Consider the following 54,964-nt stretch of genomic DNA (forward strand, 5'->3'; position numbering starts at 1 on the left):
ATATCCACAAGAGTCGGGAAGTTGAGGAATTGATTAGGGGGACAGGAGCACGAATCCTATACCTGCCTGTGTATGCGCCGGAGTTGAATCCCATTGAGATGATGTGGTCGGTGTTGAAGCATTTTATTCGGCAGCTTTGCAGAATTGGGAAATATAGCATGGAGCAGATAGTGAAGACTTCTTTACTACTGATCAATCCATCCTCCTTCCGAAGTTGGTTTGCTAAGTGCTGCTATTGTACCCCTTGAGTCCTTAACAGGCTGTAGCTGCCCAGCTCGGCAAAAGTGGCATCCAGCGCCGCTGCCACATAGCCCACGGCCAAGTGGTCGATAGGGCGGGTGCGGTTGAGCTGATCCCCGTACTTGCTCAGCCAGCCTTCTGCGTAGTGGGAGTGGGTGAGCTGGGCTTCGCCGCCGCTGGGGCTGGCCTGCAGCTCCAGTCGCCCCAAGCCGAGAAAGCTGAACACCTGGGATGCCACCGCCAGCCGCTCTGCTGCCTGCTGCACTCCCAAAGTCTTAAAAGCACCTTGGAGCAAGCTGTAGAAGATCTCCTGAGCTGCCTTGCGCAGGATGCTCACCCCGTCAATCCAGTCGGGATCCTCAATGGTCTGCTGCAGGAATAGGTTGTAGTGGTGGCAGTGGAAAATCACCGGCTCGCCAAAGAGAGAAATGAGCTTGCGCTCGCGGTCAAGGCGTAGATGCTCCAACATAGGTGGCTTGAGCTCGAGGCGATAGGAAGGGGCAACAGTTGACGACTTCTACAACCTTAGCCTTTAGCTAGGCAAGGCAATAGGCAAGCGCTCTACCCCCAATACCTCAGATACCGCTTTGTGGAGAATGCGGAGCTCCTGGGGGTTTAGGGTGCCTTTTTCTAGGCGGATGCGGTCAATGCCCGTTTTTAGGGACAAGCGCAGCATGACAAAGTTGGGATCCGGAGCGTAGCGCTTGGCGTAGCTAATCAAAGCCTGAGCAGTGGATAGGGTGCCGTCTTGAACAGGAGGCAGCAGCGGTTTGCCGTCGATGAGGATAGCTTTGATCCGCTCTGAAATTGCTTTGAGGTCGGTGATGGAGCGGGTCAAAAACAAAACAAAGTAGGGACTTTTGGGGAAAGACTTCAGGATCACCCGCACATGAGATGAGCCCGTTGTGAGGTAATCCGTCTCCTCCTCAGGGCTGACCGTTTGGCAAAGGCGGTTGTTGGCTTGGAGCAAATCGCTGGCGTAGGTGCCCAAAAGTTCCAGCGCCTGTTCTTCCTGGGCATCGCGGGCGTAAGTTACTTTGGCTACCGTTTTGCCATCCGTGACCCGCCCTACCAAGACGGCGATGAGGCCAGGGAGCCCAGGAATATGCTGCTCAATTACACTTTGCAGGGTGCGAATAGCCATGCTCCTCTCCGAGGTTAAGACTAGGTTCTTCGCTCATTGTAGCGATTAGGAAGCCTAACCCACGAACATTTACTGATATTGACGAAGCTTTCCGAGGAGGCTCAGCCCTCGCGCCACGGATCCCAGTTCTCATGAAATTTGCCTTCCAGGATGGCCTGGCGCATCTTTTGGGTGTAGCGCATCAGCTCCGTGATGTTGTGGATGGAAAGCAAGGTGTAGCCCAGGATCTCTTGGGCGCGGATGAGGTGGCATAAATAGGCGCGGCTGAAGTGGCGGCAGGTGTAGCAGGGACAGTCGGGATCAATGGGATCTAGGCTGCGGCGGTGTTCGGCGTTCTTGATGTTCCAGCGTTGGCCGCGGCTGATCACGGTGCCGTGGCGGGCATAGCGCGTGGGAATGACGCAGTCAAACAAGTCCACGCCGGCAGCCACTGCCGCCCGCATCTCGGCATAGGTGCCTACCCCCATAAGATAACGGGGGCGATCCGCCGGCAACAGAGGAGCTGTTTGTCGTACCACCGCGTGCATCAGCTCCACCGGCTCTCCCACGCTGACGCCGCCGATGGCATAGCCGGGCAGATCCAGCCGGCAGACTTCTTCTGCTGCCTGCCGACGCAGCTCCGGGTAAACCCCGCCCTGGACAATGCCAAACAAAGCCTGGTCTGAGCGGCGGTGGGCCTCCACGCAGCGCTTCAGCCATTGAGTAGTCCGCCGCACCGCTGCCGCCACCGCCTCAGGGCTAGCAGGATAGGGCGGGCACTCGTCAAAGGCCATGATGATGTCTGCCCCCAGGGCATTTTGGATCTGGATAGACAGCTCCGGGGTGAAACGGATGAGACGGCCATCGCGGGGCGAGCGAAACGTTACCCCTTCCTCGTCGATTTGGCGGATGGCGCTGAGGCTGAAGACCTGAAAGCCGCCCGAATCCGTGAGGATGGGGCCCGGCCAAGCCATGAAGCGGTGCAGCCCCCCGGCCTCTTGGATGATGCTTTCGCCAGGCTGGAGGTGGAGGTGATAGGTGTTGCTGAGGATAATGTGGGCGCCGGTTTCCTTGAGTTGGGCAGGGGTGAGGGTTTTCACATTGGCCAAAGTCCCCACCGGCATGAAGCAGGGGGTGGGGATCTCCCCGTGGGGGGTAATGAAGTATCCTGCCCGCGCCTGGGTATTGGGACAAGTGCCCTCGCAAACAAAGGTAAAAGCTGCCAAAGTTAGCGCTCTGGATCCAGTGAGTGCGCAGCCGAGCTTAGCATAAGGGCAGGATCCCCTTCCAAAGCCCGCCTCAGACCTTGACAAGGATCCCTTTCCTTGGGCATCCTTATAGATCACCGCGGAACTGGCGGAATGGTAGACGCGCTAGATTCAGGTTCTAGTGGCAGCAATGCCATCGGGGTTCAAGTCCCCGGTTCCGCATCTAAGTACAGCTAAGATCTCTGGCTTCACCTCTACTTCCTCTTACAGAGTCAGCTCCTTTTCAATTTGAGCCAGCTTAATACGGGCAAGGGCCAGGTTTCCTTTCTCTCGATCCAGGGCCAGATAGAAAAACAAGCCAGGTATATTCCTGAGTAGATACATCAGGTGGTACTGAGTCTCCAGAATGATAAGTATCTCTTCAATTCTGTCAGTGAATCCAAGGGACTCCGCAGCTCGCATCTTAGCGCGGATCACCTCTGTGTTTCCGGCAACAGCCAGCTCTAGATTAGCTTCGGGAAAGGCAGGGCTGTTGGTACCCTTGTATCCCAGGCACATCCCGGTTTTCCAATCCCCCAGCGCTACCCCAGTGCTCCATCGATGCTCAGAGCTTTTACCAAACTGTCTTGGAGTTTTTGCATGACTGAGAGTATTCCCCCTTTACAAAGCTCGTCGCTCTATAGTAAGTCTTCCGTTGAGAAATTTCAACTCGAAGCTTGCTTAAAAATGTTAGGATTTGATTATTTATAGGGTAAGTGAAACCAAATGCATTAGAGGAAGATTATTAAGCTTTCTCATCTTTGACATCAGTATAAATACTGAAACTGGGATCCGGTAAGTCTTTTTCCCTTCTGCCCGCGGCGGCTCTGGACGGGCCACGGCTCAGACTCTTATTTTGGCTCGTTTGCAGGAGCTAGAGTAGCTGACGCAGGCGTGGTGAAAATGTAGCGAACCGAACCAACGGGAAGCTGGTTTGGGGATCGGATCCCTGTAGCTTCCGGTGGAGAGGCTTGGAAGTTATGCTGGGGTTACCTCTTTTACCTTGAGACTATCGACCTCCGAGATCGGTGGATCGGAACCCTTCCTCTCCGCTTAGTTTGACCTATGCCTAAGGCCCCCCTCCCTCCCAACGAAGAGCAGCGGCTGGCTGCCCTGCGGCAGTATCAGATTTTGGACACCGCTCCTGAGAACAGCTTTGACGAACTCGTGCGGCTGGCTGCCCACATCTGCGGCACGCCCATTGCTCTGGTCAGCCTTATCGACGAACACCGCCAGTGGTTTAAAGCCAAATTCGGCGTCGATGTGCAGGAGACCCCACGGGATGTGGCCTTCTGCGCCCACGCCATCTTGTCGCCTAAAGAGCCGCTGGTGGTGCCCGATGCCACTCAGGATCCCCGCTTTGCCGATAACCCGTTTGTCGCTCAAGAGCCCCACATTCGCTTTTACGCTGGCATTCCCTTGGTAACTCTAGAAGGGCAGGCCCTGGGCACGCTTTGCGTTGTCGATTATCAGCCTCGGCAGCTTAGGCCGGAGCAATTGGAGCAGCTCAAGGCTCTGGCCCATCAGGTAGTAGCTCAGTTGGAGCTGCGCCGTACTTTGAGGGAACTGGCTCAGACGCGTCTGCTGCCTAAGTCGGGGGATACTAAACCTGCCCGCAAAAACCGCTTTCTCCTCAAAGTTACCGCTGGTTTTGGCCTGGCTGCCCTGATCTTGGCAGGGATCGCCTACTCCGCCCACCGCGCTGCTTCCCGTCTGCCCCAGATCAACAGGGAGGTAACCCAGCTTCTAGAAGAGCACGAGGTTCTAGAGAAGCTGCTAAGAGAAGTGCAGGCCGCAGAAGTCCACAAGCGCAGCTATCTCCTTACAGGCAATGCGAGCTTCTTACGGAGCTATCAGACAAGCACCGATTCGCTGTTTGCTCTTCTGAATCGGCTACAGGAATTTGCGGCCTTGGATCCCGTGCAGCAAGAGCACCTGAGCCGGCTAGAGCTGCTGCTGGCGCCGTGGCTGAAACTCAACCATGATTTGATTGAGCTGAGGAAGCAAGGGGAGCTATCTGCGGTTCAAGAAGCGCTGCAAAGTCAGGAAGAGGAAAAATTGAGGCAGCGGATTGTCGACGTGGTAGCGTCGCTAGAAGAGGAAGATCACCGCTGGCTGCAGCAAAGTAGCGATCAGTTTCAGCTAGCCTGGAGCCGCACCAATGCCATCCTGCTAGCGGGTCTAACGTTTACCTACTGCATCTTGGCTGCTGTTTACTCCCTCATTCGCCGAGAAAGTGCTGAGCGGGAAAAGGCAGAGCGATCCCTCAAGCAAGAGCGAGATTTTACCAACGCGGTTATCGATACGGCAGGGGCGCTGGTGGTGGTTCTGGATCCTGAGGGACACATTTTGCGCTTCAACCGCGCTGCCGAGCAGCTTTCTGGCTACTCGCTGGCAGAGGTCAAGGGCCGGCTGCTATGGGACTTAGGTTTGATCCCACCGGAGGACGTGCCCAGTGTAAAGCAAGCTTTTGAACAGCTCAAGGGCAACTATTCCCTCTTTTTGAATCGCCATGAGAATTTTTGGCGCACCAAGCAAGGGGCACTGCGGCTGATTGACTGGACCAATACCGCCTTAATCGGTGCCAACGGTGAGGCAGAGTTTCTCATGAGCACCGGCATCGACATCACCGACCGCAAGCTGGCGGAGCTGGCCTTGAAAGAAAGCGAAGAGCGCTACCGGGATCTCTTTGAAAATGCCAGCGACCTCATCCAGAGCGTGGATGCTGAAGGGCACTTTTTATATGTCAACCGCGCTTGGAAAGAGACCTTGGGCTATGACGAAGCTCAAGTTTATCAAATGACCCTCTTCGACATTCTCCATCCCGACTGCCGGGAGCACTGCCAGGCTCTTTTCCAGAAGCTTCTATCGGGGGAGAAACTGGAGAGGGTAGAGACAGCTTTCCTCACGGCCACTGGTGAAACTGTTTGGTTGGAGGGCAATGTCAACTGCCGCTTTGAAGATGGAGTGATGGTGGCTACGCGAGGCATCTTCCGCAACATTACTGAGCAGAAGAAAGCGGCAGAGGAATTGGAGCGGCAAAACCGCCGGGCTCAGTTGCTAGCCAATCTCAGCTTGAAGATCCGCGAATCTTTGGATATCGCCGAGATCCTAGAGACGACGGTAACAGAAATCCAAGCCCTGCTCAAAGCCGACCGAGTCTTGGTCTACCGCTTCCAGCCGGATGGTTCTGGGATCATCTCCAAAGAGAAAACTCAGCCGGGGATCCCCTCCTTGCTGGGAGAGGTGATCGAGGATCCCTGTTTTCAGGAAAAGTACGCCCAGCTCTACAGCCAGGGCCGCGTTCGCGTTGTTAGCGATGTGGAAAGTGAAGGACTGGAGCCTTGTTACCTAGAGCTGCTGCAAAAAATGCAGGTCAGGGCCAACTTGGTGGTGCCGCTGTTTTTGGAGCAGCAGTTGTGGGGGTTGTTGCTGGCCCACCAGTGCTCTGGCCCGCGTCAGTGGCAGCCGTTTGAGATGGAGCTGCTGTCGCAGTTGGCCAACCAAATTGGCATTGCCCTCACCCAGGCAGCCCTTTTGGAACGGGAGAGAAAGCGCAGCCTGGAGCTGGAGCAGGCCCGCAAAGCAGCTGAGCAGGCTGCACAGGCCAAAAGCAGCTTCTTAGCCACCATGAGCCACGAGATCCGCACCCCCATGAACGCGGTACTGGGGATGACGGGCCTGCTGCTGGAGACCCCCCTCAATGCAGAACAGCGGGACTTTGTAGAGACCATCCGCGTCAGCGGCGATGCGCTGCTCACCCTCATCAACGACATCCTGGACTTCTCCAAATTGGAGGCCGGGGAAATGGAGCTGGAGATCCTAGATTTCGATCTCCGCTCGTGTCTGGAAGAGGTGGCGGATCTGTTTGCCCCCACTGCCCACGCCAAGGGATTGGAGCTGGCAGTGCTCATGCCGCCGGAAGTGCCGCGCTATCTGCGGGGGGATGCGTCGCGACTACGGCAAATCCTCAACAATTTGGTAAGCAATGCCATTAAGTTTACCCATCAAGGGGAGGTGGTCATCCAGGCCGAGCTGATGCAGGAAACAACCACCCACGTCCAGCTCCGGCTTTCGGTAAGGGATACAGGGATCGGGATCCCCAAGGAGGCCCAAGCCAAGCTGTTTCAGCCCTTTACCCAAGTGGATGCCTCCACCACCCGCAAGTACGGGGGCACAGGACTTGGCCTGGCCATTTGCAAGCAACTGACAGAGCTGATGGGGGGCAAGATTTTCCTAGAGAGCGAGGAGGGCCGCGGCAGCACCTTCAGCGTTGAGCTGACCCTGGAGCGGCAGCCCTATGCCCAGCAGCTTGCCCAGCCTTCTGCTCGTGTCCCGGTGGATTTGCAGGGCAAGCGGCTGTTGGTAGTGGACGACAATGCCACCAATCGCAAGATCCTGCGCTGCCAGGCCACGGCTTGGGGAATGGTGGTGGAAGAGGCCGAAAATGCCTATCAGGCTATGGACAAACTGCGCCAAGCCGTTCGGGAAGGCAGACCCTTCCCCCTGGCCGTTTTGGATATGCAAATGCCAGAGGTGGATGGGGAGACCTTGGGCCGCTGGATCAAGGCAGATCCACAACTGGCCGAGACGCAACTGGTGATGATGACCTCCCTGGGACTGGGGGAGCACTCCCGCCGCGCTGCCGAAATCGGCTTTGCCGCCTACTTGGTTAAGCCGGTAAAACAAAGCCGTCTGCAGGAAGCGCTGGTCATGGCGCTGGGGAAATCTTCTGGTTTATCCACTTCGCTCTTGGGAATGAGTCCCGTCCTCCCTCAGACGACCCCCAGGGAGGATCGTCCCCGTCAATCGCTGCGCATCCTGCTAGCAGAAGACAACCCCGTCAACCAAAAGGTGGCTTTGCGCCAGCTCGAGAGTTTGGGCTACAAGGCCGATGTGGTGGCCAATGGTCAGGAGGTATTGGATCTCCTACAGCAGGTCAGATATGACCTTATTCTCATGGATTGCCAAATGCCGGTGATGGACGGCTACGAGGCCACGCGCCGTCTGCGCCAGCGGGAGCGGGGATCTGGCCACCACACCGTGGTGATTGCCATCACGGCCAACGCTATGCACGAGGATCGGGAGCGCTGCCTGCAAGCAGGGATGGACGACTATCTCAGTAAGCCGGTGCTAAAGGAGGATTTGGAGAGAGTGATCAACTACTGGAGCCGCCAGATCGCCTCCTCCGCACTAGGAGCAGCCAATGGGCCTACCTCCGAGGTGGCTTCGCCCGCTCCGCCTTCTCCTAAGGGTGCCAGCGGCAACTCTGATCCCACGCTGCCCTATCCCATCGACTCGGCTTACTTGGAGCGGGCTACGGGCGGCGACAGCCAGTTTCAGCGGGAGCTGCTGCAGGTGTTCGTCCAGGATTGCCAGAACCTGTTGCCGCGGCTGCGCCAAGCCGTTGCAGCGGGTAATGCTGAAGACTTGAGAAAAATTGCCCACCGCCTCAAGGGAGCCAGCGCCAACGTGGGGGCCCATGCCTTTTCTCAAGCAGCCCGCGAGCTCGAGCACCTGGGGGTGCAACTGGCCCAGCAGGGATCCCAGGCTGATGAGCTAGCCTGGGCCAGCGCTTCCCAGAAGCTGGAGGAGCTGGAGCGGATCTTGGCCGACATTCGCCAGTACTTGCAGGATTTGGAGGCCTAGGGCTTCTTAGACTTGTCGCCCTCACCCCCAGCCCCTCTCCCAAAGGGAGAGGGGAGATGGGGATCAAGAGGAGCAAATTGGTGCAGCTGTTTGGGCCTCGTTCTGGCTCGAAATTGCGGCAAAAGCCCGGCTGCTTGATCAATCTGGGAGAGGACAGCCGGGCAGACAGTATCTAGCTAGTGCTTCAACCCGATCGATCGGGCGGGTTGGGCTTACATCAGGCCAATTTGAGAGAGGATCCCTTGGCCGGTCAGCAACTCGGTGGCCACGCCAATCACAAAGCCCAACATCGCCAGACGGCCATTCCATTTTTCGGCAAAGGGGGTAAAGCCAAACTTAGCTTCTTGGTTCTCCATGGTTTTAACTCCATCAGTGGGTGACATCTCCAATGTGGCTCAAGTATTAAAAACTGTCAAGTTTTGTGTCGAGAGCTAACAAGTTCGACTTCCCCTCTTTAGCCTAGCGCCTTTGGTATTGGCGGTCGCCAAACAGGACTTGCCGTTCCTCGTCGCTGAGGGGCTGGTCGGGGGATCGGCGCGCCTCTGCCAGCAGTTGCAGGCCCTTCTGCGCCGCGGGGCGGGCCTCGATGGCCGCCAACCAGCGTTGGACGTTGGGGAACTCTTCGATGTTCAGCCCCTGCCGTGGGTAGCCTCGCATCCAGGGGAAGCTGGCAATGTCGGCGATGGAGTAGTCGCCCGCCAGGTACTCCGACTCGGCCAAGACCCGTGCCACCACCCCAAACAAGCGCCGCGTCTACGCATCAGCACGAGAGACAGGGGTACATCACCTGCTTTTCACCGTTGTCCAGAGGGCGTCGATGAGGCGCAGCTCTTCCCCTGACAGCACCTTGAGGTAGCCCAGTTTGGCAAAGGTTTCTTCATCGGGGTAGATGGCCGGGTTTTGCCGATCTTCTGGGTTGATCATGGGCAGCGCTGCGGCGTTGGGGGTGGCGAAGCGGTTGTAGTTGCTCAGTTGAGCGCCGACCTCGGCATCCAAAATGAAGTTGATGAAGCGGTTGGCCAGCTCTGGGTTAGGAGCTTTGGCAGGGATAGCCATCACGTCAAGCCAAATGTGGGCGCCCTCGCGGGGGACAAAGTAGCCAATGTTGGGATTTTCTTCGGCAGCTTGCAGGGCATCACCGCTGTAGACAACCGCCACATTGGCTGTCCCGGAGACCAGTTGATTTTTGCCGCCCACCCCGCCAATGAGACCGGCGCTGCGGCGTTTGGCTTGAATCAACAGCTCCTGAATCTGCTGCAGCTCTGCGGGAACGGTAGTACTGGGGTCAAAGCCCAGGTAGAAGGCGGCAGCCGCAAGCATAGAGCGCATCTCGTCGATCATCACAAAGGGGCCGTACTGCTGCTTAGGATCAAAGATCAGCCCCCAGGAACGCTCAAAGTTTTCCGGCAGGCGGTCTTTGCGGTAGCCAATGCCGGTGGTGCCCCACTGGTAGGGAACGGTGTAGGTGTTTTCTGGGTCAAAGGGCAAGCCGACAAACTTCTCGTCCAGGTTGCGGAGATTGGGAATGAGGTTTTTGTTGAGAGGCTGCAGCAGGCCCAGCTCCACCATGTTGGGCACCACATAATCGGTGGGCACGACAATGTCGTACTGGCTGACGCCGCCCCCCCGCAGCTTGGCAATCATGTCCTCGTTGGACTCGTACACACTCACCACTACGCGGCTGTTAGTGGCTTTCTCAAAGGCCGTGAGAATGGCTGGGTCAATGTATTCCGACCAGATGTAGAGTTGGAGGGTTGGTTTTCGGGCAGCAGTTCCTAAGCGCCAAAAGAAAAGTAGGGCCAGTAGACAGCAGAGCAAAGCAACGGCCGTGGCAATTCTCTTTTTCATGGGCATTTTCAAACCTAGTGGAGCTGGACGTCGCCCTTACACCTAGCCATGGATCTGGAGCGATCCTGTCCGGCCAACTGCAGTTCAAACCCCTGCTCTAGCCTACCACCTGGACTTCCCCGTTGCTGTTCTCCCCAACCAAGAAGAGCAACTGATATAGCCGCTGCTGCTCGGCAGGGTTACAGTAACGCTGTTGCTGCGTGGGCCAATCTTGGAGAGCCAGCTTCTGTTGTTCCTGCAGCCAGTTCTGCAAGCTTGAGTCGGCAGGTAGCTGGGCCTGGAGAACTTGCAAGTCGTTAAAGCGGCCCAACTGTTCCTGCAGACGCTTGAGGGCCTTCACCCAGCTTTGGAGGGTCTCTCCGTAGAAGGGGGCAAAAAACTCTAGCTGGTAGCGCAGGCGTTTGGTGGCTTTGCGCAGGTCATGCAGTTGTTCAGCCTGAGCTTCGGTTTCGGGGAAGGCCGGGATCCGCCAACCCGGCTGCAGGAACCACGCCGCTACTAGCGGCGCCAAAAGATGGGGCAAGCTCTCCTGCACAGGAAGCTGGGCCGCAGGCCAGTAGCGAGGAGAAACCAGCCACTCTTCGCAAGCAGCCTGGAACTTCAGGAAGTCCTCCTCTGCCAGAATGCGGCGGGAGTGTTTCTCGGCTTGAGCTTGGCGCCGCTGCAGCTTTTCCTTCAGCTCCTCTAGCTCCGCCTGCTGGTCTGCCGGGATCCCTTGCCAACAGGGTTCGTGGAGGATTTCTAGCAACACGTCCAGATCCCGCTGCTGGCCCAGCGTCTTGATCAACTTTCGCAAACGTTTGGGCCTGAGCGGCTTGGGCAGGCGCAGGGATCCCTGAAACACCTCCACCCAGGTGCCGATGCGGCGCAAGCTCACCCGGATCTGATGAAGGGATTCTGCCGCCTCCGGGTGGTGCTTGAGCACTCTCCCCACATGCTTCTGCAGCCGCTGCCATTGCTGGCTCAGCAGTTGGTGGGCCAAAGCAGCTAGCGGGGGCAAGCTTGAAGACGAGAGCAAGAGTGACTCCGAGGACTCCGCCTTGCCGAGGCTCTCAGTTTTCGATTCAGCAGCAATGATGTCCACCGCAAGTCTTCTCTACCCACGACAACAACTCCAAAGAGCGGCAAACTCCCCTGCCCTAGCCTACCTAGGCTAGCTTGAGCCGCCCCCTGCTCCCCCCTTTTTAACCAAATCTTAACCTTTCGTCTAGGGCCTTGGGACTGCTGCCAGCAGGCGAGGCTTGACCACCGACCAGATGCGGGCAGCCACCTCCAGGGGGGATCCCCCGGCGTCAATGCGGACAATCCGCTGCGGCTCTGCGGCGGCTAGAGCTTGAAATCCGCGGTAAACCCGGCGGTGGAACTCCAGGTGCTCCTGTTCGAGCTTGTCGCCAAGACGGGAGCGCGCCAGCCCCACTTCGGGAGCAAGATCCAGCCACAGGGTAAGCTGCGGCTGCAGCCCGCCGGTGGCCAAGTGGTTGAGCTGGCGGATCTGCTCCAAGTTCAGGCCTCGACCGTAGCCCTGGTAGGCCAAGGTGGAATCGGTGAAGCGATCACAGATCACCACTTGTCCCACCGCGAGAGCCGGCGCGATGACCTTGTTCACGTGTTCAGCCCGATCCGCAGCGTACAGGAGCAGCTCGGCCAGCGGCGTCAAGGGATCCCCGTGCAACAGCAGCTCCCGCAGCGCTTCGCCCAGCGCCGTCCCTCCCGGCTCGCGGGTAGACACGCAGGCGTAGCCTTCTCGTTGCAGCCGCTCGGCCAAGAGGGCTTGCTGGGTGGTTTTGCCCACCCCCTCCCCGCCTTCTAGAGTAATGAACACGGCGCCGTCAGGGGGCTAGCGCAGATTAAGCTGCGGTTGCAAATCAAAGGAGTGGCCCGGCACCATCACGTACACGTCGGGGATGTTGGTGGGCTCCAGGTTTTGCAGGGCCAGCCCCTCCACGTTGGAGCGGAGCGCGTTGTTGACGGCGGTTTCCAGTTGGGACAAAACCTGGGCCTCATTACCCTGAGTGGCTAAGCTGGGAAACTGGTTGTAGACGGCGCGGGCCAAGCTGCTGGCCAAGGGGATCTGGATCAGGGTGAGGTTGGATCCGCCCAGTTGCGGGCCCAAGGTGTTTGCCCGCCCGCGGATGCCCAAAGCTTGGAGGGCATTGGCCGTTTGGCTGACAGGGATGGTGCAGGTGTCCATCTTGTAAATGGGCACCGAAGCCATGGTGAGGGCAGAGACGCTGGTCAGTTGCACCACGGTAAAGGAAGCCGTGCCGTTGTAGGCAAAGCAAAAATCCCGGAAGGCCGCCGGCACATTGGCAGCGCGGATGGGGCGCTCATCGTCAAAGCCGCCCGACTCGGCAAAGATGTTGCGGATGGCAAACCCGCCGAAGAAGGCCAGCAGGGCCACCACCAGCAGGATGGTCAGATCTGAGGAGGAGACTCCCCCTGAAGAGCTGCTGCTGCGTCCTCCCCCTCCATATCCCCCCCTGCCCCCGTAGCTGGGGGTGTAGCCGTAAGCTGCAGAACGGCTGGAGTCGCTCCGGTAGGAGCCGGCATAGGCGGCAGAGCGGGCGGATCCGTCGTAACCCCAGTTGCTGGAGATAGGGCGCCGGGGAACCAAGGCTTGTCCGGCACGGCTGGGCCGGGGCCGAGAGGACTCCGTCTCGGCACCCCGCGAAGATCCGGCGGCAGCTTCTCGGGCTGAGCTGGCCCTCTGTCCTCCGCGCCCAGAGAGACGAGCAGCGGACGTCTTGCCATCGTTTTGCCTCTCCTCATCCTCTAGCCAGTCTTCGGCACCTCCAGTGGAGGGAGTAGAGCCGTCCTCCGGCAAGGGGGGCGGGGAACGCCGGCCTTGGGACTCTGGGCTGTTGGGAGCTTGGCCGCGGCTTCCCTCGCCGGCAGCAGCCGTTGAGTCTGGAATACGGTTTGGATCCCGGCTTGGATCGCGCTCCTCAGAGAAGGTCATTCTTCAGGCTCCCAACGCAAAACTGGCACTCCCATCTTCCTGTACCGAGGAAACCTTTTGACAGGTAGGATCCACAGAGCTGCAGCCTTAGGGTTCAAGGGATCCCCCCCGCGGCCTCGTGAAACCTTTTCTGGCCCAGGCTGCTGCCATTGTCTCGGCCCCCCTCGTGGAGAATGCAGCCGTACCTTCAAGCTAGCCTAGACTGCGCTCCAAGATGAGGAGCTGTTCTTTCAGGGCTCTCAGGGCCTGGCCGCGGTGGCCGACCGCTTCTTTTTGCGCCGGGCTCATCTCGGCGAAGGTCAGCCCCACTTCGGGCACCCAAAAGAGGGGGTCGTAGCCAAACCCTCCCTTGCCCCGCGGCTGAGCCAGGATCTCCCCGTGGCAGATGCCCTCCACCAAGGCCCGCACCTGGCCCTGGGGATCGACAAGGGCAATGGCGCAGTGAAAGCTGGCTTGGCGGTTGGGGATCCCTTCCATCTCCCGCAGCAGCCGCTGGATGCGGGCGGCATCGTCGGGGGCATAGCGAGCGGAGTGGATCCCGGGGGCGCCGCCAAGGGCTGCCACCGCCAGGCCGGAGTCATCAGCAATGGCCCACTCCCCCAGCGATTCTGCCACGGCCTTGGCCTTGAGAAGGGCATTTTCGGCAAAGGTGCTGCCGCTCTCTTCCACAGTCAGCTCGGCAGGCAGGGGGCGCAGCTCCCAGGCAGGGGCATGGAGCTGAAAAAAGGTGCTGAACTCCCGCCATTTGCCGGAGTTGCTGCTGGCCAAGATCAAGGGGCGTGCCATAAGGGTATCTTAGGGGAAACCAGCAGACAGTGGGGGGGCTGCCCAGGGGCTCAGGGGATTTCCAGAACCATGTTGTGCAGCGCCGTGTTGATCACCAGGGTGGATCCGCACCGCTCCACCTTGCCCCCGTCCCAGTGCATGTGGCCGCAGATGTAGTAGCGCGGCTGCAGGTGATCCACCAAGGGGCGCAAGGTGGGCATGCGGCGGTGGTACCATTTTCCGCCTTCGTCCAACAGGCCCCGCGGCGGCGCGTGGCTGAGCAACAGGTCAATGGGGCGAGGAGGTTGACCGTAGAGGGTGAGCAGCTCCTGCAGATGGCTGCGGGTGAGGGTCCAGCTCCAACCACAGGGGGGAGTCCAGGGCACCGCCAGCACTTGGAGCCCCAGCCACTCAAAGCAACAGGACTGGGTAATCGCCCGCCCCCAACTGCCAGCCAGCGGCTCCAGAACAGAGGCTGCCGGATCGTGGTTGCCGGGCAAAAAGAGCCAGGGCTTGCCCAGACTGTCCACCGCCGCCAGAAAAGATTGCAACTGGGCCACCTCGGCTTGGGCTGTGGGGTGAAAGCCTTGAGTGGCTTTGCAGGAGGGCTTGCCGGCCTTGGAACAGAAATCGCCGCAGTTGATGTAAGCATCCACTTGGGGCAGATGGTCAAGGGCCTGCCGGATCAGCCGGTCGTTGCCGTGGTAGTCGGAGCCGAGGAGCAGTTTAATTCCCATAGGCTGGCGGGAAGCGAGGGGTCTATTGCGGACGAGATCCCTGCAGCAGGGCAGCCACTTGTTGCCAAGAGCTGCGGTACCAGGCCCGCTGGGCCTCCAGCTCCTCTTCCAAAGATCCTGTCGGGCCAAACTCTGGACAGGCATACCCCAGGGAGCGCAGGCCGGCCACTAACAGCGCTGGCGACAGCCACCATTGCTGGGCCAAGCGTAACAGATCCACCTGGGCTTGGTTTTGCAGGTAGTGGCGCAATTGCCGTTGTAAGGCAGCGGCGGAGGGCAGAGGCACCGCCTGGTGGTGCAGGACAATCAGCAGCGCGTCGCCGGGAGTGCAGGAGAGCAACCACTTGAGGTGATCCAAAGAGGGAGGCCAACTCCACAGCCACAGTTGGTTGTAGCGATGGCCAGCTTGGGGGCGGTCGTAGTGGAGGGTCAGGGAGGGATGCTGCTTCGGTGGCAGGACAAACGTAGGGCGCCGGAAGCCGTAGAGGAGGATCGTTCCCCGCGCCTGGGGCAGGAGGGCAGAAAATCGAGATACAGCCTGCCAACGCAGCGGTTGGGTGGGCTGGGGGGCAGGGCGGTAGATCAGCAGGGGGGAGGGTGCTGCCTGGGCGCCAGCTTTGGCATCGGAGAGGGTGGGAGCGACGGCGGCGGGCGAAAGATCGGCAGAGCTGGCTTCTGCGGCAGGCCGGATCCCAAGAATCTCCAGCTCCAGTTGGGTTTCTTCCCCCCACCTTTTGGCCTTGAGGGTGTAGGCGATGTCAATCTGCGCCGGCAGGGGATAGGCGGCGGCCCCTCCCCACCAAATGGCCCACAGGGGACGGCTGCGGGCTTTGGCTGGGGCAGCAAGTGAGGATCCTGCCCCGTCTAGGCCCCGGCTGACGGGATCCCGGAGCAGCAGCTTCAGGTGGCCGGGGGTATCCTCCCCCCTTTGGGCAGGCTGTGGGCAAAATCGCTGCTGTTGCAACACCTGCAGGTTGCGGCTGCAAAAGACCGGCTCCGGATTGCCGATGCCACAGGGCTGCAACCGCTGCAGCTCGCGGTAGAGGTCGAAGGTGAGATCCGCCAGTGCCACCTCCGCGTCGATCTGCACCAGGGGACGGATTTGTTCCGGCTGCAACCGCTGTTGGGCAAATTGCCGAAGCCGCTCTTCCAAAAGAGGCCAGTTTTCCGCCCTCAGGCTAAATCCCCCCGCCGCCGGGTGGCCGCCGTGTTTGCTGAACAAATCTTTGCAAAACTCCAACGCCTGAAACACGTCGAACTCCGGGATCCCCTGCCGCGCCGAGCCGGTAATCTCCCCCTGGGGCGACTGGCTGCCGATAAACACCGGACAGCCAAAACGCTCCGCCAGCCGCGAGGCCACCAGGCCAATTACCCCTTTGTGCCAGCGCTGCTGCGGGGATCCCAAAATCGTCAACACTCGCTCTTGCTGCAGATCCCGCCCTTGCCGGGCGATTTGCTCCAGGGCCTCCGCCTCGAGGCGCCCACACATCTGCTGCCGCACCTGGTTGAGGCGTTCGCAGCGGCGGGCCAGTTTTTCTGCCTGCTGCGGATCGTCGGTGGTCAGCAACTGGATCCCCAGCTCCGGTCGGCCAATCCGCCCAATGGCGTTGATGCGCGGCCCCAGGCCAAACCCTACCCACTCTGGCCGCAGCTCCTCTGGGGATCCCGTCATTCCCATCACCGCCAAGAGGGCGCGGATCCCGGCCACCTGGGAAGTGGGCAAGAGAGCCAGCCCCTGCCGCACCCAAAGGCGGTTAACTCCCGTCAGCGGCGCCAAATCGGCAATGGTGCCCACCGTAAACAGTTCCAGCGCCACCCGCTCCAAATGTTCGTCCCCGCGGCGCTCTGCCAAGGCCTGGGCCAGGAGGTAGGCCACCCCCACCCCGGCCATCCCCCGATAGGGAGAAGAGAGGGGGAGCTGTTTGGGATTGAGGATGGCGTCGGCAGGGGGCAACTGGGGGGGCAAGTCGTGGTGATCCGTCACGATCACCGTCAAGCCCAGCTCTTTGGCCAGTTGGATGGGCGCATGGGCGGCAATGCCGTTGTCCACGGTGAGGATGAGGCGTACCCCCTCGCGGTGCAGCTCCTGCACCATGCGGTTGTTGAGGCCATAGCCCTCCCTGAGGCGGCTGGGGATGCGGTAATACACTGGAGCGCCCCGCAGCGCCCGCAGCAGCAGAGCCGTGCTGGTCATGCCGTCGGCATCGTAATCGCCGCAGATGGCAATGGGCTCTTGTCGGCGAATCGCCCCCTCCAGCAATTCCACCGCCAGCGGCAAATCGGCAAAATCTTGGCTGGGCGGGGGCAGGTGGACGGGATCCGGCTGCAAATACTGCTGCACGGCAGCAGGGCTGGAGAGGCCGCGATTGAGCAAGATCTGAGCCAAGACGGGCGAGACCCCCACCGCCTCAGCCAAGCTCTGGGCAGCCAGTGGGTTCACAGGCTGAAACAGCCAGCGTTGGTCAGGGATCCCGGCCATGGCCATCGGTCTTCAGATAGCGGGTAGCAGTGCTACAGTTGGCCTATGAGCTATCTTTTGACCCTAACCCAAAAACGCCTCTCTGCTCCTCAGTCCGCTGCCCATGTATTCTCTGCTGCTTACCTATGGCCTCAACCCCTTGGCGGGACTGAAGCTGTTGGTCAAATCTCCTGAGCAGGCCTCTCTGTGGACGTTGGCCCAACAGCTCTGGAGCCGCCCCGGATCCCGGCGACGCGGGCCGCGCCTCCAAATCTCTCTGGGCCGCCTCGTGCCCGAACAGACCGAGCGACTGTCTAAATTGGAGGTGCTGCTGCGCTTGCGGTTTTTCATCGCCATCGAAGCCGCAACGCCGGAGCAGTCTCTGCCAGCCCTCCCCTCCGGCCAGGGATCCGCCATCCAGCTTGCCCGCTACACGGAGGGCTCACAGCAGTACAAGACCGAGATCATCCGCTTTGCTCTGGGGGGATCCCCGGCCCTCCGCCGACCGAGTCGCCAGCGCTATCGTCGCCGTCGCTTCTGAAGACCGCAGGTGACAGGGGTTGTCAAACCCTCCTCGGCCAGCGGCGTGTCTATACTAGAGGTACACTAAATCTGCGCTTCTCCCGTGAACGCTGGGCTGCGTAACCGCCGCAGATGGATTGCTCGCCTGTGGCTTGCCTCAGGGGGGACGACTTGTACAGGCCTCCTTCCATGCGTCCCTTGGCTGCGACCGGCGATGGCGACGGCGCTCGTGGCCGGATCTCTGGCAGCTTTTGCCCTCGCCCTGCCTGCTGCTCTGGCGCTGACGCGTTACCAAGTTCACGTGTTGGCCGATGGGGCAGCCGAGCTGGCCAAGGTGCGCGCCCAGGTGCCGGACGCCTATTTCGTGCAAGGGGATGGACAAGTGTTCATCTTAGCGGGGACGTTCATCAACCGCAACCACGCCCAACGCCGCCAAGCGGAATTGGAACGGCTGGGGTTGCCGGTGCGGGTGGTGAGCCGCCAAGAGACGGATCCGCCCCTGCCGCCCGCTTTTCCCGCTCCCTCCCCCAGTCCTGCCCCGCCAGCGCCAACGGCTCCCCCCTTCGATCCGCAGCGGCCCTTTGCCACCCAAGTGCCCAACCCTACTGGGGATCCCCGGCTGGAAGAGCGGGTGCGCCGCTTCTTTCCAGGGGCTGCTGTGGTGCAATACCGCGGCCAGGCGGCTTTGCAGACGGGCACCTTCTCCCGCCTGTCGCTGGCGCAGGATCAGGCCCGCTGGCTGACCGCCCAGGGCCTGCCGGCGGTGGCGGTGTCGTTGGCAGGAGAGGAAGCTGTGGGGGATCCCGACTCCAACCCACCTCAGGGGGAGCGCTACTGGGTGTTGGTGGCCGATCCCAGCGGTGAAAAATGGCTTGCACTCCAACAACTGCTAGAGGGATCCCTGCCCTTGATCTACGACGACCTGCGGGTGGTGCGCACCGGCGGGTTTGCCGACCCCGCTGCTGCCGCCGAACAGGTGCGGTACTTGGCCGACCAAGGCTACGAAGCCGGGATCTTCCCCGCCGATCTGCGCCGCTCTCGACCGCTTCTGGTTCAGGATCCCACCCCCTCTGCCGCATCCCTGCGCGCAGAAGGCACGGGCGGATTTTGGGTGGTGGTATCCGCCGGGGCAGAGGCGCTGCCCAAGCTCCAGCAGTTTGCCCCTGACGCTTTTGTGCGCGGCTCAGTGATTCAGGTGGGCACCTACCGGCAACGGGCCAATGCCGAACAGGCGCGGCGTGCTCTGGCTGAAGCAGGGTTTGACGCCCGCATCCTGCCCGTCGAGTAGCGGCAGCCGGATTCAGCCCCTCTCCCTCAGGGATTCCCTCACCCCCAGCCCCTCTCCCTCAGGGAGAGGGGAGATTAGGAACCGTTTCGCGGCTGTTGGGAATAGCTCCATCGGGCTGCTTGGGCCTCGCTGCCCTTTGCACCACTGGTTGGAATCGCCAGGGATCCTTCTTCCAGTGAGATCGCCGCCAGCGTGAGGCGCAAGGTTTCCGCCTGCAATTGGGCTGGGCTGGCCAAGGGATAGGCCAACTGTTGCACCAGTTGGGGGCGATCCCCGCCGCCAAGATCTAGGCCGGGATCCAACCAATCCAACTGCCGCTCGCGGGCTTGCTTTTCCTCGACGCCGCCGAGGCCGAGCCAACGCCGAAAGCTGGGCCAAAGGTGCTGAGGCAAGGGTCGCACCCGCCCCGGCACGGCTCTGTCAAAACAAATGAGAAAATCCGCCTTCCAGCCGTTGCAGGCTGGACAAAGAGGCTGCAGGTTGGCAGCCGTGTTGGGCCCCCCACGGCTAAGGGGGATGATGTGATCCTGGACAGGGGCGGATCCCACCTCCGGCCAGGGCTTGCCACAGCAAGGGCAGCAGGGGTACCAACGCAACAGTTGCCAGAACTCGGCGGCGGCCACCTGGCCCGTCAGGTCGTAGCTGCCCCGTTTTTCCCTGGCGCGGGCAGCCTTCTGTTTCTGGCGTTCTCGGCTGGCACAGGTGGGGCAGGGATCCGGCCGAAACAGGAAACTATCTCCGCACTCTGGGCAACGATAGGGACTCGACATCTGGACTTGAGGCTCTAACCGGGCTAGAGGGCTTGCTTGGCCTGTTGCAGCGTCTGCTCAAACACCTCCAAAGGCTGCGCCCCCGAAAAAGAAAGGCCGTTCAAGATGAAATGAGGGGTGCCGCCGATGCCCAGTTGAGAGGCCAGATCCATATCTCGCTGAATGGCGCGCTCCGCCGCCCGGCTGCGCCGATCCCGATTGAATTTCTCCACATTTAGGCCCAACTTCTCGGCGGTAGCTACATAAAATTCATCCCCAAGCTGGGATTGGTTGGCAAACAGCTCGTCGTGGAACTCCCAGAACTTGCCCTGACGGTGGGCAGCCCAGGCCGCGCGAGCCGCCGCCATCGCCTCCGGGTGGATGCTGGTCAAGGGCAGGTGCTTGTACACCAAGGTCACCTCATTCCCGTGCTCGGCCATGAACTGTTTGAGGGTGTCGTGGGCGCGGGCGCAGAAGGGACATTGAAAATCGGAAAACTCCACCAACACCAACCGCAAAGCGTCGGATCCCAGTTGAGGAGAGTCTCCGATGACGGCACGCGGGTTCTCCCGCAACTGCCGGCCAAATTCTTCCGCCAACTTCTGCTGTTGTTGCTGCTGCTCTTGGTACTGCCGCTGCTGGTACTCCTGCACCGCCTCCAGGATCACCTGGGGGTGCTTGCGAATGATCTGCAGCACCTGCTCCTCCAAATCGGCTGGAGCTGCGAGGGCAACTTGGACAACGCTGCTCATCCCCAGCCAAACCAGCAGCGCGCCGAGGAACCCAGCTTTGGCCAAGCACTGTCCCCACGCGCGAAAAACCCTTGCCAGACTATCCATCCCAAAACCCCCTCTCGAGTATGCCCAGAGCTGTACAGCTCAACCAGGCTAACGCCAGATGGCGGCGATGTCCACCACGCTTTTGGGGGGATCAGGAGTTGGTCGCTTGGAGAAGCTGCTCCTTAATCCGCTGCAACTGACTGGCCCAACGGGGATCCGGCTCAAAGGCCCCTTCAGTCTCGGCAACGACATTGCCTCCACTCCCTTTGTTGCCCCGCTGGCGTTGCTTTTTGCTGGGAGCGGACTTTTCCCCAGACTCTTTGGAGCCTTTGGAAGAACCTCGGGGCTCAGGATCCCCGGGCGCCCTAGAATCCTTGCCAGCATCTTTGGCAGACTCCTTAGCTGGGGAGCTGGAGGCTGCTGCCCTGGCTTCGGCGTCTTCCCGTTTCTCCCGCCGCTGGGCAATCTCGATGCGCAGGTTGACATCGCCAAAGCTGTGGCCGTTGAACTTTTCGATGTACTGCTGCGCCTGCTCTTCGGTGCTCACGGTTACAAACCCGAAGCCGCGACATTTGCCTGTCCGCCGATCCCGAATCACCTTGGTGGAAATGACCTCACCTGCAGAGCTAAAGAGCTTCTCCAATGCCTGACGATCCACCTCTTCCGGCAGATTTCCGACATACAGACGAACGGGCATGATGCAGCGAAGCTCCTATCGAAATAACAAAAGGCAGCCAAAAAGCAAGGTGCTAGGTCAAAGGCGCTCAAGCCGACAGCAAATTTCAAAACCCAGTAGCCTTCGGTGGTCTATTGTTGCACCACAGCGGGGCACAAAGCACAACCTTTGCAAATCACAAGGCTATCTTCTAATTTACCTTAACTTGGAGCCACCCAGACGAGCAGAACGGTTTCCGTCATGGATTGCTTTGTACAGTCGGCCGCTGCAGCAGGCCCTGATCCCTAAGACAAACCGGTGGTGTTCAGGCGATCTCGGCGATCTCGATGTTGAAAAGGTCGGGCCTGGGGGGCTGTATAGTCGGCTACAAGATGGCCTCGCCCTCGCAGTTGGTAGCGGTAGGTCACCAAGCCCTCCAAACCCACCGGGCCGCGCGGCGGCAGCTTTTGGGTGCTGATGCCCACTTCTGCCCCCAAGCCGTAGCGAAAGCCATCGGCAAAGCGGGTGGAGGCATTGTGAAAGACCCCTGCTGCGTCCACTTCGTCGAGGAAGCGCTGGGCAGCGGCGGCATCTTCGGTCACGATGGCCTCGGTATGGCGGGATCCGTACCGCTCGATGTGGGCAATGGCTTCGTCGAGAGAATCCACCATTTTGATGGCCAGAATCAGGTCGGCGTACTCCGTGCGCCAGTCGGCCTCGCTGGCCGGGATCAGATCGGGCACCAGTTGGCGGCAGCGGGGATCCCCGCGCAACTCCACCCCCTTCTCGCGCAGCGCCTGCACGGCCAGGGGCAAAAACCGGGGGGCGATCTCTGCGTGCACCAGCAGGGTTTCGATGGCGTTGCAGGCGGCGGGGTACTGGGTTTTGCTGTCCAGGGTTAGCCTCACCGCCATGTCCACATCGGCAGCCCGATCTACGTACAAGTGGCAGAGGCCATCGGCATGGCCCAGCACCGGGATGCGGGTATTTTCCATGATGTAGCGGACAAAGCTGCTGGAGCCGCGGGGGATGATGAGATCCACCAGCCCTTCCAGTTGCAGCAGGGCCTTGACCTCGGCACGGCTGGTGAGCAACTGCAAAGATCCCTGGGGAAACTCGGGGATCTGCTGCAGCCCCGCCTGGATGGCCGCCATCAATGCCTGGCAGGAGCAGAGCCCCTCCGAGCCACCCTTGAGCAGGACGCTGTTGCCGGTTTTCACCGCCAGGGCGGCAATTTGCACCAGAGCATCGGGCCGCGACTCGAAGATCACCCCCAGCACTCCCAGAGGGTAGGTGCGCCGCTCCAGCACCAGCCCCTCATCCAGTTCCCGGATCAGCAAGGCCTGCCCCACCGGATCCGGCAGCCGCAGCACCTGCCGCACCCCGGCCACCGCGTCGGCCAATTTCTGGGCGTCCAACTTCAAGCGGGCGTAGGCCGAGGCGGACAGCTCACCGGCCTTGACCTGCTCCGCTGCCTGCTCCAAATCCGCCTGGTTGGCTGCCAAGATGGCCTCTTGGTGTTCCAGCAAAGCGGTGGCCATGGCCTCTAGGGCGGCATTTTTAATGGCAGTGGGCAAGGTAGCCGTGCGTCGAGCGGCAGCGCGAGCCAACTGCACCTGGGCCAGCAGGGGCGAGTCAGCAGCAGCTTCCGGCAGGCTGGGAGAGTCGGTTACAAGAGACATGGACTCCAGAAGAAAAAGCGCCTTTGCAAATGTGATCGCGAGAGCACCTTTGCAGGGATCCCTGTGCTACGTTGGGCACAGTTGGGCTGTACCATTTGCAGCCTACCAAACTTTGGATACCACCGGCTGGGGCAGGCAGCACTGCTTTGTCCCTGAGATAAAGTTGGGGCAGGGAAGAGCCTCTGGGCGAAACCCCCAAAAGCTGGAGATTAATCTCGACTTTTAGACCTTGTCTTCCAGGAGAGCCAATGAGAAAGCGTGGGTTTGTGGTGAGTGCAACGGCTGCAGTGGTCACAGCCGTGTCGCTTGTCGGGGTGCAGCTATCCATGCCGGGTTGGGCAGGGTTTCGCCGGGATCCCAAGGAAGTGGTGGACGAAGTTTGGCAGATTGTTAATCGCGAATACGTCGACCCTTCCTTCAACTCCGTCGACTGGGAGGCGGTGCGGCGGGATCTGCTCAGCCGAGAATATGCCACCCGAGAAGATGCCTATGCAGCCATTCGCGAAGCCCTGAAGAAACTGAACGATCCCTACACCCGCTTCTTGGATCCCGACCAGTTCGCCAGCATGCAAATTGACACATCCGGTGAGCTGACCGGGGTGGGGATCACGCTGGGCATGGATCAAGAGACCAACGAGCTGGTGGTGATCTCCCCCATCGAAGGATCCCCCGCCGACCGGGCCGGGATCAAGTCCAAAGATGTAATCGTGCGCATCGACGACAAATCCACCGAAGGGATGGACACCAACACCGCCGTCAGCCTCATTCGCGGCGAGCCGGGCACACGGGTGCGGCTGACCATCCGCCGCGAGGGGGAAGGGCTGAAGGTGTTCGACCTGGTGCGGGAGAGAATTGAGCTGGCCACCGTGCGCTATGCGGTTCACCAGGAAAATGGCCTGCCCATTGGCTACATCCGCATCACCCAGTTTTCCGGCAATGCCGCCGACAAGGTGCGCCAGGCCATTCGCGAGCTGGAGAAACAAGGGGTGGCCGCCTATGTGCTGGATCTGAGGGCCAATCCGGGGGGGCTGCTCTACTCCAGCGCCGAGATCGCCCGCATGTGGATCGACCGGGGCAGCATTGTCTCGACGGTGAACCGGCAAGGGGAGCAGGATCGCCTCACGGCCAACAACAGCGCCCTCACCGACAAGCCTTTGGCTGTCTTGGTGGATGGAGGATCCGCCAGCGCCAGCGAGATCTTGTCGGGGGCTTTGCAGGATAACCGGCGCGCCGTGATCGTGGGCACGCAAACCTTTGGCAAGGGCCTAGTGCAGTCGGTGCATCCCCTCTCCGATGGGTCGGGCCTGGCGGTGACCATCGCCCGCTATCGCACCCCCAAAGGCACCGATATCGATCACAAAGGCATCACCCCTGACATTGTCGTGGAACTGTCCGAAGAAGATCTCAATCGCCTCAGCCGGGATCGCGAGTTGGTGGCGACTCCCGCCGACCCGCAATATGCCGCCGCTATCCAGGCCCTCCAGGCGCAGATCTCGGCCCGCCAGCAACAGGCCAAGGAGCCAATGCGTTCCTCTTCCCTCTAGCCAGCGTTGGGGCCCAGGCTGCGAGACCTTGCTGAGTAGCGGCCTTGCGCTGGCGAGCAGGCAGCAGCGCGGGCCGGAAGTTGTTTGCGGAGGCGGTGAAGCGCGATGGCGGGGTTGCAAGCTGTAGGATCCATCAACTTAGCCGGGCGGGATCTGCTCAAACTCAGCGACCTGAGCCCGGCGGAGCTAGCGGCCTTGCTGGTCCAAGCGGCGCAACTGAAGCGGGATCCCTATCGGGTGGATCTGCGCGGCCGGGTGCTGGGGCTGTTGTTTCAGAAGGCTTCTACCCGCACCCGTGTCAGCTTTACCGCTGCCATGGCCCAGTGCGGGGGCAGCACCCTAGATCTGGTGCCGACGGCGATGCAGATGAGCCGCGGCGAGCCTCTGCAGGATACGGCCCGCGTTCTCTCCCGCTACCTGGACGCCATTGCCATTCGCACCTACAACCAGCGGGAGCTGGAAATCTTTGCCGAATATGCCGAGATCCCCGTGATCAACGCCCTCACGGATCAGTTTCACCCCTGCCAAGTTTTGGCCGATCTGCTCACCATCCAGGAGAACTTCGGCCAACTGGCGGGCCTGACCTTGGCCTATTGCGGCGACGGCAATAATGTTGCCCATTCCCTGCTGCTGGGCTGTGCCATGAGCGGGATCCACATCCGCGTCGCCACCCCCCCCGGCTACGAGCCAGATGCGGCAGTAGTAGCAGAAGCGCAAGCCTTGGCCCAGGGATCGCAGGTGTGGGTGTTGCGGGATCCCTACGAAGCGGTCGCGGGAGCCCAGGTGGTCTATACCGACGTGTGGGCCAGCATGGGCCAAGAAGACCAGGCCGAGGCGCGCAAAGCCGACTTCCTGCCCTACCAGGTCAATGCTAAGCTGCTGAAACAGGCGGCTCGCGAGGCCATTGTGCTCCACTGCCTGCCCGCGCACCGGGAAGAGGAGATCACCGCCGAGGTCTTGGAGGGATCCCAGTCCCGGGTGTGGGATCAAGCAGAAAATCGCCTCCACGTGCAAAAAGCGCTCCTGATCCAACTGCTGGGGGCAGGGTGATGGCCCTCACCCCCGGCCCCAGAGGGGAGCCTGTCAACGGTTATTGGCAGGGCGGCGGGCAGCGATGGCCAGGCTGACGTTGGGCAGTCGCTGCAGGGTATCCATCACCTCCACCACCTTGCCGTGGGAGAGAGCCAAATCGGCGTTGATCACCACCAGGCGGCGCCCTTCAGCCGGCTTCTCGGCCAGGACGCGTTCCACCTCTGGGATCAGGGCGGCAAGATTGGCAATCGCCTTGCGGTTGACGGCAATTTGGCCTTCAGCGGTGATGCTCACCGTAACGTCTGGCTGGCGGCGGGCTTCGGCTGTGGAGGCCTCTGGCAAATTGACATCGAGGGCCTCCGAGCGGGTAAGCACCAGGCTGGCGATGACGAAAAACACCAAGATCGAGAAGATGACATCGATCAGGGGCACGATGTTGATCTCGCCGGATCGAAAGTTTTCTTCGGGGATGCGCATAGGCTAGGAGGGCTCAAGGGGGGAGTAGGGAGGAAGAGTGGAGCTGCCGCTGGGGCTGGGCTTGGCGTAAGAATACTGGGAAAGCTGTTGGGCTTGCATCTCTTGCCGCTGGCGATGCAGCAACTCCAGCTCGCCGCCGTACTCCTGGATCTTGGAGAGCTGCCGCAGGTACAGAGAGCGGAAGACGTTGGAGATTAGCAAAGTGGGAATGGCCACGATCAGCCCAAAAGCGGTCGAGTAGAGGGCTTCAGCGATCCCCTGCCCTACCCCTTGCGTATCGGTGCCGCCGATATCCCCCAGTTGGATGGAGCTGAGGATCTGGATGATGCCGGTAACGGTGCCCAGCAGGCCCAGGAAGGGGGCAACGGTAATGACGGTGTCGAAGACCGTATTGAAGCGCTTCAGCAGGGGCACCTCTGCCGCCAAGGCTGTCTCCAGGGCCAGCTTAAAATCTTCGGGGCTGGCTTCGTTCAGCTCCAGGCCGGCCAAAAAGATGCGGGCAATGGGGAGATCCGCATTTTGCTCCAGCAGGTACTGGGCAGCGCGTGGGTTGCGGCGGTACTGGCTCAGGGCTTGCCGCACCACCTCCTCCTGCCGGTGGGTGACTTTCCACCAAAACAAGGCCCGCTCGATGCAACAGGCCACCGAGAAGACTGAGAACGTCAACAGGGGGATGGAATAGTACCAACCCTGGATCAGGAGCTGCAAGACTCTATCCATACGATCCTAGTTACCCCCTTCTAGCGGCAATTCACGCTCATCTTGTCATAGCACTTTCTCGGCAGGGCTGGGATCCCTTTTGAGTGGCTGGAATTGCACCTTCTGGCATCCTGGATCATCCCACGTGAACCCCAGCCACCTCTCCGACCTCTCAGTAGTGGCAACAACCTCCTATCCCCCTCCCGGCAGGGGCGCTATGCTGGGGCGTGGGATCTCCACCTGTTGGGATCTCCTAGGCAACTCTGCTCTCTTGAGATCGCTAACAACCGATGTCTGCTCAGCCCTTCCCACCTTTGGCTCTCCTAAGTGTCTCCGATAAGACCGGCCTGATCCCGCTGGCCCAGGCCCTCGTGCAGGAGCACGGCTTTCAGCTGCTCAGCAGCGGAGGCACAGCCAAGGCGCTGTCAGAAGCTGGGATCCCGGTCACCCCTGTTTCGGAGCATACCGGCGCGCCGGAGATCTTGGGGGGACGGGTAAAAACGCTGCACCCCCGCATTCACGGGGGCATTCTGGCCCGCCTGGAGCGCCGCGAAGACCGGGCGGATCTGGAGGCGCTGGGGATCCCTCCCATCCAGTTGGTGGTGGTCAATTTCTATCCTTTCGAGCAGACGGTGGCCCGGGCAGGGGTGTCGCTGGAGGAGGCTTTTGAACAGATCGACATCGGCGGGCCGACGCTGGCGCGGGCGGCAGCCAAGAATTATCCCCACGTTACCGTGCTCACCGATCCCAGCCAGTACCCTCAGTATTTGCAATTGCTCTCTAGCCCCTCCAGCGAGGCGGAGCGGCTGGCCTTTCGCTTCCAGTGTGCCCGCCGCGCCTTCGAGCAGGTACTGGCCTACGACCGCGCCATTGTCGACTACCTAACTCGCTCAGAGCTGTCCCGCCCCTCTCAAGCTCCAGCTCCTGCAACCGCTGCCGAGCAGGTTTTTCAACTGCAAGGGATCCCTTGGCAACGCCTGCGCTACGGGGAAAATCCCCACCAAGCCGCCACCTGGTATGTGGTGGATGCGGCTGCTCCCGGCTGGCATCGGGCCAAACAGTTGCAGGGGAAGGAGCTCAGCTACAACAACCTGCTGGATCTAGAGGCGGCCCGCGCCCTGGCGGCAGAACTGAGCCTAGGGCTGGCCAACGGCCCTAGGCCAGCGGTGGCGGTGATTGTCAAGCACAACAACCCCTGTGGGGTAGCCGTTCGCCCAACTCTGGCTGCCGCTTTTGAGGCGGCTTTGGCCGCCGATCCCGTTTCCGCCTTCGGGGGCATTGTCGCCCTCAACCAAACCTTGGATGGGGAGGCTGCCCGGCGGCTGGCGGAGCCCTTTTTGGAATGCGTGGTTGTCCCGGACTGCACCCCCGAGGCGGCTGAGCAACTGGCAGCCAAAAAGAACTTGCGGCTTTTGGTTCTGCCGGACTTTGCGGTTGGGCCGGCCCAAACCATTCGCACCCTGGCTGGGGGCTTCCTGGTGCAGGAGGCTGACTTGGCCCAGGGATCCGACCGCCGCCCGTCCTGGCGGGTGGTGAGCGAGCGCCAGCCGACACCGGAAGAGTGGGCGGATCTGGAGTTTGCCTGGACGGTCTGCAAACACGTGAAATCCAACGCCATCGTCGTTGCCCGGCAGGGGCAGACCCTCGGCATTGGCGCAGGCCAGATGAACCGGGTAGGCGCCGTCGAGATTGCCCTTCGCCAGGCCGGCTCGCAGGCAGCAGGAGCGGTTTTGGCCAGCGACGGCTTTTTCCCCTTTGCCGACAGTGTGGAGGCGGCAGCCCGTGCTGGGATCCGCGCCATCATCCAGCCGGGAGGCAGTCTCCGCGATGCCGATTCCATTGCTGCTGCCAATGCTGCTGGGATCGCCATGGTCTGCACTGGCATCCGTCACTTTTTGCACTAGGGCAGACCCCAGGCTCTGGCCCGCTCCGCCAGCCAGCCCTCAGCGCGCAGGTTCTCCAGCTCGCGGCGCACCCGCAGCCGCAATTCAGCATGCTCCAGCCCCTTGGGCAGGGCAATGCCCAGCCCCACCGCCGCCAACGGGGATCCCAAAAACTGAAACTGGGGGTGCTCCGCCAGCCACCCTGCCAGCACCGAGCGATCCGCTGCCCAGGCCTGCACCGCTCCCTTTAGGAGCAATTCCGCCCCTTCCCGGTAGGAATCCACCGCCACCAACTCAACCCCTGGGAGGTAGCGCTGGAGGTAAGGAATAGCAGCCGATCCGCGCAGGACGGCAATCCGCGCGCCGCCCACATCCGACCACCTTTCCCAGTTGTGGGAACGGGCCACAACCAAGCTGGGGCCATCCTGATAGTAGGGCGAGGTAAACTCCACTTGTCGCGCCCGATCCGGCGTAATGCCAAGCTGGGCAATAGCCAGATCTACCTCCCCAGCGGCCACTGCCTGCAGCCGCTTCACGTTGGCTACCGGCACCAGCTCCACCGCCTCCGCGGATCCCAAGAGCCGGGATCCCAGCTCGCGGGCCAGCTCGATCTCAAACCCCTGCAGCTTGCCCATGGGATCGCGAAAGCCCAACGGCCTCAGGTTGTCTTTGACCGCAATTCGCACCTGACCCGAACGCACAATCTCTGGCCAGGGGCGGGCAGCCGCAGGGATCCCCCTCCCCAAGCAAGCCAAGGCCAGGCCGGCTGCCATGCAAGACCTCTGGATTGCTGCGGCCAACGGAGACCGAGACCCCATCTCTTTAGGAGGCGCGGGCCTGGCGAGCTGCTTCCACCACTTGGGTAAAGGCTTCTGGATCCAGGAAGGCCAAGCGGGCCAGCATTTTGCGGTTCAGTTGGATATTGCCTTTTTTGAGGCCGTCGATGAACTCGCTGTAGCGCAGGCCCTGGGCGCGGGTGGCCGCGTTGATGCGGGCAATCCACAGGCGGCGAAAATCCCGCTTCTTGCGCCGGCGATCCCGGTAGGCGCTGCGCAGAGCCTTCATCACCTGCTGGTTGGCAGTGCGGAACAGCTTGGAGCCGGCTCCTCGAAAGCCTTTGGCTAGCTTGAGGATCTTCTTACGACGCTTGCGGGCAACATTGCCGCGTTTGACTCTCATGGCAGTAACCCAATACAGACGGATATAGAAGTTGGCGAGCCCCCGGCAAACCTTGAGACTTCAACCCGTCCCCAACGTGCCGAGGCGTCGGGGAAGCGGCGCGTAGCGCGAACAGGACCCAGCTAGTGGGTGTTGGGCAGCATCAGGCGCACATTGGCCAGATCCTGCTTGCTTACCAGGGCTACACCCGCCAGCTTGCGCTTACGGTTGCTGGTTTTGTGCTCAAGTAGGTGGTTGTGCCCGGCCCGGCGGCGCATAAACTTGCCGCTGCCGGTGAGGCGAAAGCGCTTGGCGGCTGCCTTGCGAGTTTTGATTTTGGGCATGGCAGTACCCCCAGAATGGGTGGGGCTGGAGAAAAGGTCACAGCCTCCCAGCATAGAGCAGGAAAGTCCAAGAAGGCAAATGCTGCCACCGGTCTTGGCTGCCCACATTTGCTCAGAGGCACTCAAAGACAGCCCTCCCGTGGCTCCAAGAGCAGCACTTGCCAGCGCAGCAACTGCTGCAACTGCGGCCAGCCCAGGGGAGACTCCAGGCTGTCTTGAAGGGCTTGGACGGTGCGGATCCCGTCCACCTGCTGCAGGAAGGCGAAGGCTTCCTCGCTGAGGGAGATTGCCTCGTAGGCGTAGTTGAAGATGCTCCGGCCCGGCCACAGGCCTAGACATGGGCTGAGGTGGGCAACAGCCGAGGCCACCGCCTCCGGACTAGTCCATTCCCAGCGGGGGAGGGGAGGCTTGCCGAGGAAGAGCTCGTAGTGGGCCACCACCGGATCCAGCAGCTCGATCAGGCGGTAGCGCTCCGGCTCTGGCAGTTGAGCCGCCTGGGCCAGCAGGGCCTCATCCTGGCCCAACACCCGTTCCAGCCGCCAGAACTCCGGGTTGGAAAAGCGCAAAAACTGCAGCCCGGAGGCGCGGATCAGCTCAAACAGGGTCTCAATGTTGTAGTCCACTTCCTGCGGGTGCAGGTACATGTCGGCAAAGCATTCGTCGTCCACGTTCTCAACGGCCCAGCGGGCGCGTTCCTGCTGCTGGATGCGGTTGCTCTCCGGCAAAATCCGGAAGAGGCGGCGGCCTACCTGTAGCCCTTGTTGCAGGTGTTCTGCGGAAGCCAGGGGCTGGTGTTCGGAGCCGGCGACCAGTAGGCGGATGGCCTTTTGCATCAAGCGAATTTCGTGGCGGCCCAGCTCGCCATAGACAAACAAATGCAGGATCCCGCCAGGGGCCAATTTGCTCGCCAGCGCCTGCAGCCCCGCCAGCGGATCCGGCAGGTGGTGGAGCATGCCCACGCAGTTGATGAAGTCGAACTGCCCCGGCAGTTGGTCGATGTCGTAAACGTTGAGCTGGCAAAACTGCACCGGCGGCGCCTGGGAAGCCCGGCAGCGGGCCTTGGCAATCTCCAGGGCGCGGCCGCTTAGGTCAAAGGCCCAGATCTCCGCTTCCGGGTTTTGGTGGGCGATGTATTCTGTCCCTACCCCAGAGCCGCAGCCGGCATCCAGGATGCGCACCTTGCGCCGGCCCGGATGGGATCCGGTGCAAAAAGCATAGGCCTGGGGCCAGCTCCAGCGCCAGTTCCACCCCGGCGGGGGAACGGTGCCGATGGGCTGTGGTGGGAAGGGGTAGAGGTCGTAGAGCTGCCGCACTTGCTCAAGGATCTGTTCGGCGTTGCGGGACTGCATAGGCTCTCCGGCCAGACTATCCAGACTATAGTGACGATATCCCCCTCACGAGATGTTCTGCCGCCCCCTATGGCTGTTCGCTCCTCTCACCCGTTGCAAGCTGGCCTCACCTTCGATTGGCTCAAACTGAGGGCTGAGCTCAAAAAAATTCTCGATCCCCGGCGGGTGATCAGCAGGCCGGAGGAGCTGCTGGTTTACGAGTGCGACGGGCTGACCAGCTACCGGCAAAGGCCGGCTCTGGTGGTGTTGCCGCGCACCACGGAGGAGGTGGCGCAGGTGGTGAAGCTGTGCAGCCGCTACCAGGTGCCCTTCGTGGCGCGGGGATCCGGCACCGGCCTTTCGGGAGGGGCGCTGCCGCTGGAAAATAGCGTCGTCATCGCCACCACCCTGATGAAACAGATCCTGGAGATTGACCTAGACAACCGCTGCATGGTGGTGCAGCCGGGAGTAATCAACGCCTGGATTACCCAAGCGGTGGCCGCCCAGGGCTACTTTTATGCGCCGGATCCCTCCAGCCAGTCGGTTTGCTCCATCGGCGGCAATGTGGCGGAAAACTCCGGCGGCGTCCACTGTCTCAAGTACGGGGTGACGGCCAACCACATCCTCGGCCTGACGGTGGTGCTGCCGGATGGGGAAGTGGTGCGCTGGGGGGGCAAGATCCCGGAGATGCCCGGCTACGACTGGGTGGGCCTGTTCGTCGGCTCCGAGGGCACTCTGGGCATTGCTACCGAGATTACCCTGCGCTTGCTCAAGGCGCCGGCCCAGGTGCAGGTCTTGCTGGCGGATTTTGACAGCGTCGAGGCGGCAGGAGCCACCGTTTCCGACATCATCGCCGCCGGGATCATCCCCGCCGGCCTGGAGATCATGGACAACTTCAGCATCAATGCTGTGGAGGATGTGGTGCAGTTGGGCTGCTACCCGCGGGATGCGGCAGCCATCTTGCTGGTGGAGGTGGACGGCCTGGAGCTGGAGGTGGAGGAAGTCGGCCAACAGGTGAGGGCGCTCTGCTTGAAAAACGGGGCCCGCCAGGTGCAGGTGGCCGTCGATGCAGAAGAGCGGGCGCGGCTGTGGAAGGGGCGCAAGGCGGCCTTTGCCGCCATGGGCAAGCTCAGCCCCAACTACTACGTCCAGGATGGGGTGATCCCCCGCAGCCAGCTAGCCTATGTCCTCAAAGAAATCGAGCGCCTCAGCCGCCAGTACGGCTACCCGGTGGCCAATGTGTTCCACGCCGGCGACGGCAACCTCCATCCGCTGATTCTCTACGACGAGTCGGTGCCGGGATCCCTGGAGCAGGTGGAGAAGCTGGGGGGTGAGATCCTCAAGCTCTGCGTGCGCCTGGGAGGCAGCATCTCTGGCGAGCATGGCATCGGGGCCGACAAGCGCTGCTACATGTCGGAGATGTTTACGCCCACGGATTTGGAGAGCATGCAGTGGGTGCGGCAGGTGCTCGACCCGCAGCACATCGCCAATCCCGACAAGATCTTTCCCACCCCCCGCACCTGCGGCGAGGCGGCCCACGCCCACCGGCAGCCGGAATGGCAAGGGATCCCGGTCTTCTAGGTGGCCTGGCGCTGCTGCTGCAGCTCGGCAAAGGCCTGGGCAAAGTCCTCCTGGCGGATGACCAGGGTCTTGGGATCCACCGACTCGGCAGTGGCCCGGTGGCGGCGAATGGCAGCAATGGCAGCACGGTTACTTAGCAGGGCCAGATCGGCCCCACTCCAGCCTTCCGTGCGCTCGGCCCACACCTCCAGATCCACATCTGGCCCTAGGGGCCGCCTGCGGTTGTGCACGGCCAGGATTTCCCGCCGCCCGGCCCGATCCGGCAGCTCCACACTCAGGTGCAGCTCCAGCCGGCCGGCGCGGGTGAGGGCGGGATCCAAGCTGGCTTTGCGGTTGGTGGCGGCCACCACCAACACCCCCTGGCTGGGGCGGATCCCGTCCAGTTCGGCCAGCAGTTGCCCCAGAACGCGGTCGCTGACGCCGCTATCGCCGGAGTAGCTGCCCCGCGCCGGGGCGAGGGTGTCGATCTCGTCGATGAAGATGACACAAGGGGCGCACTGGCGGGCGCGGGCAAAGAGCTCTCGCACCGCCTGCTCGGAGGATCCCACCCATTTGCTCAAGAGCTCTGGGCCGGAGACGGCGATGAAGTTGGCCTTGGCCTGGGAGGCAATCGCCTTGGCCAGCAGGGTCTTGCCGGTGCCGGGAGGGCCGCTGAGGAGGATCCCTTTGGGCGCTTGCGCCTGGGCCTGCTCGTACAGCTCCGGGTGCAGCAGGGATCCCTCGATGGCCTCCTGCAGAACCTGCTTGGCCTGCTCCAGGCCGCCGATCTGATCCCAGCTCACCTGGGGCGACTCGATTTCCACTGAGCGCAACACCGCCGGCTTCACCTGTTGCAGGGCCTGCTGAAAGTCCGCCGCCGAAACTGTCAAGGAGTCGGGGATGGGGGATCCCAGATCCGGCACCTGCCGCCGCAAGGCCGCATAGGCTGCCGCCTGGCACAGGCCGCGCAGATCTGCCCCCACAAAGCCCAGCGTCTGATCCGCCAGGCTGTCCAAGTCCACATCTTCTGCCAGCGGCATGCCGCGGGTGTGGATGGCCAAGATCTCCCGCCGCCCCTCCCGATCCGGCACCTTGAAAATGACCTCGCGGTCGAAGCGGCCCGGTCGCCGCAGCGCCGGATCCAGGGCCTCGGGCCGGTTGGTGGCCGCCAGCACCACAACACCTTTTTGGGCCACAAAGCCGTCCATCAGCCCCAGCATTTGAGCCACCAGGCGCTTTTCCACCTCTCCCTCGACGGCGGCGCGGTTGGGCACAAGGGCGTCGATTTCGTCGATGAACACCAGACAGGGGGCCGACTTGGCCGCCTTTTCAAATACCTGCCGCAGGCGCGCCTCCGCCTCCCCATAGTACTTGCCGATCAGCTCCGGGCCGACGAGGGCAATGTAGTTCACCCCCAGGCTCTCGGCCAAAGCGCGGGCCGTCAGGGTCTTGCCAGTGCCAGGGGGGCCAACCAACAGCACGCCACGGGGCGGCTCCAAACCCAACTTGGCCAGCAGATCGGGCCGCTTGAGGGGGATCTCCACCAGCTCCCGCAAAGCTTGCAGTTGTTCCTTCAACCCCCCCACATCCTTGAGGCGCGGTCCCGGCCAGGTGTCTGGGCTGCCGGGGGGGTCGGCGACAGTGGCCTCAGGCGTAGGGTCAGCCTTGGGCGGCTCGCGCCAGCCTGACGTGGACATCACCTGAGGCTCGCTGCTCCAGGAGGGATCCCCCGTCTGGGCACTGCGGCGGCGGGGGATAGAACCAGAAGGGGGGATGGAGCTGCCCAGGGATCGGGCCTGGATGCGCACTTCGGTTCGCAGCCCCCCCGTGTTTTTTTTCTCGTCCAGCTTCTGGGCTAGCTCGATGAGCTGCTCAATACCCTGGATAAAGTCGCTTAGATCCGCCACAGCCCGGGTTTTCCGTCTACAAATGACCCACCAACAGAGGTTTTAGCCCATCCCTTGCCGGCTGAGGCTCTCCCCAGTAAGCCAGGGATCCGGCGCCGGCAAGCTTTCTGGTCAGCCCACAGCCTAGAGAGAGCGGGATTCAGCCACAGCCGAGATGGGGGAAGGGCTGGCGGAGAGCTTGCGCACCTCGGAGCAGAAAGAGGCCATGCTGAAGCCGCCGAAGCGCTTGACGGTGCTGGCCCGCAGGCGCAGGTTGGGGCTGGCAAACCAGATGCGCTCCTCCGACTCGGTCATCTCGTACTCGGTGTAGAGGGTGAGGGCGCCGTCCGATCCCATGACGTAGGTGCCGGCCACCGGCACTTTCTCGGCATAGCCCTGATCCCGCAACAGTTGCCCCCGCATGGGGTTGTCGGGATCGGGAATGGGAACCAGCACCACATCGCCTTTGTACTCTTCGTTGTCCCACTCCTGCTCCCCATTCCACTGCACTCGCGCCGCCCCCACGGCCCGCCGTGGATCCACCTTGAACAGCTCACAAACCTGGATAACTGCCGGATCGGCGGGCGAAAGGGTAGCAATTTGCATCCGCGATCTCCCCCCCTCAGAGCGGCGAAAGGCCAAGTGATGGCTGGTACGCTGACACATCCACTCGCCAGCGCTGAGGGCAAAAAACTCCATTACGGTCATCATGGCCGACGCGGATCCTCCTCGATAACAACCGAAATTTGCCGATTCTAACTTGCGCTGTAGCCGTAGATTGGCTCTTGCCGGCTCTGCTGTTCGCGCCAAAACTGCTCGGCAAAAGCCACCGTCGGGTGGAGGGGGGCGCGGGGTTTGCTGCGCAGAACCATGCCCGCCTCTTCGGGCGTGCGGTTGCCCTTGCGCTGGTTGCAGCGCTCGCAGGCAGTCACCACATTGTCCCAAGTGTGGGATCCCCCGCGAGAAAGAGGCACGACATGATCCAGGGTTAGGTTGTGGGTGCTGCCACAGTACTGACAGGTGTGGTGATCCCGCCGCAGAACCTCCCGCCGGTTAACAGGGGGCACTCGCCAGGCCCGCTCTTTGCCCTTGATGGTCAGGCGGATGTGCTCGGGCACCTCGATCACCTGGCTGGGGGAGCGCACTTTCCATACCGGCACATTCATCATCGCCAGCGGCTCTGCCTTGCCCGTCAGCAGCAGCACAATCGCCCGCCTAATGTTGACCCGGCTAATGGGCAAGTAGTTTTGGGAGAAGACAACGATCGACTGTTCCAGGACGTGGGTAGCAGCAGTCATGACTTAGCTCTTCCATTTGCCGCCATTGTCCTGAGAAATCCGGCGAATGACAAGGTTTTCCCGCAGTGGGCACCATCCAGGCGGATCCCCACCGTTCAACATTCCAGAGTTTCTGACGATCGGGAGCCGGACAGATGGGCTAGTATCCGGGTGATGGTCGGATCCCGTGCCTCCCATGACCTACCCGCTGCATATCGCCTTGGTTTGGCACCAACACCAGCCCCTCTACAAAAGTCCGATAGCGGGTAAATATCGCATGCCTTGGGTGCGCCTACACGGGATCAAAGACTACCTCGACTTGGTTCTGCTGCTGGAGCGCTATCCTCGCCTGCACCAAACGGTCAACCTGGTGCCCTCTCTGATTGTGCAAATCGAAGACTACGTGGCCGGCTCCGCCTTCGATCCCTATTTGGAGCTGACTTTATCTCCTGTCGAAAAGCTGACCCCAGAGCAGCGGCGCTTCATTGTCGAGCGTTTCTTCGACAGCCATTACCCCACCATGATTGAGCCCTATCCCCGCTACCGCCAGCTCTACGAACAGCGGGAATCGCAGGGGATCAACTGGTGCCTACAGTACTGGACACCGCAAGACTTCAGCGACCTGCTGGCCTGGCACAACCTCTCCTGGTTCGATCCCCTCTTCCACGAGGATCCCGAGATCGAGGGCTGGATCAAGATGGGATCCGGCTTTACCCTGGCGGATCGGCAGCGGATCTATGCCAAGCAGCAGCAGATCCTGGCCGCCATCTTGCCCCAGCACGCCAAGCTGCAAGAGAGCGGCCAACTGGAGCTGACCACCAGCCCCTACACCCATCCCATCTTGCCCCTGCTGGTGAGCGAGCGCTCGGCGCGGGTGGCTCGGCCCGGCTTGCCCCTGCCCCGCTACCCCTTCCACTGGGAGCAGGATGTCCACAGCCAACTGGAGCGGGCCAAGCAGATCTACCGGGAGCGCTTTGGCCGCGAGCCGCGGGGTCTGTGGCCTTCGGAGCAATCCGTGAGCCCGGCCATTGTCCCCATCGTGCAAAAGCAGGGTTTTGAGTGGATCATCTCCGACGAGGGCGTGCTGGGCTGGAGCCTGGGCCAACCCTTTCATCGCGACGGGCAGGGCCATATCCTCGAGCCGGAAAAGCTCTATCGGCCCTACCGTCTGGAGAGCGAGGCAGGGGATCTGGCCATTGTCTTTCGGGATCACCGCCTCTCCGATTTGATCGGCTTCAGCTACAGCGCCATGCCCGCCGATGCTGCCGCCAAGGATCTCATCGGCCACCTGGAGAGCATCCGCAACCGCCTGCCCCAGGAACAGCCCTGGCTGGTCACCATCGCCCTAGATGGGGAAAATTGCTGGGAGTACTACCCCCAAGATGGCCGGCCCTTCCTGGAGAACCTCTATGCCCGCCTCAGCCAGCACCCGGCGCTGCGCTTGGTGACGGTTTCGGAGTTTTTGGACCAGTTTCCCCCTACGGAGTTTCTGCCAGCCGAACAACTGCACAGCGGCTCCTGGATTGAAGCTGACTTTACCACTTGGATCGGGGATCCCGTCAAAAACCGCGCCTGGGAGCTCCTGGCCCAAGCCCGCCAGGTCATTCAGGATCACCCTCACGCCAATCCCGAAGCCTGGGAAGCCCTCTGGGCCGCCGAGGGATCCGACTGGTTCTGGTGGTTTGGGGCGGGCCATTCCTCGGCCCACGATGCCGTTTTCGACCAGTTGTTTCGGGAACATCTGCAGGCCCTCTACACCGCTTTGGGAGAGGCCGTGCCGGCAGTGCTGCAGTTCCCTCTCGAGGATCACGATGGGCTGGGGGATCGCCTGCCGCAAGGATTTATCCACCCGGCCATCAACGGCCGCCCCGCCGAACGGGAGTGGAGCCAAGCCGGGCGGCTGGAGATCGGCGCCGCCCGCGGCACCATGCACCGCAACAGCGTCGTCCGCCGCCTCTGGTACGGGTTCGATCACTTCAACCTCTACCTGCGGCTGGATTTTAACTCGGTGGTGCAGCGGCCCAAGCAACTGCAGGTGCTGTGGTTTTACCCCAACTGCGTCACCGTCAACAGCCCCATTCCCCTCCAAGGGTTGCCGGCAGAAGCCCCCCTCAACTACCACTACCGCCACCTGTTGAAGCTATCGCTGCCGCCCCCCGGCACCGGCCAGCATCCCGCCCCTGTCGAGGCTCAGCTCTTGCAGGCAGGGGAGTACCACACCTGGCACGCCATCAGCCACCAAGTGAAAGCGGTGGTGGATGCCTGTTTGGAGGTGGCTATTCCTTGGAGCAATCTGGGCGCCCAGCCGGGACAAGAGCTGCAGTTCGTCATCGTGGCCGCCGATGGCGAGACCTTCCAGGAAGGGATCCCGCCCAAGGCCACCATCGCCCTGCGCAGGCCTTGAGCGGCTGGCCGTTGATCCTTAGAATCTCTGGTTATGCAGCGCGACCTCTACCCGCCCATCGAGCCTTACGATCACGGCTTTCTCCCCGTCTCTTCCCTGCACACCCTCTACTACGAGCAGTGCGGCAACCCAGACGGGAAGCCGGTGGTGTTTTTGCACGGAGGGCCCGGCGGCGGCATCGATCCCCTTTACCGGCAGTACTTCGAGCCCAGCCGCTGGCGGGTGGTGCTGTTCGATCAACGCGGCTGCGGCAAGAGCCGCCCCTACGCCGAGCTGCGGGAGAACACCACCTGGGATCTGGTGGCCGATATCGAAAAGCTGCGCCGGCACCTGGGCATTGAGCGCTGGTGGGTGTTCGGGGGCAGTTGGGGCAGCGCCCTCGCCTTGGCCTATGGGCAAACCCACCCCCAATCCTGCCTGGGGTTTATCTTGCGGGGCATTTTTCTGCTGCGCTCGTTTGAGATCCGCTGGTTCTACCAGTCGGGGGCCAGCTACCTGTTCCCCGATGCTTGGGAACATTACCTGGATCCCATCCCCCCCAACGAGCGGGATGACCTGCTGGCAGCCTACCACCGCCGCCTCAACGACCCCGATCCCCAGGTGCGCCTGAGGGCGGCCCGCGCCTGGGCCATCTGGGAGGCCAGCACCAGCAAGTTGATCCCCAGCCCTGAGCTCATCGAGCGCTTTGGCCGGGAAGAGTTTGCCGAGGCCTTTGCCCGCATCGAGTGCCATTACTTCGTCCACGGCGGCTTTCTGGATCCTGAAGATCAGCTCCTCAGGGGGGTGGAGCGCCTGCGCCATCTGCCGGCTGTCATTGTCCAGGGGCGCTACGATGTGGTCTGCCCCCCCATTTCCGCCTGGGAACTGCACCAGGCCTGGCCAGAGGCGGAGTTTCATCTCATTCCCGATGCCGGCCATTCCATCACCGAGCCCGGGATCCGCACCGCCCTGCTGCAGGCCACCGATCGCTGCGTTGGTCTGTGAGCCGCTGAGATAGGCCGGGTTGAGGATCCCAAGAGCTTGAAGAATTGCTACAGAAATGCCGGCAAAACCTTGGGATCTAGCCCCAAAGCACGGCCAAGCCTATCGACAGTTGGCGATTTTGGGTTTATCACTGAGGGAAGGGCGGTGCAAGCTGCCCGGTTGATGGCTTCCGCTGTCTCTCTCGGGCTGGTCGATCCATCCCAATGCTTTTGCGGATCTCAACTTGTTATTCTTCGCCGTTTCCAGGCTCGAACTATGCAGAAACCGAACACTCTGTTCAAGCTTGCCCTCGCCCTGCCCGCCTCCCTCCTGCTGGCAGATGCTGTTGTGGCCTACCCCTGTGACTCGGTTGGGGGTGAAGCTTACAACTTCTACAGCCCCACGGTTCAGGTTGACAGTTTCGGGGCTCAGGTGTCGCCTGCTGTCGTAGGCAACGGTTTCATCGGGGTTGCCATCGAAGCGGTGGATGGACAGCCGGCTCAAGGCGCTATCAGCCGTCGCCTGTTCGGCCCTGCGCCTCGAGTTCAAGGGGTGCAGGTGGTTGGCCTGCTCCAGGATGGCCCGGCTCAACGAGCGGGTCTGGCCCAGGGGGATATTTTGATTGGGGTGGACGGGCAGCGGGTCACCTCGGTGCAACATGTGCAGCAAATTATCCAAAACACCCCCGTGGGCCAGCGGGTACCCATTACCTTCCGGCGCGGCGGACAAGTGCTATCGACGGTGGTTGTGGTCGGCGATGGCCGTGTGTTGCGCCCCTTGATGCTGCAGCAGCAGTGAGTGTTGCCAGGGATCCCTTGCTGAGCTCTCTGTGACTGCTGCACTAGGGACAGAGTGGGCAGTTTGGGCGGTTTGCGGCCTCAATGGGCTGCTGTTTTTAGCCTTGCTTGCCCTGATTCCTGTCCTCTTGAACCTGCGGTCGGCGCTCTGGGTTACGGAGCGGGCTATGGCTGATTGGCGGGAAGCCGCTGAGCGGGCTTTGGCTCCCACGCCGGCTGAGTTGCTGCGCCTGCGGGATCGGCTGCGGGAGAATCGCCATACCCTCGACCGCTGGCAGCGCCGTCTGCAGTTTTGGCAAGGGATCCGCAGGGTGGCTGTTTGGCTGGGGCGCAGGCTGTGAGGGGCATGGATACCCATCCCATCCGGCTGCAGGTGATGGCCAATGCGCTGGCGGGGATCGCCGAGGAGATGGGGGCGCGCCTCATCCGCGGTTCTTACTCGGCCAACATCAAGGAACGGCGGGATTGCTCGACAGCCCTGTTCGACGCCCAAGGGGCCTGTATTGCCCAGGCGGCCCACATTCCAGTTCACCTGGGAGCTCTCTCGGAGGCGGTGCGGGCGGTGGTGGCAGCCGGCCCGCGGCCCGGCGATGTGTTCGTCCTCAACGATCCCTACCAGGGGGGATCCCATCTGCCGGATATCACGGTGGTTACGGCCATCCCCGGCCTGCGGGATCCAGAACAGGTCTGTGCCTATGCGGTGAACCGCGCCCACCATGCCGATATTGGGGGGATGCGCCCCGGCTCCATGCCCGCCGACTCTACGGAAATCTGGCAGGAGGGGCTGGTGATCCCGCCGCTACGGCTGGCCCAGATGACCTCGACAGGGGAGCTGCGCTGGCAGGAGGATCTGCTGCGCCTGATCCTGGCCAATGTGCGCAACCCTGAGCAGCGGCGGGGAGATTTGCAGGCCCAGGTGGGGGCCAGCGCCGTGGGGGTGAGCCGGTTTGGCGAGCTGCTGGCCCGGTTCGGGGAAGAGGAGGCCTGGCAGTTGATTGCCGGGGTGATCGCCTACAGCCGACGGCGGATGCAGGCCCAGATCCGCGCTCTGCCCGATGGGATCTACACCGCCTGCGACTACCTGGAGGGCTACGGGGATCCGCCTGAGCCCATTGAGATCCGGGTGCAGGTAGAGGTCAAGGGGGAGAGGCTGCGGGTGGACTTCGCCGGCACAGCCCCGGCCACCGCGGGGAACCTGAACGCGCCTCTGGCCGTGACCCGCTCGGCGGTGCTCTTTGCCCTGCGCTGCCTGTTGGATCCCACTGCCCCCAGCAATGTCGGCCTGGAGGATCCCATCGAGATTGTGGCCCCGCCCGGCTGCCTGGTCAATGCCCAATTTCCGGCGGCGGTGGTGGCCGGCAACGTGGAAACCTCGCAGCGCATTGCCGATGTGGTGTTCAAAGCCCTGGCCCCGGTGGCCGGATCCCGTGCCATCGCCCAGGGGCAGGGCACCATGAACAACTGCGTGCTGGGCAACCGCCACTTCACCTACTACGAAACCCTGGGGGGCGGCCAGGGGGCCAGCCAGCAGCGACCAGGCCTGGATGGGGTGCACGTGGGCATGAGCAATACCCTCAACACCCCCATCGAAGCCCTGGAGCTGGAGTATCCCCTGCGGGTGCTGCGCTACGAGTTGCGCCCAGATTCCGGCGGCCATGGCCGCCAGCGGGGCGGGTGGGGGCTGATCCGCTCCATCCAGACCTTGCAAGATTGCACCCTCTCCCTGCTCACCGACCGGCGCCACCATGCCCCGCAAGGGGAAGAAGGCGGCGAACCTGGCCAGCTGGGGATCAACCTCGTCAACGGGGATCCCTTGCCCAGCAAGATCAGCCGCCCCCTGAAAGCCGGCGATGTGCTCACCCTCTACACCCCTGGCGGCGGGGCTTGGGGGTCCAGCGAGGAGGAGCAGGCACCCGAACCCACATAGCGCAGGCGAGCGAGAAACAACTGCTCGCAGCGGCGGAGCACATCATCGCGGCTGGCGAAGTGCTCCAGCCTTTGCACTTCTTGACCCTTCTCAAACAAAATTAAGGTCGGCAGCGAGCGCACCCGATAGCGGCGCGGCAGCCAAAAATTGTCGTCCACATTCACCCGCAGCACCTTGACCGCGCCGCCCCACTCTGCTGCGAGACGGTCGGTAATCGGCTGAATGAAGCGACACAGGCCACACCAAGGGGCACCAAAATCCACCAACACCAACCCGTCACTTGTCAAAAGTTCTTGATTAAAAGCATCTAAAGCAACTTGCAAGTTCATCACTCCCAGACTAAAGAAGTTGTTTGGGATCATGCTACCAGGCAACCCCGCTGGCTGCAGAAACCATTTGCGGATGAAAGGCATAAAGAATCACAACAAAGCTGAACACCCCCAGATAGGCCCAGCGCAGAAACTCTCGCGGTTGCAGGTGTTGTCGCCGCTGCAGAATGGCCAAGCCGGGGATCACAGAAGTACGGGCCTTGAGATCGCGGAAGGCCTGGCCGTATTTCCGCTCCAGACGGTGATCCCCGTGCCAGACGGCGAACAGGTGGTAGGCCACCAGCCCCAGGGAAGTGACCAGCATAAAACTGGAGCCAATCCAAAGGGAATGGGCCACACACCAGATCACCTGGCCCACCATTTGGGGGTGGCGGGTGATGCGGATGATCCCGGTCTCAAACAGGTGAATCTCCGGCTTGTGAATGGCAGCAATCTCCAGTAAGTTGAAGGTAGCCGGATACAAAAAGAAAAACGAGAGCGCCGACAAAAGAACAACGGTGGTGTGAATGCCGGGGACAGCATGGAGATCCCAGAGGATCACCCCGTCGTAGCGATGGTTCAAAAAGTAGATCAGCAACAGCGGAGCCAAGCTGAGGCTGACCAGCGCAAAAAGAAGGCGGTACAGACGGGATCCCAGCCAAGCTTCCCCCCAGGGGCGCAAGTGGGCCAGCCCACTGTGAGCACAGGCAAACCCCAAGATCATGCCCAACATGATCGCGTGGGATCTGTACCGGGCGAGCTCCGGCAGCAAGTGGTTGAAGAAAGTGGACAGCATCTTTTCGATGGCTCCTCTTCCGGTGTCGCTGTGACTTATGCTTAAAGATAAGTTACATTGGGCAACCTTCCGATGCTGAAACCTTTTTTTCTACGTTTTCTCGGCCTGCTCCTCTCGGTCACCCTGATGCTGGGCTGGGCGACCGCAAGCGCTCAGGCGGCCCGCCTCACCGGCAAGTACTACGAAGACAGCATGACCCTGATCCAAACCCTGCGCACCGTTCTCTCGGAAGCGGATCCCGTGATGAATCCAGAGGAGGCGCAGGTGGAAGCGATGGAGGCCATTCAAGAATTTGCAGGGCGCTACCATGGCCATCGCTACGACAAGCTGCAATCCTTTACGACTCTGCGCACCGTGTTCAACACCGTGGCCTCCCACTACCGCACCTCCAAGCGGCCTCTTGACCCAGAGAAGGTGGAGCGGGTGCTGATGCAACTGGATCGCGCTGAGCTGGCCTTGCGCCGCGAAGGTTAAGCTTTTCAGATCTCCCAGATCCAAATCACTGGGCGAGGCGCAGGATTACCTTGATGACAACCCGGTGGAGGCTGCTTTCGCCAAGCTCCAGATCGCCCCCCATTTCTCTCAGGAGCCGTTCGCTCACCCGCCAAGCAGCGCAACCCTTTGTTTGGATGGGCACATGGCACCGCCCTTCCAGATTCCACTCCAGGCACAGGCGCCCCTCCGCTGCTGCGATGGGATAGAGGTGTAGAGCCATCGAACCATAGCGTAGGGTGCGAATACCCCAGCGACACACCCCCAGCAGAGCCTGCACCAAACCGTGGGGATCCGCCCAAACCATAAGGCTGTCCGGGAGGGCGGGCAGCTCAGAGGCAGAAGGCGGTTGTAGGATCGGCCATTCGTAGCGAATGCCCTGATCCTGGGCCTGTAGGCGAGTTAGGCTGTACACATCCTGAAGGAGGGGACGGAGTCGGGTCGGCTTCGGTTGCAAGGGTTGAATGGGCAGGTCGTGGCGGGCCAGGCGGCTGTACTCCTCGAGCAACTGGATCAGGCGCTCCACCGCTTCTTTGGCACTTTGAAGGTACTCCCGCTCTTCTTCGCGGGAATCGCACAGATCGGACAGCACCAACTGCAGGGATCCCATCTGGCTGCTGAGGGGGTTGCGCAGCTCGTGGCCAATGCTGACGAGCAGCTCCTGCTGAAAGGCGCGCATCACCTCCGAGCGCTCAAACGCAAACTGCCAATCCACCGCCTCTTGCCTGACGGCAGCAGCGGCCTGCTGGGAGGGAGGATCGGGTTTTGCTGCGGGCAAGGGTTTCCTCCAGAGGTACTTCGGACAAAAGGTAGGAGATCCCGTTGATGTTCGAAGCAGGGCGTTCGGATGGAGAGCCTTGGGTTTTAGCTAGTTTGACAACGGCGCGCTCCTGGATCCTACCTTTTTCTTCCCAACTTTCTAGCCGACGAAGTGGGCGCTGACCACCCGCTCAATTCCGGCCAAATCCCGGTGGACTTGGATCTGCTGATAGCCGCCTCTGGCCTGCAACTGCTCCGCCACCCAAGGGGCTTGGCCTTGCATCACCTCCACCGCCCAAAAGGAGTTGGGGGCCAAGTAATCCGGTGCTTTTTGAATCAAAAGCCGCAAGTGCACCAGCCCATCTTCCCCGCCATCGAGGGCCTGTCGTGGCTCGTGCAGCCGTACCTCGGGCATGAGGTAGGCCAGCTCCCCGGTGGGGATATAGGGCGGGTTGGAAACCAGGCCACGCAGCCGACCTCGCCAGGGATCCAAAGGCGCAAACCAGGATCCCTGTAACAGCTTCACCCGTTCCTGCAGATGATAGTCCGCCACATTGGCTGCCGCAACGGCCAAAGCCTCTGGGCTCACGTCCACCGCTAGAAGCTGCAACTGGGGATGCCCCTGGGCCAAAGCGATGGCAATGGCCCCGCTGCCGGTGCCCAGGTCGGCAAAAGGGGATCCCGGCGGCAGCAGGTTAGACTGCAACCAAAGGGAGGCTTGCTCCACCAGCAGCTCGGTCTCCGGGCGCGGGATCAACACCGCTGGCGTTACCCGCAAGCTCAAACCTGCCCACTCTACCCTTCCCAGCAGGTACTGCAGGGGGATGCGCTCTGTCAGCCGGCGCCGCCACAGCTCCTCTACCTCCGCCAGCGGATCCCCCTGCAGCGTCGGGGGCCGACCCAGCAAGCGCTCCAACGATCCCCAGCCCAGCCGTTCCCTAAGCAGAAGTTCCACCTCCTGAGGAGGGATGCCGGCGGCTTGCGCCGCCTGCAGAGCCTGGGCACGCCAGGCCAGCAATTGCTGCACCAGCGCAGAGGGGGATCCCATCAGGAGCTAGGTCAACGCCGCTGAGGCTGGGGAGTGGCAGAGCGAATTAACGATTGCACGTACTCCAGCGACGCGCGCGGCGGAATGAAAGCGATCTTCTGCACATCCTCCTGGGCGTCAGGGGCTAACATGCGCTCCACCACGATGGCCAGGGAAGTGACCTCGATCTGGGTTTTGCCGACCACCTCGGGGTTCTGCGCCGCCGCCCGGTCTAAAGCCCCCTTCAGGTCGTTGCGGTCGAAGAAGAAAGGCACCACCTCCTGGCCATCCTGCTCGATGGTCAGCAACCCCTCTCCCGAGCGGCCATAGAACAGCGGCACGCCGATCACTTCCGGCGGCACCTCCTGACCCGTTTCTTTCAGCACTTGCTTGGCCGCCTCCACATCAGCAGCCCGAGGCACCACCTCAAAGTACAGATTGCTATTCTTGGCCCGCTCTTCTTCCGACTTTTCGTAGGCGTAGCCCAAGGGAATGGGCACCACCTGGGCTTGCTGGCCCACCTCAGGGTTCTTGGCTTTCACCTGATCCAACGCTTGCTGGGCTTGGTTCTGATCCAGCCAGAAAGAAGCCACCTGGATGGTGCGACCCTCCCGCTCTACGTTAGCGACCACAGGGGTGCCGTTCTGAGACACAATGGCAAAAACCGGCACCAGATTCAGCCGCTCCGCCACTTCTTGACGACTCATGGGGGCTGCCACTGCCTGAGTCGAGAGGGGCCCCCCTTGAGCAAAAGTAGGAACTCCCCCCCAGATCACCCCCGCCAACCCCAGCAGGAGGGTGCTGCGAACTGCCGCTACGAACGCGGCCCGCCCGCCTGCCTGAGCTCTACGGCGGCAGAGGGATCCCAAAAGCGGCACTGCATTACCGCGCATCATTTTCATCTCTACTCCTGGCATCACGCCTTGTCTTCGTTGCTATTGGGTCAGATCCCTGAAACACTAACCGACGACCTCTGCCCAAGAGGAGCTGACCAAGCTCACCTTGCTCAACACAGCTCAGGCTGGCCATGCGGCCCACTCTTGGGACTTTGGGGACAGCGCCTGGCGAAGCTGGCCCTTGCTGACACTACGCCCCTCTACCCTTTTTGACGAGCGCCCCCTGGGCCACCCTAGAAGGCAAGGTTAAAGCATTTGCTCAACCCCTGTCGAGGGGTAAAGCCCTCGTTTTGGGTGGGGATCCCGCATCACCTCCTACTATATACGGAGTCTAACAAAGCGGATCCACACCAAATACAGATAGCCCCTCCATCCTCTGGCTGTAGAGTCTGGGCTGAGAAGGCAGGATCCTGGGAACGCGGCAGCGGCGTGGGGCGCCTGGGCTGAGGGCAAAGATCCCATCAGGCAAAGCTCTTGCTTCCCGATCCCGCTACTGACTGAGGTTCCGAAATGGGAAACAGACGGCCCTGCTCGACGGTAACTTGAACCCGCGTGCCCACCGGCAAAGCTTCCCGCGCCAGGGCGTGCAATTGCTTGCCCGTCTCTGTAACCAGACAATAGCGATACTCTCGCCCCAGAAACTGTCGATCCCGAATGGTAACTCTCCCCTGGGGATTGGGATGCAGACGTAACTCCTCCTGCCGGATCATCAGCTCTCCCTGGCGCAGATGGGGATCGGGCTGATCCCTCAAAGCCTGAAATGGGATGTGCAGCAGCCCCTCAGCTTGCCAACCGAACTCCCGCCGCTCACAGCGAAGAAAGTTGGCCTGGGCGATGAATTCCGCCACAAAGCGGGTAGCCGGCTCCCGATAGACTTCCTCCGGGGATCCCCATTGCTCAATACGCCCTTCCCGCATCACCGCCACCCAATCGGAAAGGCAGAGAGCCTCCTCTTGGTCGTGGGTAACGAAAATGGCCGAGGTCTGGGTTTGCTTGAGGATTTTGCGGATTTCTTCCCGCAAGTAGTAGCGCACCTGCACATCCAAGTTGCTCAACGGCTCATCCAAAAGGATTAGGCTGGGCTTGGGGGCCAGAGCTCGGGCCAGGGCCACCCGCTGCTGCTGCCCGCCTGAAAGTTCATGAGGATAGCGGTGGGCGTAGTCCTCTAGACCCACCAACCGCAACACCTCGTCAGCCCGTTCCCGCGCCTGTTGGGCAGCGCCTCCCACCTCAGCCGAGGAGGAGCGACTGCCGCCCCCCGCTGCCGACGCGAACAGGGCAGTGGGCCGGAGGCCAAACATCACATTGGCCAACACATCCAAGTGGGGAAACAGGGCAAAATCCTGAAACACCAGCCCCACCCCCCGCCGCTCCGGTGGGATCCACTGCCCCTCCCCGGCCACCACTCGCCCCCCCAGCAGGATCCGCCCGCTGTCTGGCTGCTCAAAGCCGGCAATGGTGCGCAATAAAGTGGTCTTCCCACAGCCCGATGGGCCGACAATCCCCAGAATGTCTCCCTGGGGCAGGCGAAACGCCACTTCCTGCAAAACCAACTGCCGCTGGCCGGGAAACCCCTTGCTGATGTGCTCAACCTCAAGAATGTAGGGAGAGTCCGTCCGGGCAGCGGTGGACGTCGAGGAAATCAAAAACTCGGCCATGATCGTTGTTGCAAAAGATTTTCACTATCTTTACCAGACTACCATACCTCAGATCCTTCCCGGCCCGACGCCAGTCAGCTAGAGGGCGGCGGAGAGGGATCGATGCCAGTCTTTCCTGTTTGCTTGGAGGGGCAGGCAGGAATTAGTGTTACACTGGGTTAACGAAGTTTCCCAGGCTCTGGTGGCGCTTATTCTCGACGGCGCATCCCAGAGTTTTATTGTGGATGAGTTTTGAGACCCAGTTTCCCGAACGTGCCCTGATTACGGGGGCCAGTCGAGGGATCGGCAAAGCAGTGGCCCTAGCCCTAGCTCGGCAGGGGGTGGCAGTTGCTCTGGTGGCCCGTTCCCATCCCGATTTGCTGGGGGTACAGGCGGAGATCCAGGCAAAGGGAGGAAAGGCGGAGGTTTTTCCCATCGACTTGGCCGACTTAAGAGCCCTGCCGCAGCGGTTGCAGGCTCTCCTGGATCAATTTGGTGTTTGTGATGTCTTGGTCAATAACGCCGGCATAGCCCATGTCGGGCCTTTGGCCACCTTATCTTTGTCCGATTGGCAGCGGGTGATCGACTTGAACCTGACGGCAGCTTTTCTCTGTGCCCAAGCCGTCCTGCCGGCGATGCGCCGGCAGCGCTGCGGCACGATTGTCAACATTATCTCCATTGCGGGCAAGCGAGCCTTTCCCAATTGGGGGGCTTACTGCGCCAGTAAGTTTGGCCTGCTGGGCTTTTCTCAAGCCCTGGCCGCAGAGGAACGGCAGCATGGCATTCGGGTGACCAGCCTGTGTCCCGGAGCTGTGGATACACCTCTTTGGGATACAGTTCAGGTCGATTTCGACCGTTCCAAAATGCTCTCGCCGGAGTGGGTGGCGGACTTGATTGCCCACATCGTTCGCCTGCCCAAGGGTGCCGTGGTGGAAGATCTGACCCTCATGCCGGCAGCAGGGGCCTTTTAGGCCGGGCTGGAGCTGGCTTTTCCTGTAACGGCCTTTGTGACTGAGCTTTTGAGGAGATCTGCCTGCACCGCCTCCCTCGACAAGTTCCTTCAACCCTTCGTTCAACCCAAGGAATATCCTGCTATGACTCTTGCCAAGCCTGGATCCGGTGCCGAGTTTCGACTCAACGACAAAGCCAACCTGAAGTCTCGCCTTGTCCGAGATCTGTCCCATGCGGCGGGGCAAGAGCCCGAGGGCTCAGAGAGCCTGGATCCGGCGATGGTAGCGGCAGTGGAGACGTTGCTGCGGGGAATTGGGGAGGATCCGCAGCGGGAGGGCCTCAAGAAAACGCCGGAGCGGGTGGTGGCCGCCCTGAAATTTTTGACCAGCGGCTATCGGCAGTCCCTGGAAGATCTCATCAACGGCGCCATCTTCGACGAGGGCCACGACGAGATGGTGCTGCTGCGGGATATTACTTTGTTCAGCCTCTGCGAGCACCACCTCTTGCCCTTTATCGGCAAGGCCCATGTTGCCTACATCCCCCGCCAAAAGGTGGTGGGCCTGAGCAAGATCGCCCGCATTGTCGAGATGTACTCCCGCCGCCTGCAGGTTCAGGAGCGCCTTACCCGCCAGATCGCGGAAGCTTTGATGACCATGCTGGATCCCTATGGGGTGGGGGTGGTTATCGAGGCTACCCACATGTGCATGGTGATGCGGGGGGTGCAAAAGCCGGGCTCTTGGACGGTCACCAGCTCGATGGTGGGGGTGTTCCAGGAGGATCCCCGCACGCGGGAGGAGTTTTTGAGCCTCATTCGCCACCCGTCCAACCTTTAAGGATGCCGCGGCGCTTTGCCGGCAAGAAAGCTAATCCTCTGCTCTGGCTGGGCATACTAGCTTAAAATCGACGCAGATCCTGCCAGAAGCGAGGCCTGTTATGAGCGAGGTTAGCCCCGAAAATCAATTTCCCACCGACTTAGACTCCGGTTGGAAGCCGCCGACCCCGCCTGTTATCCAGCGCCCCGCGCGTGCGGCCGCGCAAGCGCCCTCGGCAGAACCCCCAACCCAGCTAGATCCGGTGCTGGGCAGGGCTGCTCCTCCCCCTGTCGGGAGCGGATCCCGTCCTGTCCCCAGCGCCCCCAAGCCCATCTTGGGCCGGCCCGTCCCCCCAGATGTGGCCGTCGCCCCCCCGCAGACGCCGGTGCCCATGCCGGGCCCTGCCACTCCCCCGCAGATGTCTCCGCCCCCTCCAGCTCCTGCTGCCCGGCCTCAGGTGTCTCCCCCCAGCCCCGGTTCGGCTGCTCCGCCTTTTGGGCCGCCGGCTCGCCCCACGGCTGCTGGACGGATCCCGGTGGCCGCCGCTGCTCCTAAGTCTGCCCCCGCTGGACCGACGCTGCGCCAACTGGTGCAGGAAGCCTACGAAAAAGGCTACTCGGATATTCACCTGGGGGTGGGAGAGGTGCCCCGTTTCCGGGATCGGGGGCAAATTGTGATAGGCAACTACCCGGTCACCACCACCGAGGTGTTCTATAGCTGGCTGCGGGAAAGCCTGCCGGAGAACCAAATCCGCCAGTTTGAGGAGTGCCTGGAGCTGGATACCGCTATCCAGTACGAGGGCTTGGTGCGCTGCCGGGTTAACTGCTTTGTTTCTCTGCTAGGGCCTGCCATGGTGCTGCGCCTGATCCCGCTCAAGATCTTGACGCTGGAGCAGTTGCGGGCGCCGGAGGTGCTCAAGCGCATTGCCGAGGAGCACAAGGGCCTGGTACTGGTGACAGGCCCCACCGGCTCCGGGAAGTCCACAACCCTGGCGGCGATGGTGGACTACATCAACTCCAACTTTGCTAAGCACATCATCTCGATTGAGGATCCCATCGAGTTCGTCCACCAGAGTAAGAAATCGCTGGTGCGGCAGCGGGAGGTCGGCATCCACACCCTGGAGTTTGCCAACGCCCTCAAGGCTTCGCTGCGGGAAGATCCGGACATCATCCTCATCGGGGAGATGCGGGATCGCGAAACCGTGGATACGGCTCTCAAGGCCGGCCAGACGGGCCACCTGGTGTTTGGAACCCTGCACACCAACAGCGCCGTCCGCACCATCGAGCGTCTCTTGGGGATCTACCGGCCAGAGGAGCAGGAGCCAATGCGTCTGCAACTGGCCGAGACTCTAGTAGCAATTATTGCCCAGACGCTGGTGCGCACCACCGACGGCAAGCGCACCGCTGCCCACGAGATTATGCGCAACACCGATGCCATCCGCGACTACATCAAACGGGGTGCCGTGGACGAGATCGAGGAGCTGATTGCCGACGGCTCCTACGAGGGGATGTGTACCATGAACCAGTCGCTGTTTCGGCTCTACCAAGAGGGGCGCATTACAGAGGAGGTGTGTCTGGAGGCGGCTCCGCGGCGCAACGAGATGGCCCAATGGCTGCGGGGGCGCATCTGAGGTCGCTGCCCCGCAGGGTGGGTGCTTGAGGGAAAGCTCGCCCTATCCTAAACTGAGAGCAAGCGGCAAGGCTGGCTTTCTGGGCCATATTCTCATCTCCTGAGCCGAGCTTTGGCTTGCGGGATGGGTGCCGGATTGGTGAACAAATTGAATTGAAAGCAAGTTAGCAAACAGGAGAATTCCTACCGTGAGCGTGATCAACCAGATCATCGAGACCGCGGACGACCAACTGCGCTATCTCTCCGTCAGCGAACTGCAAGCTATCAAAGATTACATGAGCAGCGGCGAGAAGCGTTTGCAGATCGCTCAGGTGTTAACTGAGAACAAAAAACGCATTATCGATCAGGCGCAGAAGCAGCTATTTGCCAAGCGACCCGAATACATACAACCCGGCGGCAATGCCTACGGCGAAAAGCGCTATAACCAGTGCCTGCGGGACTACGACTGGTATCTCCGCCTGGTGACCTATGGCATCATTGCCGGCAGCAAAGAGCCGATCGAGTCCATCGGCTTGATAGGGGTGCGGGAGATGTACAATGCCCTCAACGTGCCCATTGCCGGTATGATCGATGCGATCGTGTTCTTGAAGGAAGCAGCCCTCAGCCTGCTGGATCCGGACTCCGCCGCCGAGGCTGCCCCCTATTTCGACTACATCATCAATGCCATGAGCTAGCTCGCCTCTCTTGAGGAGGGAGGCCGGTCTGGGCGGTGGAGAGGCAAGCTTTGGTGGTCTTGCTGCCTACAGAGATGCCAGGGCGGTGCGGGCGTGGGCGGCCACCTGCTCTTGGGGATCCTGGGCCAGCCGGGTTAGGCCGGGGCGGGCGGCTTCGGTGCCGAGCTGGGCTAGAGCAATGCAGACGCGGTAGCGCAACTGCCAATCGTCCGAATCGATGAGGGGCTCCAAATGGGGGATGGCCCGCGGATCCCCTAGATCTCCCAGGGCAGCGGCAGCGGCTGTTGTTAGCAGCTCGTCTCCTTCCTGTAAAACCTGCACTAGGGTGTCGAAGGCGGCGGGGTTGCCCAGCTCGCCCAGCGCGGCGACAATGCTAAAGCGCACCAGCCACTCCGTCTCTCGCCGGTAAGCCTCTAGCAGATCGTCTAGGGCCTGTGGCTGCTTCAGATCCCCCAGGGCGGCGGCGGCGGCAGCCCGCACATCGAACTCGGGGTCCTCTCGCAAAAACTGTTGCAGAATCGGCAAAAGGGCAGCCGGGTCGACACCTGCGCCGGAGAGCGTGCCCAATTGGCTAATGGCGGCATAGCGGACGCGGGCATTCTCGTCGGTTACAGCTCGCTGCAACAGCGTCAAGGCTTCGGTCGCGGGGAGCTCTCTGGCCTTGTTGACGGCGCGCAGCCGATCCCCCAAGTTCTGAGAGCTCAACAGCTCCAGCAAGGCCGGCAGATCCCCAGAAGTTGTCGTCATCTCCTTTTCTCCCCCTAACCCGGCTATAGCAAAGGACGAAAAGCCGATGTTATCATTCTGAGGCAGTGCATCCAGTTTTTGTGAACTTATGGCCTTACTGCAGCAAGAGAAGCAGGAGATTATCGAGACCTACCGACTTCACGACACTGACACCGGCTCTGCCGAGGTACAAGTTGCTCTTCTAACCAGCCGTATCAACCAACTCTCGCAGCACCTTCAGAAAAACCCGAAAGATTTCAACTCGCGCCGCGGCCTAATGATGATGATCGGTCGGCGTAAGCGGCTGCTCAACTACATTGCCAAACGTTCTCCCGACCGCTTCCGGGAGCTGGCCGAACGGTTGAACATTCGGGTGAAAAAGTAGGCAGCTAGCTAAATCACTGTCGGAGAGCTACCTTCGTGGGCAAGTCCAGCCGCTATTCCAAAGCCTCCCGCCGCCGCTCCAGCTCTACCCCTGCTCAGGTGGAGACGCAACCGACCCAAAGAGAGCCGGTTGCTGTCATTCCCCCTGAGGTCAGCCGGCGTATGGTGCGGCGGATCTTGGTCTTTTCCGGGATCCCTTCTGGCCTTGGCTTGAGCAGCTTTTTTGTCAATTACTATCTCTTAACCAACCATGTGATAGCCCTGCCCCCCTACTTTACTTTGGTGGAGTCGCTGGCCTTTTTCGGCCTTGGCTTTTTGGGCATTAGCTACGGCGTGTTCTCGGCTTCTTGGGATCCAGAGCCGGGATCCCTGCTGGGGATTGACGAGTTCCGCCGCAACCTAGGCAATGTTTTCAAGCAATGGCGCGAGTTGTCTGACCCTTCTAAGCCGTCGGAAGCTGACGAATCCTAGATTTTGCTCTCTCCCCCAGCCCCGTTATCCCCCATACGTTACATTCCGCTCGGTGGTGCGGAATTGCAGGATCGTCAGGCCCACCACAATTAAGAAGAGCACAATGGATTGGGCGGCTGCCCTGCCCAAATTGCCTGACGATACGCCAATCTTGTAGATCTCGTACATCAACACCGAGGTGGATCCGGAAGGGCCGCCGGCAGTCAGCAAATCAATGGTGCCGAAAATATCGAAAAAGGCGTAGGTCATGTTGGTGATCACCAAAAAGAAGGTGATGGGGGAAAGCAGCGGTAGAGTGATGGAAAAGAAGCGGCGAAGGGCCCCCGCCCCATCGATGGCAGCCGCCTCCTGCAAATCTTTAGGCAGGTTTTGCAGCCCAGCCAGATAAAACAAAATGTTGTAGCCCACTTGCTTCCAAACGCTGGCAAAGATCACCACCCAAGGGGCTAAATTGGGATCGCTCAGCCAGTTCAAACGTGGGATCCCTACTAACCCCAGCAAGTAGTTGGCTACGCCGCCCAAGGGGTTGAAGATAATGAAAAAGATGATACCGGCCACTGCTGGCGAAATGGCGTAGGGCCAGATCAGCAAGATGCGATAGATTGCCGCCCCGCGGATGGGCTGGTAGGCCAGCGTGGCAATCAACAGGGATCCGCTCAGCCCCAACACCACGATGGCCGCCGAAATGGCTAAGGTAATCCCCAGGCTGCGCAGATAGGTGGCATCCGTCAGCAGAGCGGTAAAGTTGTCCACACAGACGAAGCGGCTGCGCGGCGCGCCCACAAAGGTGAGCAGGGTGGAGAGGCGCAGGGTATCCAGCCCTGGATAGTAGAGAAACACCACCAAAATGGCGAAGGTGGGCAACAAGAGCAGCCACGCCAGCCACCACTGCTTAAAGATGCCCCTCTCCTGAACAGCTGGGCCGGGGATCCCCAGGCGGCGCTCCTGCTCCTTCTGCGTCCACGCCAACAGCGGCCAGAGGGGAATGGCCATGCCCGCCAGCACCAGCCCCACGCCAAAGGCCATGTCGATGGCCTTGCGCTCCGGCTCAAAAGTGCAAAAATCCAGGGGCGCCATAAAAATCAGGGATCCCAACCCTCCTGCCAGCCCCCCCAGAGCCGCCCCCAGCAGCACAGGCCGCTCGATGCGCCGAAAACGGGATCCCACCCAGAGGGCCCCCGACAACCCCGCCAGCAGCGGCAGCAGCACTTGGATCCATTTCCCCATGTTCTCTCTCCCATCCAACCTTGCAAAAGCCAAAAAGGGGCAGGCCGCCGCCCACCCCCCATCCTCAGATTTTGCTTTGCTGTAGCCCAGCTCCTGACCAATTACTGATAGAGGGAGTTGTACTCGGCCAGAAGGCGGTTGGCCTCCTCGTTGGCCTTGGCCATGGCCTGGGCCGGATCCCCGCCTTTAAGCATC

The 54,964-nt window shown here is 61.5% G+C and carries 55 protein-coding genes and 1 tRNA gene (1 of these 56 cut by a window edge); 21 read left to right on the forward strand and 35 right to left on the reverse strand.

The window, feature by feature from the left end; translation table 11 throughout:
• Positions 1-248 (forward strand): transposase (locus SYN65AY6A5_RS11265; RefSeq protein ID WP_206336959.1); only part of this gene is annotated, 248 nt, incomplete at its 5' end.
• Here the strand turns inward: SYN65AY6A5_RS11265 and SYN65AY6A5_RS11270 are convergent.
• From SYN65AY6A5_RS11270 to tgt, 3 genes are all read right to left on the reverse strand, one after another.
• Positions 233-709, reverse strand: a complete 477-nt coding sequence (locus SYN65AY6A5_RS11270; RefSeq protein WP_240527775.1) for a hypothetical protein — start codon at positions 707-709, stop codon at positions 233-235. The two genes, SYN65AY6A5_RS11265 and SYN65AY6A5_RS11270, sit on opposite strands and share 16 nt — an antisense overlap.
• A gap of 63 nt (positions 710-772) precedes the next feature.
• The gene (locus tag SYN65AY6A5_RS11275; protein ID WP_099835726.1) at positions 773-1,384 is read right to left on the reverse strand and encodes a hypothetical protein; all 612 of its coding nucleotides are present in this window, start codon (positions 1,382-1,384) and stop codon (positions 773-775) included.
• A gap of 101 nt (positions 1,385-1,485) precedes the next feature.
• The gene (tgt, locus tag SYN65AY6A5_RS11280; protein WP_099812681.1) at positions 1,486-2,589 is read right to left on the reverse strand and encodes a tRNA guanosine(34) transglycosylase Tgt; all 1,104 of its coding nucleotides are present in this window, start codon (positions 2,587-2,589) and stop codon (positions 1,486-1,488) included.
• Positions 2,590-2,710: 121 nt separating this feature from the next.
• Between tgt and SYN65AY6A5_RS11285 the strand changes: the two genes are divergently transcribed.
• Positions 2,711-2,793, forward strand: a tRNA-Leu gene (locus tag SYN65AY6A5_RS11285).
• A 42-nt stretch (positions 2,794-2,835) separates the two neighbouring features.
• On the opposite strand, the gene SYN65AY6A5_RS11290 is transcribed toward SYN65AY6A5_RS11285, so the two are convergent.
• Positions 2,836-3,129 (reverse strand): hypothetical protein, encoded by a 294-nt coding sequence (locus SYN65AY6A5_RS11290; protein WP_240527778.1) that lies wholly within the window; start codon positions 3,127-3,129, stop codon positions 2,836-2,838.
• A 546-nt stretch (positions 3,130-3,675) separates the two neighbouring features.
• Between SYN65AY6A5_RS11290 and SYN65AY6A5_RS11295 the strand changes: the two genes are divergently transcribed.
• Positions 3,676-8,259 carry a response regulator gene (locus tag SYN65AY6A5_RS11295; RefSeq protein ID WP_099812682.1) on the forward strand — a complete coding sequence of 1,528 codons (4,584 nt, stop codon included), beginning with the start codon at positions 3,676-3,678 and terminating at the stop codon, positions 8,257-8,259.
• 212 nt (positions 8,260-8,471) lie between these two features.
• Here SYN65AY6A5_RS11295 and SYN65AY6A5_RS11300 read toward each other — a convergent pair whose 3' ends face one another.
• From SYN65AY6A5_RS11300 to recJ, 9 genes are all read right to left on the reverse strand, one after another.
• Positions 8,472-8,642, reverse strand: coding sequence for a chlorophyll a/b-binding protein (locus tag SYN65AY6A5_RS11300; protein WP_011431605.1), 171 nt, complete (start codon positions 8,640-8,642; stop codon positions 8,472-8,474).
• A 76-nt stretch (positions 8,643-8,718) separates the two neighbouring features.
• On the reverse strand, positions 8,719-9,003 hold the full coding sequence (locus tag SYN65AY6A5_RS11305) for a glutathione binding-like protein (protein WP_099812683.1): 285 nt from the start codon (positions 9,001-9,003) through the stop codon (positions 8,719-8,721).
• Positions 9,004-9,042: 39 nt separating this feature from the next.
• Positions 9,043-10,113 carry a spermidine/putrescine ABC transporter substrate-binding protein gene (locus SYN65AY6A5_RS11310; RefSeq protein WP_240527779.1) on the reverse strand — a complete coding sequence of 357 codons (1,071 nt, stop codon included), beginning with the start codon at positions 10,111-10,113 and terminating at the stop codon, positions 9,043-9,045.
• 91 nt (positions 10,114-10,204) lie between these two features.
• On the reverse strand, positions 10,205-11,191 hold the full coding sequence (locus SYN65AY6A5_RS11315; protein WP_099884435.1) for a CHAD domain-containing protein: 987 nt from the start codon (positions 11,189-11,191) through the stop codon (positions 10,205-10,207).
• Positions 11,192-11,314: 123 nt separating this feature from the next.
• Complete coding sequence (gene tmk / locus SYN65AY6A5_RS11320; RefSeq protein ID WP_011431602.1) at positions 11,315-11,929, reverse strand: dTMP kinase; 615 nt, start codon at positions 11,927-11,929, stop codon at positions 11,315-11,317.
• 15 nt (positions 11,930-11,944) lie between these two features.
• A complete protein-coding gene (locus tag SYN65AY6A5_RS11325; RefSeq protein WP_099812685.1) occupies positions 11,945-13,066 on the reverse strand; it encodes a hypothetical protein in 1,122 nt (373 codons plus the stop codon).
• Positions 13,067-13,258: 192 nt separating this feature from the next.
• Entirely contained in the window at positions 13,259-13,852 is a 594-nt protein-coding gene (gene rdgB / locus SYN65AY6A5_RS11330) for an RdgB/HAM1 family non-canonical purine NTP pyrophosphatase (RefSeq protein WP_011431600.1), read from the reverse strand.
• 50 nt (positions 13,853-13,902) lie between these two features.
• A complete protein-coding gene (locus SYN65AY6A5_RS11335; protein WP_011431599.1) occupies positions 13,903-14,568 on the reverse strand; it encodes a metallophosphoesterase in 666 nt (221 codons plus the stop codon).
• Between the two features lie 22 nt (positions 14,569-14,590).
• Complete coding sequence (gene recJ / locus SYN65AY6A5_RS11340) at positions 14,591-17,053, reverse strand: single-stranded-DNA-specific exonuclease RecJ (RefSeq protein ID WP_240531038.1); 2,463 nt, start codon at positions 17,051-17,053, stop codon at positions 14,591-14,593.
• Positions 17,054-17,150: 97 nt separating this feature from the next.
• On the opposite strand from recJ, the gene SYN65AY6A5_RS11345 reads away from it, so the two are divergent.
• Positions 17,151-17,567 carry a hypothetical protein gene (locus tag SYN65AY6A5_RS11345; RefSeq protein ID WP_011431597.1) on the forward strand — a complete coding sequence of 139 codons (417 nt, stop codon included), beginning with the start codon at positions 17,151-17,153 and terminating at the stop codon, positions 17,565-17,567.
• A 195-nt stretch (positions 17,568-17,762) separates the two neighbouring features.
• Positions 17,763-18,836 carry a sporulation protein gene (locus tag SYN65AY6A5_RS11350; protein WP_240527782.1) on the forward strand — a complete coding sequence of 358 codons (1,074 nt, stop codon included), beginning with the start codon at positions 17,763-17,765 and terminating at the stop codon, positions 18,834-18,836.
• Between the two features lie 74 nt (positions 18,837-18,910).
• Here the strand turns inward: SYN65AY6A5_RS11350 and SYN65AY6A5_RS11355 are convergent, their stop codons facing one another.
• The 4 genes from SYN65AY6A5_RS11355 to SYN65AY6A5_RS11370 all read right to left on the reverse strand — a co-directional run bounded on the left by SYN65AY6A5_RS11355 (position 18,911) and on the right by SYN65AY6A5_RS11370 (position 22,701).
• A complete protein-coding gene (locus tag SYN65AY6A5_RS11355) occupies positions 18,911-19,606 on the reverse strand; it encodes an HNH endonuclease signature motif containing protein (protein WP_099884437.1) in 696 nt (231 codons plus the stop codon).
• Positions 19,607-19,629: 23 nt separating this feature from the next.
• Entirely contained in the window at positions 19,630-20,382 is a 753-nt protein-coding gene (locus SYN65AY6A5_RS11360) for a DsbA family protein (RefSeq protein ID WP_228375373.1), read from the reverse strand.
• Between the two features lie 133 nt (positions 20,383-20,515).
• Entirely contained in the window at positions 20,516-21,061 is a 546-nt protein-coding gene (locus SYN65AY6A5_RS11365; protein ID WP_011431593.1) for an RNA-binding protein, read from the reverse strand.
• A gap of 263 nt (positions 21,062-21,324) precedes the next feature.
• Entirely contained in the window at positions 21,325-22,701 is a 1,377-nt protein-coding gene (locus tag SYN65AY6A5_RS11370) for a glutamate-5-semialdehyde dehydrogenase (RefSeq protein ID WP_099884439.1), read from the reverse strand.
• A gap of 248 nt (positions 22,702-22,949) precedes the next feature.
• On the opposite strand from SYN65AY6A5_RS11370, the gene ctpC reads away from it, so the two are divergent.
• Both ctpC and argF read left to right on the forward strand, forming a co-directional pair.
• The gene (ctpC, locus tag SYN65AY6A5_RS11375) at positions 22,950-24,245 is read left to right on the forward strand and encodes a carboxyl-terminal processing protease CtpC (RefSeq protein ID WP_011431590.1); all 1,296 of its coding nucleotides are present in this window, start codon (positions 22,950-22,952) and stop codon (positions 24,243-24,245) included.
• Between the two features lie 132 nt (positions 24,246-24,377).
• Entirely contained in the window at positions 24,378-25,295 is a 918-nt protein-coding gene (gene argF / locus SYN65AY6A5_RS11380) for an ornithine carbamoyltransferase (protein ID WP_187147178.1), read from the forward strand.
• A 33-nt stretch (positions 25,296-25,328) separates the two neighbouring features.
• On the opposite strand, the gene SYN65AY6A5_RS11385 is transcribed toward argF, so the two are convergent.
• Entirely contained in the window at positions 25,329-25,754 is a 426-nt protein-coding gene (locus SYN65AY6A5_RS11385) for a biopolymer transporter ExbD (protein WP_011431588.1), read from the reverse strand.
• A 3-nt stretch (positions 25,755-25,757) separates the two neighbouring features.
• On the reverse strand, positions 25,758-26,474 hold the full coding sequence (locus SYN65AY6A5_RS11390; protein WP_011431587.1) for a MotA/TolQ/ExbB proton channel family protein: 717 nt from the start codon (positions 26,472-26,474) through the stop codon (positions 25,758-25,760).
• 269 nt (positions 26,475-26,743) lie between these two features.
• Here SYN65AY6A5_RS11390 and purH point away from each other — a divergent pair, with 269 nt between their 5' ends.
• On the forward strand, positions 26,744-28,357 hold the full coding sequence (purH, locus tag SYN65AY6A5_RS11395) for a bifunctional phosphoribosylaminoimidazolecarboxamide formyltransferase/IMP cyclohydrolase (protein ID WP_099812691.1): 1,614 nt from the start codon (positions 26,744-26,746) through the stop codon (positions 28,355-28,357).
• Here purH and SYN65AY6A5_RS11400 read toward each other — a convergent pair.
• From SYN65AY6A5_RS11400 to SYN65AY6A5_RS11415, 4 genes are all read right to left on the reverse strand, one after another.
• A complete protein-coding gene (locus SYN65AY6A5_RS11400) occupies positions 28,354-29,109 on the reverse strand; it encodes a transporter substrate-binding domain-containing protein (RefSeq protein WP_071813541.1) in 756 nt (251 codons plus the stop codon). The genes purH and SYN65AY6A5_RS11400 overlap by 4 nt on opposite strands.
• A gap of 49 nt (positions 29,110-29,158) precedes the next feature.
• Complete coding sequence (gene rplT / locus SYN65AY6A5_RS11405) at positions 29,159-29,515, reverse strand: 50S ribosomal protein L20 (RefSeq protein ID WP_011431584.1); 357 nt, start codon at positions 29,513-29,515, stop codon at positions 29,159-29,161.
• A 122-nt stretch (positions 29,516-29,637) separates the two neighbouring features.
• Positions 29,638-29,838 carry a 50S ribosomal protein L35 gene (gene rpmI, locus SYN65AY6A5_RS11410; protein WP_011431583.1) on the reverse strand — a complete coding sequence of 67 codons (201 nt, stop codon included), beginning with the start codon at positions 29,836-29,838 and terminating at the stop codon, positions 29,638-29,640.
• 122 nt (positions 29,839-29,960) lie between these two features.
• On the reverse strand, positions 29,961-31,187 hold the full coding sequence (locus tag SYN65AY6A5_RS11415) for a class I SAM-dependent methyltransferase (protein ID WP_049749799.1): 1,227 nt from the start codon (positions 31,185-31,187) through the stop codon (positions 29,961-29,963).
• A 69-nt stretch (positions 31,188-31,256) separates the two neighbouring features.
• On the opposite strand from SYN65AY6A5_RS11415, the gene glcD reads away from it, so the two are divergent.
• Positions 31,257-32,747 carry a glycolate oxidase subunit GlcD gene (gene glcD, locus SYN65AY6A5_RS11420; protein ID WP_240527783.1) on the forward strand — a complete coding sequence of 497 codons (1,491 nt, stop codon included), beginning with the start codon at positions 31,257-31,259 and terminating at the stop codon, positions 32,745-32,747.
• Here the strand turns inward: glcD and SYN65AY6A5_RS11425 are convergent.
• From SYN65AY6A5_RS11425 to SYN65AY6A5_RS11435, 3 genes are all read right to left on the reverse strand, one after another.
• Entirely contained in the window at positions 32,744-34,633 is a 1,890-nt protein-coding gene (locus SYN65AY6A5_RS11425) for an AAA family ATPase (RefSeq protein ID WP_099812692.1), read from the reverse strand. The genes glcD and SYN65AY6A5_RS11425 overlap by 4 nt on opposite strands.
• 123 nt (positions 34,634-34,756) lie before the next feature.
• Complete coding sequence (locus SYN65AY6A5_RS11430; protein ID WP_011431579.1) at positions 34,757-35,320, reverse strand: phycobiliprotein lyase; 564 nt, start codon at positions 35,318-35,320, stop codon at positions 34,757-34,759.
• A 47-nt stretch (positions 35,321-35,367) separates the two neighbouring features.
• Positions 35,368-35,910 carry an HNH endonuclease gene (locus tag SYN65AY6A5_RS11435; RefSeq protein WP_011431578.1) on the reverse strand — a complete coding sequence of 181 codons (543 nt, stop codon included), beginning with the start codon at positions 35,908-35,910 and terminating at the stop codon, positions 35,368-35,370.
• 175 nt (positions 35,911-36,085) lie between these two features.
• On the opposite strand from SYN65AY6A5_RS11435, the gene SYN65AY6A5_RS11440 reads away from it, so the two are divergent.
• The 5 genes from SYN65AY6A5_RS11440 to SYN65AY6A5_RS11460 all read left to right on the forward strand — a co-directional run bounded on the left by SYN65AY6A5_RS11440 (position 36,086) and on the right by SYN65AY6A5_RS11460 (position 41,980).
• A complete protein-coding gene (locus tag SYN65AY6A5_RS11440) occupies positions 36,086-38,293 on the forward strand; it encodes a glycoside hydrolase (RefSeq protein WP_099884441.1) in 2,208 nt (735 codons plus the stop codon).
• Positions 38,294-38,326: 33 nt separating this feature from the next.
• Positions 38,327-39,277, forward strand: coding sequence for a prolyl aminopeptidase (gene pip / locus SYN65AY6A5_RS11445; protein WP_011431576.1), 951 nt, complete (start codon positions 38,327-38,329; stop codon positions 39,275-39,277).
• Positions 39,278-39,532: 255 nt separating this feature from the next.
• Positions 39,533-40,054 (forward strand): PDZ domain-containing protein, encoded by a 522-nt coding sequence (locus SYN65AY6A5_RS11450; protein WP_240527784.1) that lies wholly within the window; start codon positions 39,533-39,535, stop codon positions 40,052-40,054.
• A gap of 31 nt (positions 40,055-40,085) precedes the next feature.
• Positions 40,086-40,394, forward strand: a complete 309-nt coding sequence (locus tag SYN65AY6A5_RS11455) for a hypothetical protein (RefSeq protein ID WP_099812695.1) — start codon at positions 40,086-40,088, stop codon at positions 40,392-40,394.
• A 5-nt stretch (positions 40,395-40,399) separates the two neighbouring features.
• On the forward strand, positions 40,400-41,980 hold the full coding sequence (locus SYN65AY6A5_RS11460) for a hydantoinase B/oxoprolinase family protein (RefSeq protein WP_041439269.1): 1,581 nt from the start codon (positions 40,400-40,402) through the stop codon (positions 41,978-41,980).
• On the opposite strand, the gene SYN65AY6A5_RS11465 is transcribed toward SYN65AY6A5_RS11460, so the two are convergent.
• Positions 41,917-42,309 carry a thioredoxin domain-containing protein gene (locus tag SYN65AY6A5_RS11465; RefSeq protein WP_011431572.1) on the reverse strand — a complete coding sequence of 131 codons (393 nt, stop codon included), beginning with the start codon at positions 42,307-42,309 and terminating at the stop codon, positions 41,917-41,919. The genes SYN65AY6A5_RS11460 and SYN65AY6A5_RS11465 overlap by 64 nt on opposite strands.
• A 34-nt stretch (positions 42,310-42,343) precedes the next feature.
• Positions 42,344-43,084, reverse strand: a complete 741-nt coding sequence (locus SYN65AY6A5_RS11470; protein ID WP_049749798.1) for an NnrU family protein — start codon at positions 43,082-43,084, stop codon at positions 42,344-42,346.
• A 72-nt stretch (positions 43,085-43,156) separates the two neighbouring features.
• Here SYN65AY6A5_RS11470 and psb27 point away from each other — a divergent pair, with 72 nt between their 5' ends.
• Positions 43,157-43,558, forward strand: coding sequence for a photosystem II protein Psb27 (gene psb27 / locus SYN65AY6A5_RS11475; RefSeq protein ID WP_011431570.1), 402 nt, complete (start codon positions 43,157-43,159; stop codon positions 43,556-43,558).
• 25 nt (positions 43,559-43,583) lie between these two features.
• Here the strand turns inward: psb27 and SYN65AY6A5_RS11480 are convergent, their stop codons facing one another.
• From SYN65AY6A5_RS11480 to SYN65AY6A5_RS11495, 4 genes are all read right to left on the reverse strand, one after another.
• Positions 43,584-44,354, reverse strand: coding sequence for a histidine kinase dimerization/phospho-acceptor domain-containing protein (locus SYN65AY6A5_RS11480; protein WP_011431569.1), 771 nt, complete (start codon positions 44,352-44,354; stop codon positions 43,584-43,586).
• Positions 44,355-44,495: 141 nt separating this feature from the next.
• Complete coding sequence (gene prmC, locus SYN65AY6A5_RS11485; RefSeq protein ID WP_041438671.1) at positions 44,496-45,383, reverse strand: peptide chain release factor N(5)-glutamine methyltransferase; 888 nt, start codon at positions 45,381-45,383, stop codon at positions 44,496-44,498.
• An 11-nt stretch (positions 45,384-45,394) separates the two neighbouring features.
• Positions 45,395-46,264 carry a Tic22 family protein gene (locus tag SYN65AY6A5_RS11490; protein WP_099884443.1) on the reverse strand — a complete coding sequence of 290 codons (870 nt, stop codon included), beginning with the start codon at positions 46,262-46,264 and terminating at the stop codon, positions 45,395-45,397.
• 455 nt (positions 46,265-46,719) lie between these two features.
• Entirely contained in the window at positions 46,720-47,916 is a 1,197-nt protein-coding gene (locus tag SYN65AY6A5_RS11495; protein ID WP_011431566.1) for an ABC transporter ATP-binding protein, read from the reverse strand.
• 224 nt (positions 47,917-48,140) lie between these two features.
• On the opposite strand from SYN65AY6A5_RS11495, the gene SYN65AY6A5_RS11500 reads away from it, so the two are divergent.
• The 4 genes from SYN65AY6A5_RS11500 (at position 48,141) to apcD (ending at position 51,961) form a co-directional block, all read left to right on the forward strand.
• The gene (locus tag SYN65AY6A5_RS11500) at positions 48,141-48,866 is read left to right on the forward strand and encodes an SDR family oxidoreductase (protein WP_099812698.1); all 726 of its coding nucleotides are present in this window, start codon (positions 48,141-48,143) and stop codon (positions 48,864-48,866) included.
• A 123-nt stretch (positions 48,867-48,989) separates the two neighbouring features.
• On the forward strand, positions 48,990-49,679 hold the full coding sequence (gene folE / locus SYN65AY6A5_RS11505) for a GTP cyclohydrolase I FolE (protein ID WP_099812699.1): 690 nt from the start codon (positions 48,990-48,992) through the stop codon (positions 49,677-49,679).
• A 100-nt stretch (positions 49,680-49,779) separates the two neighbouring features.
• Positions 49,780-51,288 (forward strand): PilT/PilU family type 4a pilus ATPase, encoded by a 1,509-nt coding sequence (locus tag SYN65AY6A5_RS11510; protein WP_228375371.1) that lies wholly within the window; start codon positions 49,780-49,782, stop codon positions 51,286-51,288.
• Between the two features lie 187 nt (positions 51,289-51,475).
• Positions 51,476-51,961: an allophycocyanin subunit alpha-B gene (gene apcD, locus SYN65AY6A5_RS11515; protein WP_011431562.1), complete on the forward strand. Its 486-nt coding sequence runs from the start codon at positions 51,476-51,478 to the stop codon at positions 51,959-51,961.
• A 66-nt stretch (positions 51,962-52,027) separates the two neighbouring features.
• Here apcD and SYN65AY6A5_RS11520 read toward each other — a convergent pair whose 3' ends face one another.
• On the reverse strand, positions 52,028-52,708 hold the full coding sequence (locus tag SYN65AY6A5_RS11520) for a HEAT repeat domain-containing protein (RefSeq protein ID WP_011431561.1): 681 nt from the start codon (positions 52,706-52,708) through the stop codon (positions 52,028-52,030).
• A gap of 88 nt (positions 52,709-52,796) precedes the next feature.
• On the opposite strand from SYN65AY6A5_RS11520, the gene rpsO reads away from it, so the two are divergent.
• Complete coding sequence (gene rpsO, locus SYN65AY6A5_RS11525) at positions 52,797-53,072, forward strand: 30S ribosomal protein S15 (RefSeq protein WP_011431560.1); 276 nt, start codon at positions 52,797-52,799, stop codon at positions 53,070-53,072.
• Positions 53,073-53,107: 35 nt separating this feature from the next.
• Complete coding sequence (locus tag SYN65AY6A5_RS11530; protein WP_011431559.1) at positions 53,108-53,542, forward strand: PAM68 family protein; 435 nt, start codon at positions 53,108-53,110, stop codon at positions 53,540-53,542.
• A 24-nt stretch (positions 53,543-53,566) separates the two neighbouring features.
• Here SYN65AY6A5_RS11530 and SYN65AY6A5_RS11535 read toward each other — a convergent pair whose 3' ends face one another.
• Complete coding sequence (locus SYN65AY6A5_RS11535; protein WP_240531039.1) at positions 53,567-54,769, reverse strand: sugar ABC transporter permease; 1,203 nt, start codon at positions 54,767-54,769, stop codon at positions 53,567-53,569.
• Positions 54,770-54,870: 101 nt separating this feature from the next.
• Positions 54,871-54,964, reverse strand: the final stretch of a protein-coding gene (locus SYN65AY6A5_RS11540) for an ABC transporter substrate-binding protein (protein ID WP_099884445.1). The gene runs 1,259 nt beyond the window's last position; 94 of the gene's 1,353 nt are visible here — the last part of the coding sequence; its start codon lies beyond the right edge, outside the window; its stop codon occupies positions 54,871-54,873.

It is taken from the genome of Synechococcus sp. 65AY6A5, from assembly GCF_002760415.1.
In the GTDB taxonomy this organism is placed as follows: Bacteria; Cyanobacteriota; Cyanobacteriia; order Thermostichales; family Thermostichaceae; genus Thermostichus.

Bases quoted from the DNA above. Each gene is read 5' to 3' on its own strand.
- SYN65AY6A5_RS11270 (WP_240527775.1), bottom strand. From the start codon at position 709: ATGTTGGAGCATCTACGCCTTGACCGCGAGCGCAAGCTCATTTCTCTC.
- SYN65AY6A5_RS11275 (WP_099835726.1), bottom strand. From the start codon at position 1,384: ATGGCTATTCGCACCCTGCAAAGTGTAATTGAGCAGCATATTCCTGGG.
- SYN65AY6A5_RS11290 (WP_240527778.1), bottom strand. From the start codon at position 3,129: ATGTGCCTGGGATACAAGGGTACCAACAGCCCTGCCTTTCCCGAAGCT.
- SYN65AY6A5_RS11295 (WP_099812682.1), top strand. From the start codon at position 3,676: ATGCCTAAGGCCCCCCTCCCTCCCAACGAAGAGCAGCGGCTGGCTGCC.
- SYN65AY6A5_RS11300 (WP_011431605.1), bottom strand. From the start codon at position 8,642: ATGTCACCCACTGATGGAGTTAAAACCATGGAGAACCAAGAAGCTAAG.
- SYN65AY6A5_RS11310 (WP_240527779.1), bottom strand. From the start codon at position 10,113: ATGCCCATGAAAAAGAGAATTGCCACGGCCGTTGCTTTGCTCTGCTGT.
- SYN65AY6A5_RS11325 (WP_099812685.1), bottom strand. From the start codon at position 13,066: ATGACCTTCTCTGAGGAGCGCGATCCAAGCCGGGATCCAAACCGTATT.
- rdgB (WP_011431600.1), bottom strand. From the start codon at position 13,852: ATGGCACGCCCCTTGATCTTGGCCAGCAGCAACTCCGGCAAATGGCGG.
- SYN65AY6A5_RS11335 (WP_011431599.1), bottom strand. From the start codon at position 14,568: ATGGGAATTAAACTGCTCCTCGGCTCCGACTACCACGGCAACGACCGG.
- recJ (WP_240531038.1), bottom strand. From the start codon at position 17,053: ATGGCCATGGCCGGGATCCCTGACCAACGCTGGCTGTTTCAGCCTGTG.
- SYN65AY6A5_RS11345 (WP_011431597.1), top strand. From the start codon at position 17,151: ATGTATTCTCTGCTGCTTACCTATGGCCTCAACCCCTTGGCGGGACTG.
- SYN65AY6A5_RS11350 (WP_240527782.1), top strand. From the start codon at position 17,763: ATGGCGACGGCGCTCGTGGCCGGATCTCTGGCAGCTTTTGCCCTCGCC.
- SYN65AY6A5_RS11355 (WP_099884437.1), bottom strand. From the start codon at position 19,606: ATGTCGAGTCCCTATCGTTGCCCAGAGTGCGGAGATAGTTTCCTGTTT.
- SYN65AY6A5_RS11365 (WP_011431593.1), bottom strand. From the start codon at position 21,061: ATGCCCGTTCGTCTGTATGTCGGAAATCTGCCGGAAGAGGTGGATCGT.
- SYN65AY6A5_RS11370 (WP_099884439.1), bottom strand. From the start codon at position 22,701: ATGTCTCTTGTAACCGACTCTCCCAGCCTGCCGGAAGCTGCTGCTGAC.
- ctpC (WP_011431590.1), top strand. From the start codon at position 22,950: ATGAGAAAGCGTGGGTTTGTGGTGAGTGCAACGGCTGCAGTGGTCACA.
- SYN65AY6A5_RS11385 (WP_011431588.1), bottom strand. From the start codon at position 25,754: ATGCGCATCCCCGAAGAAAACTTTCGATCCGGCGAGATCAACATCGTG.
- SYN65AY6A5_RS11390 (WP_011431587.1), bottom strand. From the start codon at position 26,474: ATGGATAGAGTCTTGCAGCTCCTGATCCAGGGTTGGTACTATTCCATC.
- purH (WP_099812691.1), top strand. From the start codon at position 26,744: ATGTCTGCTCAGCCCTTCCCACCTTTGGCTCTCCTAAGTGTCTCCGAT.
- SYN65AY6A5_RS11400 (WP_071813541.1), bottom strand. From the start codon at position 29,109: ATGGCAGCCGGCCTGGCCTTGGCTTGCTTGGGGAGGGGGATCCCTGCG.
- rplT (WP_011431584.1), bottom strand. From the start codon at position 29,515: ATGAGAGTCAAACGCGGCAATGTTGCCCGCAAGCGTCGTAAGAAGATC.
- rpmI (WP_011431583.1), bottom strand. From the start codon at position 29,838: ATGCCCAAAATCAAAACTCGCAAGGCAGCCGCCAAGCGCTTTCGCCTC.
- SYN65AY6A5_RS11415 (WP_049749799.1), bottom strand. From the start codon at position 31,187: ATGCAGTCCCGCAACGCCGAACAGATCCTTGAGCAAGTGCGGCAGCTC.
- glcD (WP_240527783.1), top strand. From the start codon at position 31,257: ATGGCTGTTCGCTCCTCTCACCCGTTGCAAGCTGGCCTCACCTTCGAT.
- SYN65AY6A5_RS11430 (WP_011431579.1), bottom strand. From the start codon at position 35,320: ATGACCGTAATGGAGTTTTTTGCCCTCAGCGCTGGCGAGTGGATGTGT.
- SYN65AY6A5_RS11435 (WP_011431578.1), bottom strand. From the start codon at position 35,910: ATGACTGCTGCTACCCACGTCCTGGAACAGTCGATCGTTGTCTTCTCC.
- SYN65AY6A5_RS11440 (WP_099884441.1), top strand. From the start codon at position 36,086: ATGACCTACCCGCTGCATATCGCCTTGGTTTGGCACCAACACCAGCCC.
- pip (WP_011431576.1), top strand. From the start codon at position 38,327: ATGCAGCGCGACCTCTACCCGCCCATCGAGCCTTACGATCACGGCTTT.
- SYN65AY6A5_RS11450 (WP_240527784.1), top strand. From the start codon at position 39,533: ATGCAGAAACCGAACACTCTGTTCAAGCTTGCCCTCGCCCTGCCCGCC.
- SYN65AY6A5_RS11460 (WP_041439269.1), top strand. From the start codon at position 40,400: ATGGATACCCATCCCATCCGGCTGCAGGTGATGGCCAATGCGCTGGCG.
- SYN65AY6A5_RS11465 (WP_011431572.1), bottom strand. From the start codon at position 42,309: ATGAACTTGCAAGTTGCTTTAGATGCTTTTAATCAAGAACTTTTGACA.
- SYN65AY6A5_RS11470 (WP_049749798.1), bottom strand. From the start codon at position 43,084: ATGCTGTCCACTTTCTTCAACCACTTGCTGCCGGAGCTCGCCCGGTAC.
- psb27 (WP_011431570.1), top strand. From the start codon at position 43,157: ATGCTGAAACCTTTTTTTCTACGTTTTCTCGGCCTGCTCCTCTCGGTC.
- prmC (WP_041438671.1), bottom strand. From the start codon at position 45,383: ATGGGATCCCCCTCTGCGCTGGTGCAGCAATTGCTGGCCTGGCGTGCC.
- SYN65AY6A5_RS11490 (WP_099884443.1), bottom strand. From the start codon at position 46,264: ATGAAAATGATGCGCGGTAATGCAGTGCCGCTTTTGGGATCCCTCTGC.
- SYN65AY6A5_RS11495 (WP_011431566.1), bottom strand. From the start codon at position 47,916: ATGGCCGAGTTTTTGATTTCCTCGACGTCCACCGCTGCCCGGACGGAC.
- SYN65AY6A5_RS11500 (WP_099812698.1), top strand. From the start codon at position 48,141: ATGAGTTTTGAGACCCAGTTTCCCGAACGTGCCCTGATTACGGGGGCC.
- folE (WP_099812699.1), top strand. From the start codon at position 48,990: ATGACTCTTGCCAAGCCTGGATCCGGTGCCGAGTTTCGACTCAACGAC.
- SYN65AY6A5_RS11510 (WP_228375371.1), top strand. From the start codon at position 49,780: ATGAGCGAGGTTAGCCCCGAAAATCAATTTCCCACCGACTTAGACTCC.
- SYN65AY6A5_RS11520 (WP_011431561.1), bottom strand. From the start codon at position 52,708: ATGACGACAACTTCTGGGGATCTGCCGGCCTTGCTGGAGCTGTTGAGC.
- rpsO (WP_011431560.1), top strand. From the start codon at position 52,797: ATGGCCTTACTGCAGCAAGAGAAGCAGGAGATTATCGAGACCTACCGA.
- SYN65AY6A5_RS11535 (WP_240531039.1), bottom strand. From the start codon at position 54,769: ATGGGGAAATGGATCCAAGTGCTGCTGCCGCTGCTGGCGGGGTTGTCG.